The organism is Sphingomonas sp. R647 (assembly GCF_020177055.1).
In the GTDB taxonomy this organism is placed as follows: Bacteria; Pseudomonadota; Alphaproteobacteria; order Sphingomonadales; family Sphingomonadaceae; genus Sphingomonas.
This window is the reverse complement of the sequence record NZ_JAIQXT010000002.1, coordinates 339,504-395,279: the sequence shown is the minus strand read 5'-3', so window position 1 is coordinate 395,279 and position 55,776 is coordinate 339,504. Positions and strand designations below refer to the sequence as shown.

Sequence of the window (55,776 nt, the reverse complement as noted above, 5' to 3'; positions counted from 1 at the left end):
GCAGCACCGATCCGGATGCGTCATAAATTGGCGGGCTGACCGCCCCCGGCGTGCTCGGCGCGCCGACCGTGCCGGTGAAGGTGCACTTCCCCGTCTGGACGATCCCGGTGGTCGATCCGCCAGCGAGTTCCGGCGGCGGCGGGGCATCGCAGAACTGGTCGAACTTTGCGTCGGTATAGGCGCCGCTGACATAGGCGTTGAAGCGCGCGCTCGGACGGATCGAGAAATCAGCCTCGACGCCCTTGCTGCTCACTCTGTCCGCATTCGCCAGATAGCCGCGCACGGTGCCGAGCTGGCCATTGCTCACGCTGGCCTGGAAATCCTTGATCTTGGTCCAGAAGCCGGTGACGTTGAACGTCGCCTTGCGATCCCAGAACTGAGTCTTGAGGCCCACCTCGAAATGATCGACCTTTTCCGGCTTGATCGTGAAGTCGGCCGCGTTGGGCACGCCATTCGCGTCAGCGCGGACGCCGTTCAGGTTGATACCGCCCGTTTTGAACGAGCGCGCATAGGTCGCATAGGCGTTGATATCGTCGGCCAGCTCATAGCGCAGGTTGAGGTCGTAGGAGAGGTTCCACGCGCTGAATTCAGGCTCGAAAAACTGCGATGCCTGAATACCGCGCTGTGCTGCGATCCAGGAATCGGAGTAGTAAGGCGACCCCGGAACCGGTGACACTTCGCGGCGCGTGCCGTCCGACGCGGTCCCAGTCACCACCGAGTTATACAGCCCATCCTTCTTGTCATAATTGATGCGGACGCCGGGCGACACGGTGAAGCGCTCGCCAACCTTGAGGTTAAGCTTGCCGTAGAGCGCGAGGCTGGTGTTATCGAGCCGGATGTCGTTGATCGCGACCAGATTGTTCAGCACCGCCGGGTTGTTCGACAGCGCGCTGGTCGGGTTGAGCAGCCAGCGGCTGGCATCGCGCCCCGTCTCCTGAATGCCGCTGGTGCGGATCTTCTGGTGGAAGGCGAATGCGCCGACCACGAAATCGAACCCGTTCCCTTCATGATTGAAGCGGAATTCCTGCGAATATTGGCTCTGCTCGGTCGGGTTGTTGACCTTGGTGTAGACCTGCAGTCCGGTGTAGTCGCGGTCGTTCGCCGGGGTCCAATCCCAGAACCGCCACGCAGTGATCGAGGTCAGGCTATTGCCATCGCTGACGTCCCACACCGCCCGGATCGATGCGCCGCCAATCTCGTTGCGTGCCGACAGCTGCGCATCGACATCGGTCACCCGGTCATAGGGGTTGGTGCTGGGCGGCGCATAGCCGGGGAATGCGGCGATCAGCGCGGGATATTGCCGGTTCGCGGCGCGCTGCGTCGGGCCGTAACCGCCATATGTGAACGCGCAGCAGATCGGATCCTGCAGGTTCCAGTCAACGGCAAAGGTGATGCTCAGATCCTCGCTCAGCTTCCACAGCACCGACCCGCGGATCCCGACGCTGTCCTGCGACTGGATCCAGCTTTTCGAATATGTGTTCCACAGCGTGCCGCGGCGGTGGGTCGTCGTCACGCTGAGCCGCGCGGCGAGAGTGTCCGACAGGGGGCCAGAGATCGACGCCTTGCCCTGCTTGAAATTGAGGTTGCCGACCGAAATCTCACCGCGCCCCTCGAACTCGAAGCTCGGCGCGCGGGTGGTGATGTTGATCGCGCCAGCGGTGGTGTTCTTGCCGTACAGCGTCCCCTGCGGCCCGCGCAGCGTCACGATCTGCTCGACATCCACGAAATCGAGCGTCGCAGAGGCGATGCGGTTGTAGAACACATCGTCGATGTAAATGCCGACGCCCTGCTCGAACCCGTCATTGGTCAGCCCGAACGGCGCGCCGATGCCGCGGATGTTGATGAAGGTGTTGCGCGGGTTCTGCGAATAGAATTGCAATGTCGGCTGGAGCTGGGTCAGCCCGGTGATGTTGTAGGTACCGCGCGCCTCCAGTGTGTCGGAATCGACCACCGAAATGGCGACCGGGACCTCCTGCACATTCTCCGACCGGCGACGCGCAGTCACGACGATCGTGTTCGAATCCTGCGCTTCGGTCTCTTCGGCAGCCGCGACGACTTCAGCGGCGGCGGGCTTTGGCTCGTCTGCCAGAGCGGACGGCGATGCGCTGCTCAACAGCAGAATGGAAAGGCTCGTCAGGCTCACAGGTGGTCCCCTTTGATGATGTCCCGATTAAACTCCATCAATTGAGTATGGTTTAGCGACAAAGCAATTCTATTCCTACTGCATTAGTGGGCTTTATATCGTTCGAACGGCACGCTCTGCCGCTCTTGAAAGCGCGCGCGCAGTTCCCAAATCACGATTGTTCGGTGCCTCAGGGGCCGGACAGACTTGGCATCGCGGGTGAACCGGATACCGCAAGACGTTGAAATTGCTCATTGGAGGATTACGCTATGCGTCAGATTGATTTGACCCCCTTCCGCCGCTCGACCATCGGCTTCGACCGGCTCTTCGACATGCTCGAAGCCACCGCGCGCCAGTCCAGCAGCGAGAATTACCCGCCCTTCAACCTCGAACGCGTGTCAGACGACCGCTATCGGATCACGCTCGCCGTCGCCGGGTTCAAGGCTGACGAGATCGAGATCGTCGCCCAGCAGAATCTGCTTCAGGTGACGGGCAAGAAGGGCGAGACCCAGGACAACAACCCCGCCCAGATGCTGCACCTCGGCATCGCCAATCGCGGGTTCGAGCGCCGCTTCGAGCTGGCCGACTTCGTGCGCGTCGAGAGCGCGGACCTCACCGATGGCCTGCTCGTGATCGAGCTGGTGCGTGAAGTTCCCGAGGCGATGAAGCCGAAGAAGATCGCCATCGGCGGCGGTACCGGCGAAGCGACCCCGATCGAGCATCGCGACGTCGCCTGACAGCCACCCCCCGGCGGCGCGCTGACCCCTTGCGCACCGCCAACAAAGAGGGCGTCCGAACTGCGGTTCGGACGCCCTTTTTTAATGCGTTGAGGAAACTGCGTTCAAACCAGTCGCGACTGCCGCACTGCCGCTTCGATGAAGCTGGCGAACAGGGGGTGCGGATCGAACGGCTTGGACTTCAGCTCCGGGTGGAACTGGACGCCGACGAACCACGGATGGTCGGGCCGCTCGACGATCTCGGGGAGCATCCCGTCCGGCGACAGGCCGGAGAAGACCAGACCGCCAGCCTCCAGCCGCTCACGATAGCCCGTGTTGACCTCATAGCGGTGCCGGTGGCGCTCGCTGATATCGTCGCTGCCATAGATCGACGCGACCACCGAATTGCCGTCGAGTTTCGCCGGGTACGCACCGAGCCGCATCGTGCCGCCCAGATCGCCACCCTCTTCGCGCTTTTCGATCCCGTCGGCGCTCATCCATTCGGTGATGATGCCCACCACCGGCTCCTGCGTCGCGCCGAATTCGGTCGACGAAGCGCCCTCAATCCCGGCCAGGTTCCGCGCGCCCTCGACGCATGCCATCTGCATGCCGAAACAAATGCCGAAATAGGGCACCTTGCGCTCGCGCGCGAAGCGGACGCTGGCGATCTTGCCCTCCGCACCGCGCGATCCGAACGCGCCGGGGACCAGGATCGCGTGGCACGGCTCAAGGTTCGCCGCAACCTCGGCGTCGTCGCCCTTCTCGAACAGCTCGGCGTCGATCCAGCGGATGTTGACCTTCACCTTGTTGGCGATGCCACCATGGACCAGCGCTTCGTTGAGCGACTTGTACGCGTCCGGCAGGCCGACATATTTGCCGACCACGCCGACCGTCACTTCACCCTCAGGGTTGAACAGGCGATCGGTGATCTGCGTCCAGCGGCTCAGGTCCGGTGCGGCGCCCGGCTCGATTCCGAACGCGCGCAGCACTTCGCTGTCGAGCCCCTCGGCATGATATTGCAGCGGCACGGCATAGATGCTCGCCGCGTCGAGCGCCGGGATCACCGCGCTGGCGGGGACGTTGCAGAATTGCGCGATCTTGGCGCGCTCGCCCGCGGGCAGCGGCTGTTCGCACCGGCACACCAGCACATCGGGCTGCACGCCCAGCGACGCCAATTCGCGCACGCTATGCTGGGTCGGCTTGGTCTTCAGCTCGCCCGCTGCCTTGATATACGGCACCAGCGTGACATGGACGCTGATCGACTGGCCCCGGCCGAGCTCATTCTTGAGCTGACGGATCGCCTCGATGAACGGCAGCGACTCGATGTCGCCGACGGTGCCGCCGATCTCGCACAGCACGAAATCCAAATCCTCGGTCTCCGCCTGCGCGAAGTCCTTGATCGCGTCGGTCACGTGCGGAATCACCTGGACGGTCGCACCCAGATAGTCGCCGCGCCGCTCACGCTCGATGATCGTCTTGTAGATGCGGCCCGACGTGATGTTGTCCGACTGGCGGCTGGCGACACCCGTAAACCGCTCATAATGGCCAAGATCCAGGTCGGTCTCGGCCCCGTCGTCGGTCACATAGACTTCGCCATGCTGATAGGGCGACATCGTGCCCGGATCAACGTTGAGATAGGGATCGAACTTGCGAATGCGGACCTTGAACCCGCGCGCCTGAAGCAGCGCAGCGAGGCTCGCGGCCATCAGGCCTTTGCCAAGCGAGGAGACCACGCCGCCGGTGATGAAAATATACCGCGTCATGGGAGTCACCGCTTATCCTTCAAGCACGAGTGGGGGCAAGCGCCCGACTCCGGACGCCGCCAAATAAAGTTTCGAAAATGCCGTTTAGTTGGCGAGCGGGACCGCGCTGTTGTCCGCGGGGGCCACGGGAACAGGCTGCGTCGCCGGCGCACTCTGCGTGGCAGGCGTCGCCGCACGGCTGGTGTCGATCGCGGTATCGCCGCGGGTTGCCGCCAGAACCGCCAGCGTGATGCTCATCACCACGAACGCGCCTGCCAGAACCGCAGTCGCGCGGGTGAGGAAATTGGCCGCGCCGCGCGCCGACATCAGGCCCGACGGGCTGCCGCCCGAGGTCAGGCCGCCGCCTTCCGACTTCTGCATCAGGATGATCGTCACCAGCAGAAATGCGATGACGGCATGAACGACGAGGAGGAAGGTGAACAGCATGGCGGTCTTTCTCGGGAAAGCGGCCACATAGGGAACAGCGCGGCGCGGATCAACCGCGTATCGCCCGCACGCGCTGCTTCGGGGATTGTCACCGAAACGGAACATTTCGTCATCGACCTGAAACCCGTTGGGCATCGGGGCGTTAATGAACCCGAATGTCCGGTTTCTTCCGGCACTGTAACAGAGTGATGAGTAGCGCGATGAACGCCATGAGCGACCCTTCGCTGGATCAGTGGAAATCGACCTTGATCGATTATGTCCGGTCCGGTGAGCCCGATCTGACCAACCGCCAGATGGCGTTGATGCTGCTTGTCTACCTCGATCCGGGGCCGCACACAGTGCGTGGACTGGCGCGCGCGCTCAATGTGTCAAAGCCCGTAGTGACACGCGCCTTGAACAGGCTGGGCGCACTAAGCTATCTGCGCCGCCAGCGCGATGAAACCGACAAACGGAACATCTTCGTCGCGCGCACACCTGAAGGGGCGGAGTTTCTTGCAGAATTCGGACAATTCGTCACCGGCGACAGCGTCGCCAGCAACGGCAAACAATCCGCCTCCGCGTAACCGATTCGCGCTGACGGGCCGCTCGGTCCAGATCGACCCGCGGCGTGAGGCCGCGCGCCGTGATCTGGCCGATGTCCGCCTCGCCGATCGCGTATTCGCGCCGCATTACGCCGCGCCGCTGATTCAGATCGCCGCGCGCCCGACGGCGCTGCGCGTCGCCCGCGATGCCGACTCCGAAGTGTTGGCGACGCTCGGTAGCGGCGATGTGTTTGAAGTTCTCGAACTGTCCGGCGGTCTCGCATGGGGCAGCGCGCCGGGTCATAAGTTGGTCGGCTATGTCCCGACGACCGATCTGGGGCTGCCGGCATGACCATCTCGGTTTTCATCGACGGTGCCGCCGGAACGACGGGACTCGAGATTCGCGATCGCCTATCGGGTCGCAACGAGATCGAACTGATCGCGCTCGCCGATTCCGACCGCAAGGATGCAGGCAAGCGCTCAGAAGCGCTGAATAGCGCCGATTTCGTCATCCTCTGTCTCCCCGACGACGCCGCGCGTGAAGCCGTGGCGCTGATCGATAATCCGCGCACCCGCGTCATCGACGCGTCGACCGCCCACCGCGTCGCTGATGGCTGGACGTATGGCTTTGCCGAACTCGAGCCGTCACAGACGCAGGCGATCGCCGATGCGTCGCGCGTGTCGAACCCCGGGTGCTGGCCGACCGGATATCTCGCACTCGTACGCCCGCTGGTGCGCGCCGGCCTGATCCCCGCCGACTGGCAGCTCAGCGCTGGTGGCGCATCGGGTTACTCCGGCGGCGGTAAGGCGATGATCGCGGAGTTCGAGGACGGGACCGAACCGACTGGTTTCCGCGCCTATGGGCTTGACCTAGACCACAAGCATTTGCCCGAGATGCAGAAGCATGCGCGGATGGAGCATCCGCCAATCTTCATGCCGGCGGTGGCGCACGCCTATCGCGGCATGCTGGTCGAAGTTCCGCTCGCGCTTGCCGCCCTGCCACGCAAGCCCTCGCCAACCCAAATCCTGCATACGCTCGCCGACGCCTATCGCGACTCGCCGATCGTGCGCGTGATCGAGGAGAATGACGCCACGCTCGTCCGGCTCGAAGACGACGCGGGCACCGATCGCCTGACCATCCGCGTATTCGGCAATGCCGATCGCGGCCAGGCCCGGCTGATCGCGACGCTCGACAATCTCGGCAAGGGTGCTGGCGGCGCAGCGGTTCAAAACCTCAACATCATGGCCGGGTTCGACCCGACCGCGGGTCTGGTGCTCTGATTGCGATCGGGCCGGCGTCGCAACCGGCCCAACTTTAGCACCGAATAGGTATGCGCGGCTTCGCAAGTCGCGCATCCGCTGCTAGGGCGGCGGCGAAGACACATTGGGAGGATCGATGCGACAGCCATTCGGCAAGCTGCTGCTGTTCGGAGCCACGGGTGACCTGGCCCAGCGCATGCTGATTCCCTCGCTTTACGGCCTCCATGCGGATCATCTTCTGCCCGAAGGGCTGACGATCACGGGTACCGCGCGGTCAACGCTGTCAGATGCCGAATATCGCGACTTCTGTGCGAAGGCGCTGGAAACCTACCTGCCCGAAGACCGCAAGGACGCGAAGGCGATCGCGGCATTCCTCGCCCGCGTCCAGTATCAGCCGCTCGATGTCTCTACACTCGATGGCTATGACGCGCTGGCGACCAAGCTCGGCGACATTTCCGATGGCCTCGCCATCTTCCTTTCCACCGCACCCAAATTCTTCGAACCGACGATCAAGGGCCTCGCTGCGGCGGGACTCGCCGGACACAATGTCCGCATCGGCCTCGAAAAGCCGCTCGGCACCGACCTGCCGTCGAGCCGTGAGATCAACGACGCCGTCGCAGCGGTCTTCCCCGAGGATCGCACCTTCCGCATCGACCATTATCTGGGCAAGGAAACCGTCCAGAACATCCTCGCGCTGCGCTTCGGCAATTCGCTGTTCGAGCCGGTGTGGAACGCCGCGGGCATCGACCATGTCCAGATCACGGTCAGCGAGACTGTCGGGCTGGAAGGGCGCGCAGGCTATTATGACGATGTCGGCGCGCTGCGCGACATGGTCCAGAACCATATCCTTCAGCTGCTCGCGCTGATCGCGATGGAGCCCCCAGCCCGCTTCAACGGCACCGCGATCCGCGACGAGAAGGTCAAGGTACTGCGCTCACTCCGCCCGATCGTGGGGCAGGACGCTGGGAACCTGACCGTCACCGGCCAGTATACCGGCGGCGCATCGACCGGAAAGATCGTCGGCGGCTATGCCGAGGAGCTCGAAAAGCCGTCAAAGACCGAGACGTTTGTCGCGATCAAGGCGCATGTCGATAACTGGCGCTGGCAGGGCGTCCCCTTCTACCTGCGCACCGGCAAGCGGATGACCGAACGACGCAGCGAGATCGTCGTCCAGTTCAAGCCGGTCCCGCATTCGATCTTCGCCGAGCGCGGTGGCGTGCTGCAATCGAACACGCTGATCATCCGCATCCAGCCGGAGGAATATGTCCGCCTGCTGGTGATGGCGAAGGAACCGGGTCTCGACCGCGACGGCGTGCGCCTGCGCGAAGTGCCGCTGAACCTCAGCCTCGACACCGAATTCGCCGGCACCCGCCGCCGAATCGCCTATGAACGGCTGTTGCTTGACCTGATCGAGGGCGACCCCACCTTGTTCGTGCGCCGTGACGAGGTCGAGGCGCAATGGGCCTGGATCGACGCGATCCGCGCCGGATGGGACATGGCCGACGTCAAGCCAAAGCCCTATGCGTCAGGCACGTGGGGTCCCTCCGCCGCTATCGCGCTGACCGAACGCGACGGCGTCACCTGGAACGAATAGCCCTCGCACCGGATAGAAGTTTTCCCACTGGAGTAGTTGAAAATGGCCGAAGAAATCGAATGGTGGGAGTATGAGGAAGCCAGCGAGTGGGCCGACGCCCTTGCCGGCGACATCGCCTTCATCATCGAAAGTGCGATCGACGCGCGCGGCGGCGCTGTGATCGCGCTGGCGGGCGGCAAGACCCCCGCCCCGGTCTATGAAAAGCTCGCCGCGGCAAAGCTCGACTGGAAGCGCGTGACGATCGTCCCGACCGATGACCGGCTGGTCCCGCTCGGCGACCCGCTGTCCAACGTTACCGGCCTTGGCAAGGTGTTCATTCCGAAGGGCGCGCGCGTCGTGCCGCTGGTGAGCGAAAAGGCCGACGACTATAAGGCTGCTGGCCGCGCCGCCGATGCGCGCCTCGCCGACCATCACTTCCCGCTCGACCTCGTGCTGCTCGGCATGGGCACCGACGGGCACACCGCCTCGATCTTCCCCGGCCCCGATTTCGAGGAAGCGCTCAACGGCCCGAAGGAGCGCCGCGCACTCGGCGTCATGCCCGATCCGCTGCCGCCCGAGGCACCGGTCGCGCGCGTCACGCTGTCGTCGGCCGCCATCGCCGACGCCAAGTCGCTGATGATCGCGATCACCGGGGCTGAGAAGCGCAAGGTGCTCGAAACCGCGATCAAGCAGGGCGCGTCGGGCAATTACCCGATCGGTCGCGTGCTGGCCGAGACCGAACTGCCGGTCGACGTCCACTGGCTCGAAGGATGATCCAACTCACATCCGTTTGTGCTGAGCTTGTCGAAGCACGGCTACCCGCACCCGGTGAGTCGCACTGCCCCTCGACAGTCTCAGGGCAAACGGCTGAAGGCTGAAAACATGACCCAACTCCACCCCGAAATCGCTGCCGTTACCGACCGCGTCATCACCCGGTCGAAGGACCGCCGCGCCGCCTATCGCGACCTGATGACGCAGCAGCGCGAAGGCGGCGTCAGCCGCCGTGGCCTGGGCTGCGCCAACCTCGCCCATGCCTATGCCGGTACGGACGAGCAGCGTGACGCGATGAAGCCGGGCAACCGGATGAATATCGGCATCGTGACGGCGTATAACGACATGCTGTCGGCGCATGCGCCCTATTACCGCTACCCCGAACAGATGAAGATCTGGGCGCTGGAAGCGGGCGCCACGGCGCAGGTCGCGGGCGGCGTCCCCGCCATGTGCGACGGCGTGACGCAGGGTTATGCCGGCATGGAGCTGTCGCTGTTCAGCCGCGACACGATCGCGCTGTCGACCGCAGTCGCGCTCAGCCACAATACGTTCGAGGGTGCCGCGCTGCTCGGCATCTGCGACAAGATCGTTCCGGGCCTGCTGATGGGCGCGCTGCGCTTCGGTCATCTCCCGATGATCATGATCCCCGCCGGCCCGATGCGCACCGGCATCGCCAACAAGGAAAAGGCACGGGTCCGCGAGCTCTATGCCGAGGGCAAGGCGAGCCGCGAAGAACTGCTCGAATCCGAAATCGCCGCCTATCATGGCAAGGGCACCTGCACCTTTTACGGCACCGCCAATTCCAACCAGATGATGATGGAGGCGATGGGCCTGCACGTGCCCGGCGCGTCGTTCATCAATCCGGGCACGAAGCTACGTCAGGAACTGACCAAGGCGGCGGTGCAGCGCCTGCCCCAGATCGGCTGGGACGGCGACGATTACCGTCCGATCGGTGAGGTCGTCGACGAACGCGCCATCGTCAACGCGGCGGTCGTGCTGCTCGCCACCGGCGGGTCGACCAACCATCTGATCCACCTGCCCGCCATTGCGCGCAGCGCCGGGATCCTGATCGACTGGGAGGATTTCGACCGGCTGTCGCGCAGCGTGCCGCTGCTGGCGCGCGTCTATCCCAATGGCTCGGCCGACGTGAACGGGTTCGAGGATGCAGGAGGCCCGACCTTCGTGATCCGCGAACTGCTCAAGGCTGGCATCCTTCACGGCGACACGCTCACCACCTTCGGCGACGGCCTCGACGCCTATGGCAAGAGGCCCGTTCTTGAGGGTGAAGCACTGGCCTGGGCCGATCATGATGCGGTCAGCGGCGACGAGACCATCGTCCGCACGATCGACGCCCCCTTCTCGGAAGAAGGCGGCTTCCGCATCCTCTCCGGCAATCTCGGCCGCGCCTGCATTAAGGTCAGCGCAGTCGAACGCGACCGCTGGACGATCGAAGCACCCTGCCGCGTGTTCGAAACGCAACAGGCGGTGCAGGACGCGTTCAAGGCCGGCGAACTCGACCGCGATGTCGTCGTCGTCGTCCGCTTTCAGGGCCCACGTGCCAACGGCATGCCCGAACTGCACAAGCTGACCCCGCCGCTCGGCGTCCTCCAGAACCGCGGTTTCCGCGTCGCTCTGGTGACCGACGGGCGCATGTCGGGCGCGTCTGGCAAGGTACCGGCAGCGATCCATCTGTCGCCCGAAGCGCTGGGTGGCGGCCCGATCGGCAAGCTGCGCGACGGCGACGTCGTGCGGGTCTGTGCGGAAGAAGGCGTTCTGCAGGCGCTGGTCGACGCAGCTGAGTGGGACGCGCGTGACCTCGCCGCCGCGCCCCCGCCCGACCTTGGCAGCGGGCGCGAGCTGTTCGCGATGATGCGTCAGGGCGCGAGCGAGGCCGAAGCCGGCGGATCGGCGATGCTCGCCGCAGCCGGCCTCTAAGAAAAGAACAGGGAGAAGACGTTTGGAAGTCGTAGCGGTCGATATCGGCGGGACCCATGCCCGCTTCGCCATTGCCGAGGTTGAAAATGGCCGCGTCGTCTCGCTGGGCCAGCCGGTCACGCAGAAGACCGCCGACCACGCCAGCTTCCAGCTCGCCTGGCAGGCATCGGCGCGCGAATTCGGCCGACCCATGCCGCGCGCCGCTGCGATCGCCCTCGCCTCGCCGATCAATGACGAGCTGATCAAGCTGACCAACAACCCCTGGATCATCCGCCCACGGCTGATCCACGAACGGCTCGACGTCGACAGCTACAGCCTGATCAACGATTTCGGCGCGATCGGCCATGCCGTTGCCCAGCTTCCCGACAGCGATTTCGTCCATCTGTGCGGCCCGGTGACAGCGTTGCCGGAGCGCGGTTCGATCACCGTCTGCGGCCCCGGCACCGGGCTTGGCGTCGCGCAGGTCTTCCGTCCCCCAAGCGGCGGCTATCACGTCATCGCGACCGAGGGCGGGCATATGGACTTCGCCCCGCTCGACAGCATCGAGGACGCCTATGTCCGCCGCCTGCGCTCGACCTACACCCGCGTTTCGGCGGAGCGGATCGTGTCCGGCCCCGGCATCGTGCCGATCTACGAAACGCTGGCGCAGATCGAGGGCAAGGCGGTGCACAGCCTGTCCGACAAGGAAATCTGGACGCTGGCGCTGGAGGGCAAGGACAGCCTCGCCGTCGCCGCGCTCGACCGCTTCTGCCTCAGCCTGGGCGCGGTAGCGGGCGACCTCGCGCTTGCGCATGGCCCGACCGGCGTGGTCATCGCAGGCGGCCTCGGCTTCCGCCTCAAGGATCACCTGCTCGGCTCTGGATTTGCACAGCGTTTCGTCGCAAAGGGGCGCTTCCAGGGGTTGATGTCCTCGATCCCCGTCAAGCTGATCACCCACCCCCAGCCCGGCCTCTATGGCGCGGCGGCGGCCTATGCGCAGGAGCATACGCAATGAGCATCGAAACCATCATGCGGACCAGCGCGGTCATCCCCGTTCTCGTCATCGACGACGCGGCGACCGCCCGCCCGCTGGCCGAAGCGCTGGTCGCCGGTGGCCTCAAGGTGCTCGAAGTGACGATGCGCACGCCCGCCGCGCTCGATGCGATCCGCGAGATGAAGAAGGTCGAGGGCGCGATCGTTGGCGCCGGGACCGTCGTCAACACCGACCAGTTCGCGCGCGTGATGGACGCAGGCGCCGAATTCATCGTCTCGCCGGGCCTCACCGATCGCCTCGGCCAGGTGATCGTCGAGAGCGGCGTCCCCTTCCTCCCCGGCATCGCGAATGCCGGCGACATCATGCGCGGCTATGACCTCGGCCTGCGCCACTTCAAATTCTTCCCGGCGGAAACCAGCGGCGGGCTGAAGGCGCTCAAGGCACTCGCCGCGCCCTTCTACGAAGCGAAGTTCTGCCCCACCGGCGGCATCAGCGCCACGACGGCTCCCGACTGGCTCGGCTTCGATCCCGTCCTGTGCGTGGGTGGCAGCTGGATCACGCCCAAGGGCGCGAGCATGGCCGAAGTCGAAGCACTGGCGCGGGAGGCGAGCGCACTGGCGTAACGCTGATGGACGCGAGCCGTCAGCCCCATTTCCGCTTTTATCCCGGCGTCTATCGCGATGCCGGGGCGATGGAGGAATCCGAATTGAGGTAGCGCTCCCATAATTCGATTGTGCTCGCTCCCGCATTCGGCAAATCTCGCCGGTGACAGGGGGAGGTTTCTATGGATGATGCGGTTTCACCGCAGGCAACGCTTGCGAAGATCAGCCGGCGGCTGATGCCGTTGCTCTGCACCATGTATCTCCTCGCCTATATCGACCGGCAAAATGTCTCCTATGCCAAGCTGGAGATGGTCGACGCGCTCGGTATGTCCGAAGCAGCTTATGGCCTCGGCGCCAGCCTGTTCTTCCTCGGCTATTTCCTGTTCGAAGCGCCCGCAAACATGGTCCTCGCCCGCGTTGGCGCGCGCGTGTGGTTCACGCGGATCATGCTGACCTGGGGCCTGATCACCATCGCGCTCGGCTACACGCAGAGCCCGACGATGTTCTACGTCCTGCGCTTCCTGCTCGGCGTTGCGGAGGCGGGATTTTTTCCCGGCGTGCTCTACCTCCTCACCCTCTGGTACCCCCAGGCGCATCGCGCGCGGATGGTCGGTCTGTTCATGATCGCCAGCGCCTTCGCGAACGCAGTGGGGTCGCTGATCGGCGGTGCGTTGCTGGAGCTGGACGGGCTGGCGGGGCTCGCCGGATGGCAATGGGTGTTCGTCGCCACCGGCCTTCCGCCGGTGCTGCTCGCCCCGGTGGTGCTGTGGAAGCTGCCGAGCACGCCCGGCGAAGCGAAATGGCTGAGCGCCCCCGAGAAGACCTGGCTCGCCAATACCCTCGCCGCCGAAGCCCCCGCCGGAGACCCGGGCTCAGCCTGGCGCGCGCTCACCGATCCGCGCGTGCTGTTGCTCGCGCTGCTCTATTTCGCGATGCCGCTCGGTGCCTATGGCCTCAGCTACTGGCTGCCGACCATCGTCAAAAGCTTCGGCGCGTCGAACATCCAGAACGGCATCATCAACGTGATCCCGTGGATCCTCGTCGCGGTCGCGCTCTGGGCCGTCCCCCGCCACGCCGCGCGGCATGGCACCAGCCGCTGGCACGTCGCCGGCCCGATGCTGATTGCCGCCGTCTTCTTCCTCGCCAGCGTCATTCTGCCCGGCGCAGCGGTCAAATTCGCCTGTCTGTGCATCGCCGCCGCCGCAATCTTCTCCGCCCAGCCGGTGTTCTGGAGCATCCCCCAGGGCCTGCTCCGCGGTGCCCACGCCGCCGCCGGGCTCGCGGTGATCAACTCGGTCGGCAATCTCGGCGGATTCGCCGCGCAGAACGCAGTGCCGATGGTCCGCGACTATACCGGCAGCACACTCGCCCCGATGGCGATGCTGGCGGGGGTGCTGGCGGTGGGAGGGCTGGCGTTTCTGATTGTGCTGCCGCGTCTTGGGGTGGGACAGTCATCGAATTTGCGACTGAACCCGGCTATTCAAAAATCCTGATAGACACCTCTCGGCGCGCTTGGCGACGAAACCACCACCACAGCCCCAGGAAAACCGTCGCGGGTGCGCCTAGATGGAGTATCAACTGGTAGATGCTGATGGTCCTTGGAACGATCGCATCAACGTCAAACCGGTGCTGAATTGCAAAGGTGATCAAACTCAGCCCATGCCGCCTAACGCGGACAACGCCGCGCGGCTATGAGTTCGACCTGCGCCACTTCAAATTCTTCCCTGCGGAGACCAGCGGCGGGCTGAAGGCGCTCAAGGCCCTCGCGGCGCCCTTCTACGAAACGAAATTCTGCCCCACCGGCGGCATCAGCGCCGCGACTGCCCCCGACTGGCTCGGCTTCGATCCCGTCCTGTGCGTCGGCAATAGCTGGGTGACACCCAAGGGCCCGAGCATGGCCGAAGTGGAAGCACTGGCGCGGGGGGCGAACGGCCTGCGGGGCTGATTAGTCGGTCAGCGTCTTTTCAAACACGATACCATTGCGCGTCACCGACCATAGCTTCTTGTCAGGCGTGGCAACAACGATCGGAATTGCCGAGGCTATTGCGGTAAACGCGTGGATTTCGGTGGGCGTCTGATCGAGCAAATGCGTGACGAAAAAGGCCGCGGTAGCCGGTGCCGTCTTCGGCTTCGCGAGCGGGAAGCATGTGTTCATAAAGCTCCGGCTGCTGCCAATCTTGCCGCTGTCATCCACCAGTATGAGATAATGCCCGCCAAGCGGCCAGTTACCCTCCGCAACCTGCGCTGACAGCAGGTACACGCGCACCGGCATGCCCGGAGCCTCAGGCGGCAAAACTACGCTGTTGAACCGCGCTGGGGTGCATGATTTGAGTTTACGCTTCTCAGCGTCGACGAATGCAGCATCACGCGCTCGGGCAAGCAAGGCCTCTGTCTCGTTCAGCGACTGCGGATTGGCAGAACTCTGAGTTCTCATGACCTTTCCGTCCCGAACCCATGCCTGAAAGAACCGCTTGGCGGCATCGCCAGTCTCGCTCTGAAAGGTCACGACCAAGTCGTCCCCCTCTGGCGTCACGACCCAGCCGCGGACTGCAGACAGTCGATCGCGCGGAACTTCAGCCAGCATGGCATCGGTCGCGACCCATGCGGCCCGATCATAGGCGTATATCATCGTGCCGGTTGCATGAATGGCGGCCAGTCGCTCTGGCGCCTGCGCCCCAGAGTCATCCGCCGATGCCGCGAACGACGTTGGGGGGGAAAGAGCCAGACAAATCGCCGTAAGCGCCGCCCTCCAGTGCAACTGCATCACATCTCCCCTCGCGCCCGGCGCAGCGCATACCATTTCTGGACGTTCGCGTTGTGCTGCTCCAGCGTGTCGGCGAAGATGTGCCCGCCGGTTCCGTCCGCGACGAAGTAGAGCGCGCTGGTCGCTTCGGGGTCCAGCACTGCGTCGATGCTCGCGCGACCCGGATTGGCGATCGGCCCGATCGGCAGCCCGGCGCTGGCATAGGTGTTGTACCCGTTCTTGTCCTGCAATTCAGAGCGTAGGATGCGGCGACCCAGCGGCTTGCCCTTGGTCACCGGGTAGATGACGGTCGGATCGGCCTGTAGCGGCATCCCGCGCTTGAGCCGGTTGGAATAGACCCCCGCGACCTTCCGCCGCTCTTCGGACTTCCCGGTTTCCTTCTCGACGATCGATGCGAGGGTCAGCGCTTCCTGCGGTGTGCTGACCGCGATGTTCGGCTTGCGACGCTCCCACGCTTCGGCGAGATATTTGTCCATCGCCGTTTGCATGCGATCGAGCACCTGCTGCCGCGTATCGCCGCGATTATAGGCGTAGCTGTCCGGGAGGACACTGCCCTCGACCGGCACATCGACCTCTCCCTCCAGCTGCTCGGCCGCCATCAGCCGTTCGTGGACGAGGATCGACGGCATCCCCTCCGGGATCATCACGAAACGCTGCAGAGTGCGCCCGCCCTGCAGCATCTTGAGCAGGTCCGATTGGCTGATCTTCGCGGGCACGCGATATTCGCCGGCCTGAATCGGGGTGTCGTCGCCGAACACCCGCGCCATCCACAGGAACAGGTCCGCGTCGCGGATCGCGCCCTGTTTCTGCAGCTCGCGCGCCGCGGTGGTCAGGGTCGATCCCTGCGCCACCATCAGCGACACATTGCGCGTCCCCGGCCCGGCCCCGCCCCACAGCTGCGCCGCCCAAAAGGCCGCGCCGACCAGCGCGAGGATCAGGAGAACGCCGAAACAGCCGAACTTGCGCAACGCGAATCTCCGTCCCGGGAAAACTGCCCTCCCGCTTGCGAGAAGGGTCGGGGGAGGGCCTGTCATCCTCCAGCCCGACGAAAACATGCCCTCCCCTAACCCCTCCCGCAAGCGGGAGGGGGATCAGGTGGGATCAGACCGCCTTCATCACCAGCGATGCGTTGGTGCCACCAAAGCCGAACGAGTTGTTCAGCACCGCGCGCACCTTACGCTCCTTGGCCTTGTGCGGGACCAGATCGACGCCCGCGCAATTCTCGCTGGGGTCGTCCAGGTTCAGCGTCGGCGGCACGATCCCGTCGCGCATCGCGAGGATGCAGAAGATGCTCTCCACCGCGCCCGCGCCGCCGAGCAGATGGCCGATCGCCGACTTGGTCGAGCTCATCGACAGGTCGCCGATCGCATCGCCAAACAGGCGGCGCACCGCGCCCAGCTCGAGCTCGTCGCCCAGCGGGGTCGAGGTTCCGTGTGCGTTGATATAGTCGATGTCCGCCAGCGACAGGCCCGACTTCTTCATCGCCATCTGCATCGACCGGAACGCACCCGATCCTTCGGGATGCGGCGCGGTGACGTGATAGGCGTCACCGGACAGGCCATAGCCGAGCACTTCGGCGTAAATCTTCGCGCCGCGCGCCTTGGCCCGCTCATATTCCTCAAGCACGACGATTCCCGCGCCCTCGCCCATGACGAAGCCGTCGCGGCCCTGATCCCACGGGCGGCTCGCCCGCCACGGCTCATCGCGGAAGCCGGTCGACAGCGCACGCGCCTGACCGAACCCGGCGATGCCGATTGGGCAGATCGTGCTCTCTGCACCACCCGCCAGCATGACGTCGGCGTCATCCATTGCGATCATCCGCGCCGCATCGCCGATTGAATGCGCGCCGGTCGAACAGGCAGTGACGACCGCATGGTTCGGCCCCATCAGCCCGTATTTGATCGACACCTGACCCGAGATCAGGTTGATCAGGCGGCCATGGACGAAGTGCGGCGAAACGCGCTTCGGCCCCTTTTCGGCGAGCACCAGCGATTCGCTCTCGATCCCCGGAAGGCCGCCAATGCCCGAACCGATCGAACAGCCGGCGCGATAGCGCTCCTCCTCGGTCATATCGAGCAGGCCGGCATCCTCGATCGCCTGTCCGGCGGCGTCGATGCCATAGATGATGAACGGATCGACCTGGCGCTGGATCTTGTGATCCACCCGCTTGCCCGGATCGAAGCCATATTCGTGATCCGCGGGCTTCACTTCGCAAGCATAGTTGGTGTGATAGTCGGTTGCGTCGAACCGGGTGATCATCCCCGCGCCCGATTTGGCGGCGAGGACGTTCTTCCACGCGGTTTCGACATCCGCCCCCAATGGGGTCACGAGGCCAAGGCCAGTCACGACGACGCGCCGCATAATCAGTCTCCGTAATCGAGCATCGCGCTACCGACGATGCGACAACAAACTTGCTTCAAAAACGAAACGGCTCCCCACCCCTTTCCGGGACCGGAAGCCGTTCGTCAAATCCTGCCCGCCCAAATCTTGCCTGAGCTGGCGGCCATGCGATAGCGTCGCTTAGCCCTGATTTTCGTCGATATAGGTGATCGCGTCCTTGACGGTCGTGATCTTCTCGGCCGCGTCGTCGGGGATTTCGACACCGAATTCCTCTTCGAACGCCATCACCAGCTCGACGATGTCGAGGCTGTCCGCGCCCAGGTCGTCAATGAAGCTCGCATCTTCGGTCACCTTGTCGGCTTCGACGCCGAGGTGCTCGACGACGATCTTCTTCACGCGATCGGCGGTCTCGCTCATGCCCTGTTCCTTCTTGATTGGGTCGTTAAAAGTTCAAAATCCTGAACGCACCTAGAACGCCGCCCGCCCCTGCGCAAGAGGGTCGCGACCGGCGTTGCGGTCGATCACAACATCGCCATGCCACCGTTGACATGCAAGGTCTGGCCGGTGACGTATCCCGCCTCCTTCGACGCCAGATAGACGACCGCCGCACCGATATCCTCGCCGCTGCCCAGATCGCCCGCCGGAATCCGGGTCAGCAGCGCAGTCTTCTGCGCCTCGGGCAGCACATCGGTCATCGCCGAGCGGATGAAACCAGGCGCGACGCAATTGACGGTGATGTTGCGGCTGGCCAGTTCCTGCGCCATCGCCTTCGACATACCGACCAGACCCGCCTTGGACGCGGCATAATTGGCCTGCCCCGGATTGCCGGTCGCACCGACGACGGAGGTGATCGAGATCATCCGGCCATAACGCGCCTTCATCATCGGCTTGGCGGCGGCGCGCATCAGGCGGAATGCCGCCTCAAGGTTCACGCGGATGACCGTGTCCCACTCCTCATCCTTCATGCGCATGGCGAGGTTATCGCGCGTCACGCCAGCGTTGTTGACGAGGATGTCGAGCTTGCCGAGCGCTTCCACCGCCTGTGGCACCAGCGCATCGACCGCGGCCGCATCGGACAGGTTGCACGCCAGCGCGACATGGTCGCCGCCCAGATCGGCGCGAAACGCTTCCAGCTTCTCGGCATTGGACCCCGAAACCGCCAGCCGCGCACCCTGCGCCGCCAACGCCTTGGCGATCTCAGACCCGATCCCACCCGATGCGCCAGTCACCAGCGCGGTCATGCCTGTAAGGTCGAACATGTTCATTCTCCTCAGAGCGCTTTCTCGAGCGCTTCGATATCATCCATCGTCACGACGCTGGTGACGGTTGCGTCCGGCGCGATGCGCTTGACCATCGCGCCCAGCACCTTGCCGCCGAGCTCGACATACTCATGCACCCCGGCGTCGAACATCGCAGACACCGACTCGCGCCACCGCACCATGCCCGTCACCTGCTCCACCAGCAGCGCGCGGATTGCGTCGGGATCGCTCACCGGCGCGGCGGTGACATTGGCATAGACCGGCACCAGTGGCGCGCGGATCGCGACATCCGCCAGCGCCTTGGCCATCGCATCGGCGGCGGGCTGCATCATCGGGCAATGGAATGGGGCGGAAACGGGCAGCAGCACCGCGCGCTTGGCACCATGATCCTTGGCAATCGCCACAGCGCGGTCGATCGCGCCCTTGGCGCCCGAGATCACCACCTGCGACGGGTCATTGTCGTTGGCGACGGTGCAGACTTCGCCTTCCGCCGCCGCATCGGCAATCGCCTGCGCCTTGACCAGATCGGCACCGAGCAGCGCGGCCATCGCCCCCTGCCCCACCGGAACTGCTGCCTGCATCGCCTGCCCGCGCAGCTTCAGCAGCTTCGCGGTGGTCGACAGGTCCAACGCCCCGGCAGCGCATAGCGCGGTATATTCGCCGAGCGAATGCCCAGCGACGAAATCCGCCTTGTCGGCGAGGCGGATGCCGCCTTCCTTCTCCAGCACGCGCAGCACCGCGATCGCATGCGCCATGATCGCCGGCTGGGCATTCTCGGTCAGCAGCAGGTCGCTCTCCGGCCCTTCGGTCATCAGCGCGAACAGCTTTTGCCCGAGCGCCTCGTCCACTTCCTGAAACACCTCGCGCGCCACCGCGCTCGCCTGTGCCAGCGCCAGGCCCATGCCGACGGATTGGCTCCCCTGCCCGGGAAAGATGAAGGCTCGCATTGTTCTGGCTCCTAGAAATCAGGCCACGCGCCCTATGCCGATGGGGCCGATCCCGCAAGATGAACGAAGCTGAACGGGTTGCGACACAAGGCGACCATTTACCCCATTCGCCGCGAAACCCCTGCGACACGCCGCCCCCAAATTGCACTTGTCGCCCGATACCGGGCTCGAACGCAGGAGACACAAGATGAAGAAGTTTGTTCTCGCCATCGTCGCCGCATCGGTTGCGGTCGGCCCAATCCTCGCCGCCGCGCCCGCCGCTGCAGCCCCCGCCCAGCAGACCCGCACGGTCGTGAAGCACAAGCCGAACGGCAATGTCGTGGTCCGTCAGCAGACGGTGAAGAAGGCGACCCCGCAGCGCTATCGCAAGTGGCAGCGCGGTCAGCGGTTCGACCAGCGGCAGGCTCAGAACTACCGCCAGATCGACTATCGCCAGTATAATCGCCAGTATCGCGGTAACCTGAACGCCCCGCCGCGCGGCTATCGCTACGTCCAGTCGGGCAATGATATCGTGCTGGTCAGCATCGCCAGCGGCATCATCGGCGCTATCTTCGGCAACATGATCCGCTAACGGAGCCTACGGGCGGCGGGGTGAGCGATCACCCCGCCGCTTGCATTTCATGGAGAGCGCGCGTAAGGGCGCATCGTTGAGCGGCGGCTTCGGCTTGCCGCTTTTCGTATTTCGGAACGACAGCCGGAGGGGCGACCGCATGGGGCGGCGTCAGCGATCGGCCAACAGTGAGAAGAAACGCATGGCTCTGTACGAGCATGTGTTCCTTGCGCGCCAGGATCTGGCACAGGCGCAAGTGGACGCACTGGCGGAAAACGCCACCAAGATCGTCGAGGATAATCAGGGCAAGGTCGTCAAGACCGAGACCTGGGGTCTTCGTTCGCTTGCCTACAAGATCGCGAAGAACCGCAAGGCGCACTACGTGATGCTCGAAATCGATGCCCCCGCGGGTGTCGTCGCCGAGCTCGAGCGCCAGACGCAGATCAACGAAGACGTGATCCGCTACATGACCGTCCGCGTGGATGGCCATGAAGAAGGTCCGACCGTGATGATGCGCAAGGGTGACCGCGAGCGCCGCGGTCGTCGCGACCGTGATGGCGACGAAGGCCGGGGAGAATAAGACATGGCACGACCCTTTTTCCGCCGCCGCAAGAGCTGCCCCTTCTCCGCGAAGGACGCGCCCCGGATCGACTATAAGGACGTCCGGCTGCTGCAGGGCTTCGTTTCCGAGCGTGGCAAGATCGTCCCCTCGCGCATCACCTCGGTGAGCGCGAAGAAGCAGCGCGAGCTGGCAATCGCCATCAAGCGTGCACGCCATCTGGGCCTGCTGCCCTTCATCGTTAAGTAAGGAGCGGACCCATGCAAATCATTCTGCTCGAGCGGGTCGAGAAGCTCGGCCATATCGGCGACGTGGTGACGGTGAAGGACGGGTTCGCCCGCAACTTCCTGCTCCCGAACAAGAAGGCGCTGCGCGCCAACGAAGCCAACCGCAAGGTGTTTGAGGCGAATCGCGAGCGCATCGTCGCCGAGAACGCCGCCAAGCGCACCGAGGCCGAGAAGGAATCGAAGACGCTTGAAGGCGTTTCGGTCACCCTGATCCGCCAGGCGTCGAACACCGGCCAGCTTTACGGCTCGGTCGCGGTGCGCGACATCATCGATTCGCTCAACGCCGATGGCCACAAGGTCACCAAGGCGCAGGTCGTCCTCGACAAGCCGATCAAGGCGATCGGCCTGTACGAAGTGAAGGTCTCGCTGCACGCCGAGGTTGGCGTGACCGTCAAGGTCAACGTCGCCCGTTCGCCTGAAGAGGCCGAGATGCAGGCACAGGGCGTCGACGTGATGGAGGCGATGTTCGAAAAGGACGAAGCCGGCTTCGTTGAAGCTTATGACCCGAACGCCGAACCCGGCGAAATCGCCGTCGAGGCGACCGAGGAGCAGGCCGAGGGCTAACCCCCTCGCCACTTCCGGCTCAGACAAAGAGAAGGCCGCCCGGTAACACGACCGGGCGGCCTCTTTTTTTCGCTTGGGAGCGAAACCTTTGAAATTACGGCGCGACGACCATCGCGCCCAACACCGCAACGAGCGGAATGGCGGCCAGCGCCACCGACATCAACTTACCCATCTGCTATCTACCTGAAGCGTCGTTCAGGGTTAACAATGCGTAGTGGCGGGGAAGGTTGCATTGGTCGCGGTCAGACGCCCCGATCATCTCCTCCCGAACAGCTATCAGATGCGTACCGACTCCATTGCGCCGTTTTCAAACGGTTCGATGCCTTGAAGGTTGATCGTAATCCTGTCCCCCTCGCGACCCACAGTGACCTTCTGGTGCTGCTTTTCTACCTGCACGAAAAAGCCGCCCCACTCCCCAGTCGGCTCGAAGCCAGCGCCGGACATTTCCTCACCTGGGCCGATGAAAACTCGGCCTGATGGTGCCGCTAGGCAATAGCCCGGCGTATTTGGATCGATGACCCCGGTAACGTGGACTTGGTAAACACCATCGTCACCGACATTCAGGAACAGTGCGTTTCCGCACTTGATCTCGGCCTCTCTATCCGCCGGGATGGACCACCAATCACCGACATCGTGAATTCGATGCGTCATAGCCCCGAGATCGAACACGCAAATAGTCGCCGTGTCGGTGACAACCGTGGTCGGGTGACTTGGCCCCTGCATTGAACCTCCACTACATTCACCGAGCACTCACTTCCGCCCGAACAGCTTCTCGATATCGCCATGCGCCAGCTTCACCCAAGTCGGGCGGCCATGGTTGCACTGCCCGGAGTGCGGCGTCACTTCCATCTCGCGGAGCAGTGCGTTCATTTCCGCGACCGAGAGCACCCGGCCCGCGCGCACCGATCCGTGGCACGCCATCGTCGCGGCGACATGGTCGAGCTTTTCCTTGAGGCTGAGCGCAGAATCGAACGCCGCCAGTTCGTCGGCGATGTCGGTGACCAGCCCGATGACATCGCCCTTGCCCAGCAGCGCCGGGGTCGCGCGGACCAGTATCGCGCGCGGACCAAAGCGTTCGAGCTCCAGCCCGAACTCGGCCAGCTCGCCCGCCCGCGCCTCCAGCCGGTCGCACGCCGGTTCGTCCAGTTCGACCACCTCGGGCAGCAGCAAGGCCTGGCTTGCCACCCCGCCACTGCTCACCGCGCGGCGCATGCGTTCAAGCACGAGGCGTTCGTGCGCGGCATGCTGGTCGACCAGCACCAGCCCATCCTCCGCCTCCGCGACGATATAGGTGCGCGCCACCTGCCCCCGCGCGACGCCGAGCGGGTAGCTGATCGCCGCCGGAACCGGCTCGGCGGCGAGTTCGGCGCGGGCTTGCGGGGGTGCGATGAAGCTGGCGCGGCGGTCGTGAACACCACCCGTCACCCCCGCGAAAGCGGGGGCCCAGCTCCTTTGCTCGTCAAGCAGTGAGGCGGGCGCGGGAGATGGGCCCCCGCTTTCGCGGGGGTGACGGTCTACCTCAGAAGTCCACAACCCCATCACCGCCGCATCGGGCCGCTGCACGCTGCGATGCCCTGCCCCGTCCAGCGCCCGCCGCAACCCGCTGACGATCAGCCCGCGCGCCAGCTGCGGATCGCGAAACCGCACCTCGGTCTTGGCCGGGTGGACGTTCACATCGACCTGATCGGGCGGCACGTCGAGGAACAGCGCCACCACCGGGTGCCGATCGCGCGCCAGCATCTCGGCATAGGCGCCGCGCACCGCGCCGGTCAGCAGCCGATCCTTCACGGGCCTTCCGTTCACGAACAGATATTGGTGATCCGCCACGCCGCGGTTGAACGTCGGCAGCCCTGCGACGCCGCCAAGCACGATCCCCTCGCGCTCGAAATCGATCCCCACGCTGTTGGCGGCCAGATCTCGGTCGGTCAGCGCGGCGACGCGCGCGATCCGGTCCATCCCCTCCTGAACGCTGAGCACCCTTCGCCCGTCATGCTCGACCGAAAAGCCAATCTCGGGCCGCGCCATCGCCAGCCGCTTCACCACATCTAGGCACGCGGCATATTCCGACCGGGTCGAGCGCAGAAATTTGCGCCGCGCGGGTACTTTCTCGAACAGCCCTTCGACCCGAACGCGCGTGCCGGGGGGCAGTGCGGCAGGCCCCTCCGCCACCAATTCGCCATTGTCCACCGTCCGCGACCAGCCATCCGCGCCGCGCGGGCGGCTCTCGACGGTGAAGCGCGACACGCTGGCAATCGACGGCAACGCCTCGCCGCGAAAGCCCAATGTCGTGACGGCATCGATCGCGTCGTCGGGCAGTTTCGACGTCGCATGCCGCTCCAGCGCCAGCGCCATTTCGGCGGGAGTCATCCCGCATCCGTCGTCGGTAACCTCGATCAGTTCGATCCCGCCGCCGCCCAGCCGGACGGTGATCCGGGCCGCACCCGAATCGACAGCGTTTTCCACGAGTTCCTTGAGCGCGCTGGCAGGGCGTTCCACCACCTCACCCGCTGCAATCCGGTTGACAAGATGCTCCGGCAAGCGGCGTATTGACATGCAGGTTGGTGTAGCCCAAGCGACGCCATCCTGCGAGCCGTATCCTCCAGAATTCCCATTCCTGAGCTGACCTGCTCCGGATGGGTCAATGCTAACCCAAATGCGTATCGCGCCGCCCGTCAAGCGCGAAGGACGGAACCATAGATGGCGTTTTTTTCCCGCTTTTTCAAATTCATGTCCCACGACCTTGCGATCGATCTGGGGACCGCGAACACGGTCGTCTATTTGCGCGGCCGCGGGGTCGTGCTAAATGAGCCGTCAGTCGTAGCGGTCGAAACCATCAACGGGATTAAGCGGGTCAAGGCTGTCGGCGACGACGCCAAGCTGATGATGGGCAAGACGCCCGGCAGCATCGAGGCGATTCGCCCGCTGCGCGATGGCGTGATCGCCGACATCGATGTCGCCGAAGAGATGATCAAGCACTTCATCCGCAAGGTGCATGGCGGCCGCAAGTTCATGCGCTGGCCCCAGATCGTGATCTGCGTGCCGTCCGGTTCGACCAGCGTCGAGCGCCGCGCGATCCGCGATGCCGCGTCCAACGCCGGCGCGTCACAGGTCTTCCTGATCGAAGAGCCGATGGCCGCCGCGATCGGCGCCGATATGCCGGTGACCGAACCGATCGGGTCGATGGTCGTCGACATCGGCGGCGGCACCACCGAAGTCGCCGTGCTGTCGCTGCGCGGTCTTGCCTATTCGACCTCGGTCCGCGTCGGCGGCGACAAGATGGACGAGGCGATCGTCTCCTATGTCCGCCGCAACCATAACCTGCTGATCGGCGAAGCGACGGCGGAGCGGATCAAGCAGGAAGTCGGCGTTGCCAAGCCGCCTGCGGACGGCATCGGCCTGACCATCCACATCAAGGGTCGCGACCTGGTCAACGGCGTTCCCAAGGAAATCCAGATCAACCAGGGCCAGATCGCCGAGGCGCTGAGCGAGCCGGTCGGCACGATCGTTGAGGGCGTGCGCATCGCACTCGAAAACACGGCGCCCGAGCTGGCGGCGGACATCGTCGACCAGGGCATCGTCCTGACCGGCGGCGGCGCGCTGCTCGAGGGCATCGACGAAGTGCTTCGCGATGAGACGGGTTTGCCCGTTACCGTCGCCGAAGACCCGCTGACCTGTGTGGCGCTGGGCACTGGACGTGCGCTAGAAGATCCTGTGTTTCGTGGTGTTCTGATTCAGGTCTGAGGAAACGGGGGCTATGGCGCCGCCACATAATCGGCGCTCCGGCTTTTCGCGACGGGCGCAATACGGACTGTTCTTGGGTTATGTGGTCGCGGTCGGCGGTGCGCTGATCGCGGTCGCCTTGCTGTTGCTGTCGACCCTCAATCCGCCCGCCTATGCGGTGGTGCGCGGCGCATTCTCCGAACTGGTCACGCCGATCGCCTCTGGCGCGGACGGGATGCGCCGGGGCCTCTCGGGAATTCCGTCCGGGATCGGCAGCTTCTGGGGCGTGCGTGAGGAAAATGCGCGGCTAAAGGCCGAGCTCGAAGCGAACAAGACGCTGATCGAGCATGCCCGCGTCGTCACCCGCGACAACCGCCGCCTGCGCGCGCTGGTGAAGTTGCGCGACCGCGTTGCCGACCCGGTGGTGGCAGCGCGCATCGTCTATGCCAGCGGCTCCAGCACCCGGCGCTTCGCGACCCTGAACGCCGGCAGCTGGCAGGGCGTCCGCGCAGGCCAGCCCGTGCGTGGTCCCGACGGGCTGATCGGCCGCGTGGTCGAAGTGAGCCCCAACACTGCGCGCATCTTGCTCGTGCTCGATCCCGAAAGTGTCGTACCCGTCCGGCGCATTCGCGACGGTCTGCCCGCGATCGCCGCCGGGCGTGGCGACGGGCAGATCGAAATCCGCTCGGCCGGTGAAGCGCAGGTGCTGTTCGAACCCGGCGACACCTTCGTCACCTCGGGCACTGGCGGCCTGTTCCCGCCGAATATCGCGGTCGCAGTGGCGCTCGAACGCGGGCGCGACACCATCAAGGCGAGGGCGACCGCCAGCCCCGACATGCTCGACTATGCATTGGTTCAGCGCGCCTTTTTCCCCGAAGCGTCCGATGTGCGCGCACGGGAAGCAGCCCCCCGGTGACCGGCACTCCCTTCGCGGGCCTTGGCCAGCCCACCCTGTCATCGCGTGCGCGCTGGCTGGCCCCGCTATCGATCGTCATCGGCTCGTTGATCACCCTGATCCCGCTCAAGGCGACCGTGCCGCTGCTGCCGCCGTTCGGGCTGATGATGCTGCTCGCGTGGAGGCTCCACCGCCCCGATCTGCTCAAGCCGTGGGCGCCGCTGCTGCTCGGCTTTGTCGACGACATGGTCAGCGGCCAGCCGCTCGGCAACGCGATGTTCTTCTGGACCGTGTCGTTTATCGCCATCGATGTGCTAGACACGCGGATCGTGTGGCGTGACTTTCTTCAGGACTGGCTGCTGGCTGCGGGCGCAATCGGCTTTTGCCTGATCGGCGGGCGGCTGGTCGCGACGCGGCTCGACGCGCATGTCGATACGGTGCTGCTGATCCAGATCCTGATCTCGATCGCGCTGTTCCCTGTCCTGGCGCGCCTCGTATCGCGTCTCGATCGCCGAAAGAAATGGCAATGAGCGGCCCGGTGCGCATGATTTCCGACGCGCAGCAGAGCTACAGCTTCTCGCGCCGCGCCATGCTGCTTGGCGGTATTCAGGCGACCCTGGGACTGGTGCTGGCCGGGCGCATGACCTGGCTGTCGGTCTATGAGAATGACAAGTACAAGCTGCTGTCGGAGAGCAACCGGGTCAATCTGACGCTGACGCCCCCGCGCCGCGGCTGGATCGTCGACCGGCGCGGCGTGCCGATCGCCAACAATCGCACCGATTTCCGCGTCGATATCATCCCCGACCGGCTCGAGAACAAGGAAACGGTGCTGGCGACACTGCGCGATATTCTCGCACTCACCCCCGAAGACGTCGCGCAGATCCAGGAGGATCTGAAGGGCGCCGCCGGATTCAGGCCCGTGCAGGTCGCCGAAAATCTCGATTACGAGCGCTACGCCGCGGTCAATGTCCGACTTCCCGACCTGCCCGGCGTAGCCCCCGCGCGCGGCTTTGCCCGCAACTACCCGGCGGGCGCCGCTATCGGTCATCTCATCGGTTATGTCGGCACCGCGACCTCGGAGCAGTTCAAGGAAACCAAGGATCCCCTGCTCCTCACCCCGGGCTTCAAGATCGGCAAGGACGGTCTCGAAAAGACGCTTGAGGGTCGCCTGCGCGGCACGCCCGGTGCCAAGCGCTCCGAAGTGACCGCGCGCGGGAAGCTTGTGCGCGAACTTGCGACAAGGCCTGACGAACCGGGACAGAATGTTCGCCTCACGATCGATGCCGGGCTTCAGGAGTTTACCGCGCGCCGCCTGGGCAACGAATCCGGATCGGTGACGGTGATTGATATCACCAACGGCGACATCCTCGCGATGGTATCGATGCCGTCCTACGATCCCAATGCGTTTTCGGACGGGATCAGCCGCACCGAGTGGAAGATGCTGTCGGAAGACGACCATCTCCCGCTGATGAACAAGACGCTTCAGGGGCTATATCCCCCCGGCTCGACGTTCAAACCCGCAACCGCGCTCGCGATTCTGGGCGCGGGGGTGGACCCAAAGCGCGTTGTCTATTGCAACGGCGGCTATCAGCTCGGCAATCGCCGGTTCGGCTGTCTCGGCCGGCACGGGCCAATGACGATGCACACCGCGATCGCGCGCAGCTGCAACACCTATTTCTACACGATCGGGCGGGAGATCGGGATCGATCCGATCGCCGCTTCTGCGCGCAAGCTGGGCTTTGGGGCGGAGTTCGACCTACCCCTGCCCTCGCAACGTTATGGCACGATGCCGGATACAGCGTGGAAGAGGCGCCGATACAAACAGGAATGGACCCAGGCAGATACGCTCAATGCCGCGATCGGACAGGGTTACGTGCTGGTCAGCCCGTTCCAGCTCGCTGTCGCGACCGCGCGTATCGCATCCAGCCGGGCGCTGCTCCCCTCGCTCATCATCGATACGCCCAAGCCGCCGCTGCGCCTCGATTTTCCCGAAGAGCATCTCGCCATTGTCCGCGCCGGTATGGATGAAGTGGTGAACGGTGCCGGCACCGCCGGCGCATCCCGGCTCCCGCTGGACGGCATCCGCATGGGCGGCAAGACCGGCACCGCGCAGGTTCGCCGCATCATGGACCGCAACCGCGGTCAGGGTGGCGAATGGAAGTATCGCGACCACGGCCTGTTCATCTGCTTCGCGCCCGTCGACAACCCCCGCTACGCCGCTTCGGTCGTGATCGAACATGGCATGGGCGGGTCGCGCGCTGCAGCTCCAGTGGCGAAGGACGTGCTGACCTGGCTGTTCGACCGGCAAAAGGCGATCGACGCGCTTGCCGTGCTCGAAGCCGGCTGGGGCGGCGACATCCGTACGCGCATGGCAGCGAAGGAAACGGCATTCCGCACCGCGCAGGGACTTCCTCAGCGCGAAGCAAAGACGCCGGTGCCGGTCGCCACCCCCGGCCCGTCGCCAGCCCCGACCGCAACACCGACAGCCTCGCCGGCTGCCGCTCTGGCACCCGCCCCCACCGCCAGCCCGACCCCGACACCAGAGGCCCCGGAATGAGCACGATCGGATCCGGCTTCGTCCCCGCCCCTGTGCTGCGGCTGCCCTGGGGGGCGCTCCTGCTGGTTGCCGGGATCGGCCTGTTCGGCACGGCGATGCTCTATTCCGCAGCCGGGGGCAGCCTGACGCCCTGGGCGCTCAGTCATGGCATGCGCTTCTGCGTCTTTCTCGCCATCGCCCTCGCGATGTCGCGTATCCCGGTCGACTGGTATCGCCATCTCGCCTTTCCGGTCTACGGCGTCTGCATCGTCCTGATCATCCTGACCGAACTGATCGGCCATGTCGCGGGCGGCGCGCAGAGCTGGCTGGACCTCGGTTTCATGCGGCTTCAGCCATCGGAGCTGACCAAGCTGGCCCTCGTCCTCGCGCTCGCCCGGTTCTACGAGATGCTTCCAGCGGGTGAGACGCGCAAGTTCGGCGCAATCTGGCCCGCCGTCGTCATCACGATGATTCCAGCCGGACTGGTGCTGATTCAGCCGGACCTCGGCACTGCGATGATGATCATCGCCGGGGGGGCCGCGATGATGTTCCTGGCCGGCGTCCCGCTGCGCCTGTTCATCGCAGGCGGCATGGCGGCGGCGGTCGCGATCCCGCTGATGATCAACTATGGCATGCAGGAATATCAGCAAAAGCGCGTGCTGATCTTCCTCAACCCCGAAGAGGATCCGCTGGGCGCCGGCTATCACATCACCCAGTCGAAGATCGCGATCGGATCGGGCGGGCTGTTCGGCAAGGGCTTTGGCAACGGTACCCAAGTCCATCTGAACTATCTGCCCGAAGGCCATACCGACTTTGTCTTTGCGCTGGTCGCGGAGGAATTGGGGCTGGTCGGCGGCGTTGCGCTGATCGCCGCATTTGTCGGCTTGTGCCTATGGGCGATAGGGGTGTCCACGCGCGCGAACAGCAAGTTCGAGCGACTGGCGGCCGCGGCGATCGCGGCGATGATCTTCTTCTACGTCGCGATCAATCTGCTGATGGTGATGGGCATGGCGCCAGTGACCGGAATCCCGCTCCCGCTGGTCAGCCATGGCGGCTCATCGATGATGACGGTGATGTTCGCGATCGGCATCCTGTTCGCGATCGACCGCCAAAATCGGCACCAGGCGAACACCGCGCGTTGGTAACGCGCATTTTTGGCAAAAAGCCTGTTGCATTCCGCAAAAGCCCCCGCTATCCGCGCCACTCCCGAACGCGGCAAGCGGCTTTCCAGCCTCTTCCCTCCGCCCGGAACGGACGCATAGCTCAGTTGGTAGAGCAGCTGACTCTTAATCAGCGGGTCCTTGGTTCGAGCCCAAGTGCGTCCACCATTCCTTCTTGCCGTTGATCTGATCGCTCACCGCCTTTGCGGCACGGCCAGCGATTGCTGCTGATGCAGCACGCGCCCCTTTATGCAGCCTTGCGCGTCGGCCGCCTGTCCGTGAACCAAAGCGGCCGCCCGGGCGTTCGCTCAGCGCAAGGAGACACAAGATGCCCGTCGAGCCCCCGATCCCCGCCCAGCCGTCCGTCCCCCCGCCCGAGGCACCTCCGCCGCCCCAGCCCGGCCAACCCGCGACCGCGCCGCCCGAATTCACGCCTCCCCCGCCAGATATCGACATCCCGGCCCCGCAGCCTGGAACCGAACCGCCCTCGACGCCGGTCCAGCCAGTGGCATAAGCGCGCATAGAAGGTGGGCCGTTTGCGGTCAGCATAGGCGCTTGCCGCAAACGCACCCACCTCCGCGTTGCCCCTAACGTCATGATAATAGGATGTTGACCCTCGCGCGTTCGCAGGGTTAGCGTCCTGTCAGGGCAAGGGGGAAGCGAAGATGGGTGTAAGCGGGGTGATTGCCGCTGCATTGGCGGTGGTCGGTGTTCAAGATGGCACCGATCCAACTCCCCAACTTCAAGAATCATGCGAGCTCCATGTGTGGCCGGGGTCAAAGCTCGGATCGGTCTATAGTGGCTGGGTTCGCGGCGGGATCGTCAACGGCGCTGTTACCGGACGCGACGGCTATCCCCGAACGCCTGCCGACGCGATCAACACGGGCGAACAGGCGGAACTGCTGAAAGCCGCCGAGCTGCAAACGCTGTTGAAGCTCGATACCTATCGAGTGGTGATGCACGCAGAGGCGCTACCCAGCAGCGTCATACGGCGGTCGCCTGCGCGGATCGCGGCGTCGCCTGCTCCCTGTTACGCCGAGCTGATCGTCGATGATGTCATGATTCAGCATGACGCGTTCATTTCCGGCAAGTTCCTCAAGGTTCTGTTCCGATATCGCGAGTTCGGACGCGACGCCGCACCGACCCGCACCTTTGGAACCTGGGTGCAGACCCGACTGGTGAAGTTCCCACCAACCCTGCCCGAGCAAGAGGAAGACGCGCTCGCCGAAGTCAGGCGAGCCTTCTCAAAGAACATCACTGCCTTCGCCGCTGCGTTACGGTCGCCGGCAAAAAAGCACTGATCGACCGGATATGACGTTCTGGCCGGCATTTGCCGCTGGTGCGACGCTGCTCGCATCAACCCAGGCCCTTGCAGAAACCCGTGACGAAGCGATGTGCGAACTGCATGTCTGGCCCGCATCTGCGATGACCAGCGTCCGCCAACGCGCATCCGAATCGAACAGGATGGCTGGGGTCATCCCGGAAATGATCCGGCAAACCCAAAAACAGATCGCGGAGATTGCCGACGCGCAGGCAGCGACTCGACTTGCCGAATCCGCTGCACCGGACCCCCTCTCGACCGCGCGTCAGACCGAAGTCCTCAATGCGCTTCCGCGTGCCGAACTGTTTGGCGGGTCCAGCTATCGCATCGTGGTTCATGGCGAACCGCTTGAAAGCCGGGTGATCCGATCCGTCAAAACGCGTTATTCCGGGTCGACCGCGCCCTGCTATGCCGAGCTTGTCCTGGTCGATGTTGTCTATTCGCGCGAATATACACGGGGGCGCAATCTCAAGACGCTGTTCCGCTATCGTCAGTTCGATGAGGCAGCCGCGCCGCATTATAGCTTCGGGACGTGGACCCAGACCAAACTCGAGCTCTTCTCGCTCGACCCGCTTCGGTCGGACGATCCCGCGCTCAACGAACTTGCTTCGGCGCTGCGAAGCAATGTTGTCCAGTTCTTCCAGTATCTGGAGCGCGGACAACAACCCACAGCGACCACCAAAGGGAAGAGTGAATAGGATGAAAACATTCATCAGCCGCGTCGCACTTGCAGCCTTCGGCGCTGCGCTATTCGGGTCGACGGGAGCCATGGCGCAGGAAGCCGCGCCGTGCGAACTCCATATCTGGCCTGCAGAGCGCATGAATTCGGTAACGACGGGCCTGCTTGGCGGCGGGCTGCTCGATGCGGCAATCCACAGCGGGCGGGATGCCAGCAACAAGGCGAGCCTGGCCAGTGCGCTCGACAGCCCGTCGCAGCTCGATGCACTCGAGTCCTTGAACCTCCACGAGCTGCTCCAGCTCAAGCCCGGCACCGTGCTCGTCAAGCACGAGACCCCACTTGAGCGAAAGACGATGAACAAGATCAAGACGCGGCGTTCGGACTCGACCGCAGCCTGCTACAGCGAGCTGATCGTAGCGGATGTCTTCTACCAGAAGGCGATGATTTATGGTCGTTCGCTGAACACGCTCTTCATGTTCCGCGAGTTCGATCCGGCCCAGAAGATCGCATTCCAGTACAAGGCGTGGGGCGGCAACGGCCTCAAGCTGTTCCCGCCCAAGGAGGGGGAAGATGCGATCGGCGCGCTCGATGAGCTGGTCACGGTCTTCCAGAAGAACTTCGAAGAATATGCGGCGAATGCCCGCAAGGCGATCGCGGCCCGCCCCAAGCCGAAGGCCAAGGGCTAAAGCGGCCCGCGTGCGGCGCGACTGATCCTGCCGATCACCCGGAGCATCTCGCCACATGGCGCGTTGTTTCGGGTGAGAGGAAAATGCCATGACCGACCGTAGCCCCGATCCGCACCCCGACAGTCCGCCTCACGCCGACCACGACCAGCGCAGCGACATTGAGCGCGCCGTTGACGGCACCAACCGCGATATCGAAAATATCAGCGATCCCACCCCGCCAGACGGCGTGGATGGTGCGGTTGGCGGGACCGGCGGCGTCGTCAAGAATCAGGACGATACCGCGCAGTAACGCGGCACAACGCTGCCCGCGATCGAACGCTCAGCGCCCCACCGCGCCCCCGCGCGCCGGGGTGGCGGACTTTACGTCAATCGGCTTGCCCCGTGCATATTCCAGCACGCCGGGCACCGGGCCGAGCCGATTGATCCCGCCATTGTTCAGATCAACGAAGCTGCCGACCGCGACATAGTCTGCTGGCGCCACCGGGATCGCCGCCAATGCCGCCGGCAGCGCTCCGTCACGCCGATCCGGGCGCACCGTGCCGCCGATCAAAAACCAGGGCGTGTCGCTGCTCGGTCCAAAGCCGGTTTCGTCCTTCAGCTCGGGGACTTTCGAACGGAACTTTGCGGTATCGAAGAACATCGTGCCGAGGTCGCTGACCACCCCAGCCTTTGCCTTGAACCCGACGGTACCGAGACACCAGCACACTGCCAGACCCTGCGGCCCCGTTCCCCACGACGTGCCATACAGCACATAGTCGCCCGGCACGGCCTCGATCAGATACAGGTTGTCGGGCGCACCCTTGGCCAGCGGGAAATTATGGCGGATGCCCGCCAGATTGGCGACCGCAGGGTAGAAATAGGGGAATGTGTCGAGTGTCGGCTCCGGCGGCACCGGGCCGGTTGGCTTGCGCCCCTGACTTTCCTGCTCCGCGCGGCGGCGCAGCGCCTTTTCCCGCTCTTCGATCAGCTTCGGACGCGCCTCCTCGAACGCCTTGGCCTTTGCGGCGCGATAGTCGTCAAGCTCTGTCGAAGTCGGTTTGCGCAGGAAGATCGGCTCGAAGGACGGGACGCCCTTGGGCCGGTGAATTCGGAACAGCAGGTACGCGCGATCCTGCCGGATCGTGACCGGCTGTCCTTCGCTGATCTCGACCAGCATCGGAGTGGGCGCCTCGGGCGATTGCATGACCGCTGGCGTTGTGGCGGACAGCAGAGCGAGCAAGGCCGACAACATCAGCGATCCTCCGGCAGCGGTTCGCCATCGGGCGTCGGTCCCGATGCCGCCTTCGCCTGCATCGCGATCGACGCTGGCGAGAAATTGTCGGTCAGCACCTCCCAGCGGCGCTCCTGCAGCGGGTAGCGCTGGTATCCGCGCGGCTCCATGCAGCGGCGCAGCCGGGACTGATGCGCGCGGCGCACCAGCGGCCCGGCAATGATCTCACCGATCACCGCACCGACGATGCCATAGGGTTGAATGACCGAGGGTTGGACCGTCGCGACGCTGGCCGCCTCTTCCCATGGCACGAAGCGTGGGACCGACGCGGTGGCATTGGGCGCGGGCATGTACCGATAGCAATCAGCGATGTCGGCATAGGCCTCGGCATAGCTGGTGTCGGCGCGCCAGAAGTAGAAATACTTCCATCCGTTGGACACGACCGCCGGGTCGCGGCCACCCGACAGATCCGGGATCGTCACGGTCGCGGGATCCGGCGGACCCGCTGCCGTTTGCGCGCCTGCCGAGGGCACCATCGCAACCAGCGCCAGCGCCGCGCATGCAATCCTGAGATCCATTCGCCCCTCCCCTTGCGGGATGGATATCGCGCGCACCGATTGCGCGCAATGCGAAGGATCAGCCCGCCAGCGCCTTCTTGAGCAGGTCGTTGACGACGCCCGGATTTGCCTTGCCGCCCATTGCCTTCATCGTCTGGCCGACGAAGAAGCCGAACAGCGCTTCCTTGCCGCCGCGATACTGTTCCAGCTGGCCGGGGTTCTTGGCCAGCACCTCGGCGATCACCGCCTCGATCGCGCCGGTGTCGCTGGTCTGCTTGAGCCCGCGCTCCTCGACGATCTTGCCCGCGCTGTCGCCGGTTTCGAGCATGATCTCGAACACCTGCTTGGCGAGGCTGCCCGAGATGGTGTCGTCCGCGACCAGGCCCAGCAGCTCCGCAGCCTGCGCAGCGCTGACCGGCGAGTCCTCGATGCTTTTGCCCATTTTATTGAGCGCGCCGAAAAGCTCCGACGCCACCCAGTTCGACGCCGCCGCGCCCTTTGCGCCCGCGTCGAGCAGCGCGTCGAAATAGCGCGCAGTCTCAACCTCGGCGGTCAGCACGCCTGCATTATACGGCGTCACGCCCGCCGCGACGTAGCGCGCACGCTTGGCGTCGGGCAGTTCCGGCAGCGACGCGCGGCATGCATCCAGAAACGCATCGTCCAGCTCGAGCGGAAGCAGGTCGGGATCCGGGAAGTAGCGATAGTCATGCGCATCTTCCTTCGACCGCATCGACCGCGTCTCGCCGCGATCGGGGTCGAACAGGCGCGTTTCCTGCACGATCGTGCCGCCGCTCTCCAGCACCTCGATCTGGCGCTTCGCCTCGATCTCCACCGTCTGCATGACGAAGCGGACCGAGTTGACGTTCTTGGTCTCGGTGCGCGTGCCGAACTCGGCGCCGGGCTTGCGCACGCTGACGTTGACGTCGGCGCGCATCGACCCCTGATCCATATTGCCGTCGCACGACCCGACATAGCGCAGGATCGAGCGCAGCTTGGCGAGATACGCTCCCGCCTCAGCGGGCGAGCGCATATCGGGCTTCGACACGATTTCCATCAGCGCGACGCCGCTGCGGTTCAGGTCGACATAGGACAGGCGCGGATGCTGGTCGTGCATCAGCTTGCCGGCATCCTGCTCGACATGGATGCGCTCGACGCCGATCGTCTTGGTCTCGCCGTCGATATCGATCTCGACCTCGCCCTCACCCACAATCGGGTGATAGAGCTGGCTGATCTGATAGCCCTGCGGCAGATCGGCGTAGAAGTAGTTCTTGCGGTCGAAGCGCGACCATTTGTTGATCTGCGCGTCGATCGCCATGCCGGTGCGCACCGCCTGACGGATGCACTCCATGTTCGGCACCGGCAGCATGCCCGGCATCGCCGCGTCGACAAGGCTGACCTGCGTATTCGGCTCCGCCCCGAACGCGGTCGCCGCGCCGGAGAACAGCTTGGCGTTGGACGTGACCTGCGCGTGGACCTCCAGGCCGATCACGACCTCCCACTCGCCTGTTTCACCTTTGATGCGGTATTCAGTCATAACACGTTCCCATCAGGGCTAACGCGGATCGAAGGGCTCTGCCTCTTGCTTTCCGCTTCCGCAATTTCGTCCTTGTAGCCCAGATACTTGAGATCAGATCGATCAAACGACCAGACCCGTTCGTCCTCGTACATCCAAACGCCGTAGCCCAAAATCGGGTCGCCCGGATTATCAAAGGCAAGTCCCGCAACATATCCGGTCTTGCCAGCAACCCGCTGATCCTTCTCCCTCTGTATGGATCGGATCACCTCGACGACATCGAAGAAGCCGAGCGGGTCTTTCACCACCACTGCTCCGGCCGCGCCGTGAACCCCGCCCGCTGCTCGATCGCGAGGCTCGCGTTGAGCACGCCCTGCTCGTCCAACGGCTTGCCGATGATCTGCAGGCCGAGCGGCAGCCCGTCCTTGTCCAGCCCGCCCGGCACCGACATCGCGGGGATGCCCGCCAGCGAGGACGGCACGGTGAACACGTCGTTCAAATACATCGCCAGCGGATCGGCCGACTTCTCGCCCAGCGCAAATGCGGCGCTCGGCGCGGTCGGGGTCAGCAGCAGGTCGCACTGCGTCCATGCCCGTTCGAAATCGCGCGCGATCAGCGTGCGGACCTTCTGCGCCTGGGTGTAATAGGCGTCGTAGAAGCCCGCCGAGAGCACATAGGTGCCGATCAGGATGCGGCGCTGCACTTCGGGGCCAAAGCCGGCGGCGCGGGTCGCGGCGTACATATCCTGCAACCCCGCCCCATCGGGCAGGTCGCGCAGGCCGTAGCGCACGCCGTCATAGCGCGCGAGGTTGGACGACGCCTCCGCCGGGGCGATGATGTAATAGGCGGGCAGCGCGTACTTCGTATGCGGCAGCGAGACCTCGACGATCTCCGCGCCCGCATCCTTCAGCCAGTCGATGCCCTGCTGCCACAGCGCCTCGATCTCGGACGGCATGCCATCGACGCGATATTCCCTGGGGATACCGACCTTCTTGCCGCGCAGATCGGCGCTCAGCCCCTGCTCCCACTTCGGCACGTCGAGCTTGAGCGAGGTCGCGTCCTTGGCGTCAAAGCCCGCCATCGCCTCCAGCATGATCGCACAGTCGCGCACGTCGCGCGCCATCGGCCCGGCCTGATCGAGCGAGGAGGCGAACGCCACCACCCCCCAGCGCGAGCAGCGGCCATAGGTCGGCTTGATGCCCGAAATGCCGGTGAACGCCGCAGGCTGGCGGATCGAGCCGCCGGTGTCGGTGCCCGTCGCCGCGGGCACGAGCCGCGCGCTGATCGCCGCCGAGCTGCCGCCCGACGAACCGCCGGGCGCGAGCGGGGCGTTGCCGCCGTCCTTGCGCCGCCACGGGCTGATCACATTGCCGAAATAGCTGGTCTCGTTCGACGACCCCATCGCGAACTGGTCGAGGTTCAGCTTGCCCAGCATCCCCGCGCCCGCGTCCCACAATTTCTGGGAGACGGTCGACTCGTAAACCGGCTTGAACCCCTCCAGCATATGGCTGGCGGCGGTGGTCTGCACGCCCTTGGTGCAGAACAGGTCCTTCATGCCGATCGGCACGCCGGCCAGGGGTTTCAGCGTTTCGCCAGCGGCACGCGCGGCGTCGGCCTCACGCGCGGCGGCGAGCGCATGGTCGGGCGTTTCGACGATGAAGGCGTTGAGCTGCTTTGCCGCGCTCACCTTGACGATGAACGCGTCGGCGACTTCGCGCGCCGAAAATTCGCCGGTGCGGATGCCGTCGCGCAGCGCGGCGACGCCGAGGTTGGTGACGTCGGTCATTATTCGATCACCTTGGGCACGGTGAAAAAGCCATGCTCGGCGAGCGGCGCATTGGCCAGCACCGCGTCGCGCATGTCGCCGTCGTTCACGACGTCATCGCGCAGGCGCAGCGTGTTGGGGATCACGGCGGTCATTGGCTCGACGGACGAAGTATCGACTTCGCCCAGCTGCTCGATCCAGCCGAGGATGTTGTTGAGCTCAGGCGCGAGCCGCTCGGCGTCGGCATCGCTGATCGCGATACGCGCAAGGCTCGCGACCTTCTTTACGGTGGCGGGTTCTACGGACATGGGGAGCGCCTAGCAGCGACGCCCCCGTTTCAGCAAGCGGGGTTATTCGAACGGATCGCCGACGGGTACGCCGCCGACAAAGACCTGACGGCGCTGGACGGGGCGCACTTCGATTTCGCCAGCGTCCAGCCCGGCAGTAACGCGCGCTTTCACCGCAGCATCAGTCGAAGCATTTTCCGTTTCAACCGGATCGGCCCATTTACCTCTGACCAGCGCGTAGCGCTCAACGCGGCCTGCGGAGAGCCCAATCGTGCCATCGCGACGCTTGAGCTGCGCATAGGTGAGCAGCACCGCCTCCTTGCCTCCCGGCAGAAATGTAAGTGTGCAGCGTTGTTCGCCACACTCCCAGCTTTCAGCGATCGCGTCGCGCAACTCCGGCGGCAGCGGCGTTCCCGCGGGCAGGATGCGAAGCGTCTTGTCGAGCGACTCTTCCCGAACCGCCTCTGTTCCATCCGGCGCGTCCCAGCGATATTTGGCGGTTGCCGCTTCGGTCGCCCCCTTGCGGATCGCCTCGTTCTTCGACGCCTTAAAGCGCTCCAATGCCTTTCGACCCGGCTCACCGAAGTCAAACGCCAAGGCGCGCCAGTCGAACTTGTCCGGTGACACCTCTCCCGACTCCAGCCGCGCAACCTGATCGCGGGTCGACATCGCGTTGAAGCTCACCAGCGGCGTCGCCAGCAACAGCGCGACGCCGCACACGATCATCGCGAGATAGAGATTGGCCGCCCGCACCCGCTGCGCCCAAGCCCGACGCCCGCGGATCACGCTGACGAGATAGGCGACCGCCACGACGCTCGCGATGATGACGAAGGTCAGGCCCCACAACCGCTCGGGCGTGAAGCCATATTGCCCGATGCGCAGCGCGGTCGAAAATTGGGCGATCACCACCAGCGGCAGGATCGCCACCGCCAGCACCAATGCCGCCCAGCGCAGCACGCGGTTACGTGGCGCATCATCCCCGCCATTCCCGATCACCGCATTGACCAGCAGCAACGCCCCGACCGAGCACGCCAGCAGGATCGGCGTGGTCGCCCGCGTCGCCTCCCACAAGGGCTGCAACCCGGTGAACGGCAACGCCAGCAGGAACAGCCCCAGCCCCACCGCCAGCACCGGCGCGAGCACCCCCAGCACCAGCATCGCAACATTCTGCAGCAACCCGACGATCCGCCGCTGTTCACGCAGCAGTGCGAGACCAAGCCCGAACGCCAGCCCGACCAGCGGGCGCCAGAACCATTCCTTTTGAAGCAGATCCTTCAGCAGCTCGATCCCGATCAGGTCGAACAACGCGGCGAGCAGGAAAGACAGCAGAATGACAACACCGACAAACGCCCAAGCAAGGCACCACAGCACCGCATTGGTCCAGGCGTGATCGTGCGCCAGAGGATAGGACAGCGGACGAAACCCGCCCTCGCGTCCCGCTTGAAACAGCGGCGCGGCAATCCCGATGGCGAGCGCGAGGCACACCAGCCGCCACCCCTCGGTCGCGCTCCACCCCGATGTCGCACCGTTGAAATAGAGAATCAGCGCCGCCACTGCGCCGCACCCGAGCGCGAACACCGCCGAGCGGATCAGATCGGTACGGATCACCACAAAACCGAACAGGATCGCCGACACACTGACAAAGCTCAGCAGCGCGAGTCGCAGCGCGCTCACCTCTGCCTGATACCCCGTGCCGATGATCCAATGCGCGATCAGCCCCGCCGCCAGCCCCAGCGCGGCGAGGATCGGCGGTAGCAGCGGCCAGCGTTCGTCCCGTTGTTCGACCGCGTCGCTCATCCCCCTGCCCCCTGCTATCGCTTGTCGAGCTTGCATCCTTCGCAACCATCGCGCAACGGAAAGCGATTGCCCGGCAGCTCTTCATGCTGCATTGCACAATGGAGAACGCTGAGTGACGCGTGAGTCCCTTGATCGTCTGAAGCGTCGATTTCTCTATCTGGTGGCGGTGTTGATCGTGCTCGCGCTTGCAGCGACCTTTGCGTACCGGATCTGGGGGGTGGAGCTGCTGCGGCAGGCCATGGTCCCCGGCGCGCGCTTCGAATCGCAGGCGGCGCTCCCGGCCGACAGCTATGCCCGCCCCGATATGTGGCTCGCGCGGCCCGACCGGCCGGGCAATCCGGCGCTGTGGACGCCCGCGGGGATCAAGCCGGCGGACAAGCCCGAGGCGGCAGTGTTTTTCATCCACCCCACCTCCTACCTCAACCGCGCGAAATGGAACGCGCCGCTGGATGACAAGGAGGCGAATGATCGCGCCAATCTGTTCCTGCGTGGCCAGGCGAGCGCGTTCAACGGCGCGGGTGCGATCTGGGCACCGCGCTATCGTCAGGCGACGTTCGGCGCGTTCCTGACGACCCAGGCGGATGCGCAACAGGCACTAGACCTCGCCTATCGCGACATCACCGGCGCCTTCGACCAGTTCCTCAAGGAAGCGGGCGACCGCCCGATCATCCTTGCCGGGCACAGCCAGGGCGCCCTGCACCTCACCCGCCTGGTGCGCGACCGCGTGGCGGGCAAGCCGCTCGCGCAGCGGATCGTCGCGGCATACGTAGTCGGCTGGCCGGTGTCGAAGACCGCCGACCTGCCCGCGCTCGGCCTCCCCGAATGCACCGCCGCCGACCAGAGCGGCTGCATCCTGTCGTGGCAGAGCTTTGCCGAGCCCGCCGATCCGTCGCTGATCCTCGACACCTTCGATGCGTCGACCGGCTTCACCGGCGCCCCGCGCAAGGGCACCGCGATGATCTGCACCAACCCGGTAACCGGAACCCCGGCACCCGACGCTGCGACAGCGACGGAGATCGGAAACCTCGTCCCCGCCTCCGACTTCTCGAGCGCGACGCTGGCGAAAAGCGCCACGACGCTGCGCTGCGACGGGCGTGGCTTCCTGATGCTCGGCACGATGCCCCAGGGCGTCGGCGGGCAATATGTCCTGCCGGGCAACAACTACCACGTCTTCGACTATTCGCTGTTCTGGGCGAATGTCCGCGCCGATGCCGAGCGGCGGCTGACCGCGCATCAGAAGGCCGGCACGCGCGGATGATCACCACCGACGCCGCTGCCTATCGCGCGGCTCTGCCCGAAGGCGGGCGCCTGCTCGGCCTCGATGTCGGGACCAAGACGATCGGCACCGCCCTGTGCGACGCCGGCTGGTCCTTCGCCAGCCCCGCGCATCTGATCAAACGCACCAAGTTCACCGCCGACAAGGCCGATCTGGTGACGCTGATCGGCCAGCAACAGGTCAAGGGACTGGTCATCGGCCTGCCCCTCAACCTCGACGGCAGCGACAGCCCGCGCACCCAGTCCACCCGCGCCTTCGCCCGCAACATGGCCGATCTCGGCCTGCCCATCTTCCTGTGGGACGAACGCTGGTCCACCGCCGCAGTCGAACGCCAGATGATCGCCGAAGACCTCTCGCGCGCCAAACGCGCCGAGCGGGTCGACAAGCTCGCGGCAAGCTACATCCTGCAAGGTGCGATCGACGCGCTCGCCGCGGGCTAGACTTGCCCTCCCCGCCTCGCTAACCGGCAGCTTTAATGCAACCGCCAATCGATCATCGCCCCGGCGCCCAGATTCAGGGGCGCGCCGTGTTTCCGCACGCGCACCTGACGGGCATTTCCGGGCTTCAGCCGCACGAAATCCTGTTCCTGCTCGACGAGGCAGAACAATGGATCGAGGCGAACCGCAACCGCGCGCCCAGCGACCATCGCCTCGACGGGCTGACCCAGATCAACGCGTTCTTCGAAAACTCGACCCGCACGCTGCTGAGCTTCGAAATCGCGGGCAAGCGGCTCGGCGCCGATGTCGTCAACATGCACGCCGCGCAGTCGAGCGTGAAGAAGGGCGAGACGCTGATCGACACGGCGATGACGCTCAACGCGATGCGCGCGGACGTGATCGTGATCCGCCACATGAGCTCGGGCGCGGTGCAGCTGATCGCCGACAAGGTCGATTGCCCCGTGCTCAACGCCGGCGACGGCAGCCATGAGCACCCCACGCAGGCGCTGCTCGACGCCCTCACCATCCGCCGCCGCCGGGGCAGCATCGCGCATCAGCGCGTGGTGATCTGTGGCGACATCCTCCACAGCCGTGTCGCGCGCTCGAACATCCTCGCCCTCACCGCGCTGGCGGCCGAGGTGCGCGTCGTCGCCCCCTCGACGCTGATGCCCGCCGCGATCGAGAAGATGCATGTCACCCCCTTCACCGATTTCGATGCGGCGCTGGAGGGGGCGGACGTGGTGATGATGTTGCGGCTTCAGAACGAACGCATGTCGGGGGCCTACATCCCCTCGACCCGCGAATATCACCTCAATTACGGCCTGACGCTGGAGCGGCTGAAGCGCGCCAAGCCCGATGCTTTGATCATGCACCCCGGCCCGATGAATCGCGGGGTCGAGATCGACTCGGTCGTCGCCGACCTGCCCGGTCGCTCGGCGATCACCGAGCAGGTCGAGATGGGAGTCGCGGTGCGCATGGCGTGCCTCGACGTGCTGACGCGTCGCGCGCGCGGCGTGGAGGGTTGGGCATGAACCGCATCTTCCGCAACGCCCGGCTGGTCTGCCCCGAAGGGGGTGAGCGCACGGGCGACCTGTTCGTCGCCGACGAGCGGATTGTCGACACGGCGCCCGAGGGGGCCGAGGTGATCGACTGCGGCGGCAAGCTGCTCGCCCCTGCCCTCACCGACCTCGGCGTGTTCGCGATGGACAAGGCGGCGTGCCGCGCGGGCGGGATCGCGCGCGTCGGCCTGATGCCCGACCAGTCGCCCGTGCTCGACGGCCCGGGCCTCGTCCAGCGTGCTGCCGACATGGGCAAGCCCGAACTCTGGGTCCACCCGATCGCCGCCGCCACGCGCGGGCTGGAGGGTGTGGACCTCGCCGAATATGCGACCAACGCCGATGCCGGTGCGCGCGCGGTCGGCACCGGACGCGGCTGGATCGCCGATAGTGGCGTGATGCGCCGCGTCCTCGCCTATGCGCGCGATTGTGGACTGGTCGTCATCGCACACGCGGAAGACAGCGGCCTGACGCGCAACGCGGTCGCAACCGAAGGGGAGACCGCGACCCGTCTCGGCCTACCCGCCGCCCCCGCCATGGCCGAGGCGCTGGCAGTCGCACGCGACCTGATGCTCGCCGAACAGACCGGCGCGGCAATCCACTTCCGCCAGCTGACCACCGCCGCCGCGTTCGCGCTTGTCCGCGCGGCCAAGGCGCGCGGCGTGCGCGTCACCTGCGGCGTCACTCCGGCGCATCTGCTGCTCTCGGACATCAACCTGTCCGACTTTCGCACCTTCGCGCGCCTCTCCCCGCCGCTGCGCGACGATAGCGACCGCTTGGCCGCACTCGCCGCGCTCGCTGACGGGACGATCGATGTGCTGTGCTCGGGCCACGACCCGCGCGGGCCGGAGGAAAAGCGCCTGCCCTTCGCCGATGCGACGCCGGGCATGGCGGGCGCGGCGACGCTGCTGACGCTCGGACTCGGACTGGTGCGCGAAGGGCATGTGACGCTCGACCGCCTGTTCGCGCTGGTTGCGCACAACCCGGCGCGGATCCTCGGCATCGACACCGGCACGCTCGCGCCCGGGATGCCCGCCGACCTGGTGCTGGTCGATCCCGACGCACCCTGGCAGATCGTCGCCGACCGCATGCCCGGCAAGGCCGGCAACACCCCGTTCGACGGTCTCCCGGTTCAGGGCAAGGTGCTACAGCTGTTTAAGGGCGGCAGCGAAGTCCGCTGAAACGAAAAGGGCCAGGAGTGACCCCGGCCCTTTGCTATTCCTGATTGGCGGCGTCAGCGCAGCCAGCTGGCCTTCCTGTCACCCGCAGCGGTGCGCACGAAGCACGTGCCGCCATCGCCACGCACTTCGCGGCACAGCGCATCGGCATCGGCACGCGCGAGCCCGCCGACCGACAGCCGCTGGAACGCGCCCGCCTTGGTCGACACGCTGGCGCTTGCCGGGGTCAGGCTCTTGAGCTGCGGCGTGCGGCGGACCAGGCGGCCCCATGCGTCGCGCGCGACGCCGACGCTGTCAAAGGCGCCGAGCTGGACATACCAGCTGCCCTTGGCGAAACGCTGAGTCGAGGGCACATCGACGCGAACCGGCTTGATCGCACCAGCGCGCATTACCGCCGCTTCGGTCCGAACGGCACGCGCGGGGATCGCCTGAACGATCTCCTGTCGCGGGCCAAAGACGATCTGCTGTCCGCTGGGCGCAGTGATCGACGGGCCCTGCGCGACATCGGTCGCAGCCACGTCCACCGCCGTCGCGGCGACCGCAGCCACCGCCTCGACCGGCGCGGGGCCGGGCATATAGGTCTCGACCGGATCGGCGACCCGCGTCGCCGCAACCGCACTCGTCATCGAATGGGCAAGCGCCAGCCGCTCGGGCTGGCCATTATCGGCGATCGGCGTGACGCCGAGCAGCGACGCAACCTGATCATAAGCATTCTGCGGACGCGCAAAGCTCGCCCACTGCATGATGCGGCCATCGACCTGATCGGGCGACAGGTCGAGCGCGGCAATCGCCCGCGCCTGCTGCCACTGCCCCGCCAGCGCAAGGCTGAGCGCGAGGTTCTGGCGCGTCTTGGCATCGGCACCCGGCTGGCGCGCAATTTCCATCAGCAGCCCGACCGCGCCGGCAGGATCACCCGCCAGCGCCATCGCCAGGCCACGATCGCTCGCCGGGATCGTCGCGCTATGCGTCGCCAGCGTCTGGCGCGCGACATCCCACTCGCCGGTCGCGATCTGCGCCAGCGCGAGGTTCAGCGCGGTGCGGCCATTGGCCGGATCCAGCGACAACGCCTCGTTCAGAGCCTGCGCCGCCGACACGAAGCGGCCCGCGAACAGATAGGTTTCACCCAGCAGCTTGCGATACTCGCCATTGCGCGGGTCGAGCGTCACCGCCGCCTCTGCATGCGTCACCGCCTTCTGCCCCTCACCCTTTTTCAGGGCCTTGGTGGCGGCGGCAGCTTCCTTGGCTGCGCGGCGGAGATCGGCGGTTTCGACACCGCCGCTGGCTACGGCAAGGCCGCCGATCAGCGTCGGGCCACCGACGATCGGTGCGCCCAGCACCAGTGCAGAGACCGATACGGTCAGGATACGGCGAAGGTTCATGGCTGCATTTCCCCCTAGATCAGCGAGCCTTGCCCGCGGGGAGCCGGTCAACCAGCGCCCCCAATTCGGGCAGCGTTTCAAGAAAAACGTCCAGCGCCTCGGTCACGAGCAGCTGGGCCGAACGGCCCGTGACTGCCGAGGCAAGGCGCAACTTCAAATGGCGTTCATGGTCGAGCCGCAGCGTGAAGGCGGCCTTGCCCTTGCGCGACGCGACCTCGCGCCCGATCCGGGCAGCGGTAGCGGTCGACACCGGGCGTACCGGCGCTTCTGCCTCGGGCTCGTGCGCAACGGGTGCGGCGACCGGCGCTGGAGCGGGCTGCGGCTCAGGCGCGAATTCTTCGACCAGTGTCTGGCGCTGCGCGAGCACCGGCGGCACCGGCTCGAACACCGGCGCGGGCGCAGGCATCTCGCTCCCCATGTCGTTCCAGCCGAGATCGTCGAGCGACGTGCCCGGATCGAGGCCGATAAACCCTTGCGGGCGCATCGCGGGGCGTGCCTGTCCCTTGCGGGCGAGCAGGCCCGAGGACAGCGACGCAGCGGGCTTGGCGGAACCGAACATCAGCTCACCACCCGGCGGCCAAAGCCACCCTGAGGGCGCCCGGCAAAGGCGGCATGCGGCGCCGCCGCAACGGCGGGCGCGCTGAATACGGTGCGGCGGAAGTTCTTCTCCAGCCGATCGTTGATATAGGCCCACAAAGCCGTCACCTCGGCAGCGGATTTGCCCTTGGGGTCCACCTCCATCACGGTGCGCCCGTCGATCATCGATGCGGCGAAATCGGTGCGGTGGTGCAGCGTCACTGGAGCGACCGTGCCATGCTGCGACAGCGCGACGGCGGCTTCACTGGTAATCTTGGCCTTGGGCGTCGCCGCGTTGACCACAAATATTAGCGGCTTGCCCGCGCGGTCGCACAGGTCGACCGTAGCACCGACGGCACGCAGATCGTGCGGCGACGGACGGGTCGGAATGACGATCAGTTCGGCGACCTGAATCACGCTCTGGATCGCCATGGTGATCGCGGGCGGGGTGTCGATCACCGCAAGGCGAAAGCCCTGCTGGCGCAATACCTCAAGGTCGGCGGCGAGCCGGGCGACGGTGGTCTGCGCGAAGGCGGGAAAATCCGTCTCGCGCTCATTCCACCAATCGGACAGCGACCCTTGCGGATCAATGTCGATCAGGACGACGGGGCCATGACCGGCCCGCTGCGCCTGCACCGCCAGGTGCCCGCTCAGCGTGGTCTTTCCCGATCCACCCTTTTGTGATGCCATCGCAAGTACGCGCATCTGCCCCTCGAAAATAACCCGGTTACCCAGCATTGGGGATGCCATCGGGAAGCTAAGAAGGTGTTAATACGGTAGTGGCCCCCGGGATTTGTCCCATGCCGGGCTTAACCAAAGCGCAAGCATTGCTTGGCCATCTTATGGTTAACTGGCATTATCCGTACGTGGGCGGGATCGGGAACTGACTGAATGAAGCAGGTGATCTGGACGGCGGCAATTGCCGGCGCACTTCTGGCCGCGCCGGCGGTTGCCGATGTGAAGGCGGGGGTCGAGGCGTGGCAGCGCGGTGACTATCGCGTCGCGGTTTCCGAATGGCGCGGCCCGGCGGTCGCGGGCGACGCCGACGCGCAATTTAACATGGGTCAGGCCTATAAATTCGGCCGTGGCGTTCCCGCCGATCTGGCGCAGGCCGAGGAATGGTATCGCAAGGCCGCGCTGCAAGGGCATCCCCAGGCCGAGGAAAATTACGGCCTTGCGCTGTTCGAAAACGGCAAACGGCTTCAGGCAATCGAGTGGCTGGAAAAAGCCGCGGGTCGCGGTGCGCCGCGCGCGCAATATGTGCTGGGCACGATGTTGTTCAACGGCGATGCGGTGACCAAGGACTGGGTCCGCGCCTACGCCCTGATCGTCCGCGCCGCAGCGCAGGGCCTGCCGCAGGCATCGGCGTCGCAGGCCCAGATGGACGGCTATATCTCGCTGCAGGACCGGCAAAAGGCGCTGGAACTCGCGCGCGTCTATGAACGCGATGCCGGTCGCCCAAGCGTCGCGGCGGTCCAGCCACCGCGCAGGACGCCGCAGCCCGGAGCAGTCGGGCGCACCGACCTGCCGCCATCGACGGCGTATCAGCCGCGCGACCCGATTCCAGCCCCCGCGCCGACGCAGAGCGCACAGACGCGCCCCGCCCCACCGATCGTGCGCCCCGCGCCCAAACCGACGTCCGCCCCGACCGCAACAGCGGCCATCCGCGACGGCGGGTGGAAGCTCCAACTCGGCGCGTTCGGCGAGGCCGGCAATGCGCAAAAGCTGTGGTCGCAGGTCGGCGGCCGCTTCCCGGGCCGCAAGGTCAGCTATGTGAAGGCCGGCCGCCTGACCAAAGTGCTGGTCGGCCCCTTCGCCTCCAGCGCCGAAGCGAGCGCCGCGTGCCGCGGGCTCAGCCCGTGCGTGCCGGTGCGGGAGTAGCAAATCTCAATTCCTCCCCTGAGACAAGCTCAGGGGAGGAATAATCACTCCACCCAATCCGCCCGCGCAATCCCTTGCGCGTAGAGCAACGCCGTCAAATCCCCATGGTCAATCCGCGCGCCCGCCGCAGCCGCAACGATCGGCTTGGCGTGATAGGCCATGCCCAGCCCCGCCTTGCGGATCATCGCGAGGTCATTAGCCCCATCACCGACCGCCATCGTCGCGCGCGCGTCCAGCCCCAGCTCCGCCATCGCGCCGAGCAGTGTCGTTTCCTTGGTCGTTGAATCCACGATCGGCTTGGTCACCGCGCCGGTCAGCGCATCGCCCTCGATCAGCAATTCATTGGCGATCACCCGGTCGAACCCGATCTGCGCGCCCACCGGCTCGGCGAACCGGGTAAAGCCACCCGACACCAGAATCGCGGTCGCGCCGCGCGCCTTCATCGTCTGCACCAGCGTCCGCGCGCCGGGCATCAGCCGCACCCGCTCGGCCAGACAGCGGTCGATCGCGTCCGCGCCCAGTCCCTTGAGCAACGCCACCCGTGCGTCCAGCGCCTCGGCAAAATCCAGTTCGCCGCGCATCGCCGCTTCGGTCACTTCGGCGATCTGCGCCTTGATCCCGGCATAATCGGCCAGCTCGTCGATGCATTCGACGGTGATCATCGTGGAGTCCATATCGGCGACGATCAGCGCCTTTTCGCGACCCTCGGCGGGCTGCACGACCACATCGACCCGATCGAACGCCCCCTCCAGCGCTGCACGCGCCGCATCGGGGTTCGCGTCGAAGAACAGGTCGCTCGCCTTGTCCTCCTCCAGCGTGTCCACGCCGCGCGGCCCGCACCCGGCATCACTCAGCTTGTCCAGCGCGGAGGAAATATCCCCCGCGTCGAGCCGATCCGCTGCTATCAGCGTCGCGATGAACATGCCGCACTCCTCCAGGCCAAGGGTCGCGCTCATTGCAGGACCGACCGCCAGCGGCAAGTCCGCTTTGGCGATCGCGCTCGCGCAGGCGACCGGCGGGACGGTGATCAACGCTGATTCGGCGCAGGTCTATGCCGAGCTGCGGGTGCTCAGCGCGCGTCCTTCGGCGGAGGAAGAGGCACAGGCCCCCCACCGCCTGTTCGGCCATGTCACCGGCACCGACGATTATTCCGCCGCGCGCTGGGCAGCCGAGGCCAAGGCGGAGATCGCAGCGGCGCAGGGGCGCGGCAGTCTCCCCATCCTCGTCGGCGGGACCGGCATGTATATTCGCACGTTGCTCGACGGCATCGCCCCGGTCCCCGGTATCGACCCCGCAATCCGTGCCGAGGTGCGCGCGCTACCGGTAGCCGAAGCCCACGCCCTGCTGAGCGAGCGCGATCCCGAAGCCGCCACCCGCCTCGCCCCTGCCGACACCACCCGCGTCGCCCGCGCGCTGGAGGTGGTCACCGTCACCGGCCGCACGCTTGCCGAGTGGCAACGCGTAAAGGTCGGCGGCATTGGGGACCAGATCGACCTCACGCCGCTGATCCTCCTGCCCGACCGCATTTGGCTCACCGAGCGTTGCGACCGCCGCCTTGCTGCGATGTTCGACGAAGGCGCGATCGATGAGGTCGCCGCCCTGCTCGCCCGCGATGACATTCCGCCCGAGGCCCCGGTACGCAAGGCGATCGGCGTGCCCGAGATCGCCGCGCTGCTCGCCGGCGAACTCGGGCGTGCCGAGGCACTTGAGCGCGCTCAGGCAGCAACCCGGCAATATGCCAAGCGGCAATATACCTGGCTGCGCCACCAGCCGCCACCTGACTGGCCACGCGCTGATGCGACAGATATTTCCAATCGAATGGCCAATTTCGCACGAATCGTATAAAGACAATGCTTGACACGCATCATTCATACGCATAGCAGCGCGCTTCCCCCATCGCATTGCACTGCGGCAAACAAGGAGACCTGACGTGGCCGAGAAAAGCGGAGCCGATATCCTGATCGAGGCGCTGGTCGACCTCGGTGTGGAGGTCGTGTTCGGCTATCCGGGCGGCGCGGTGCTCCCGATCTACGACGCGATCTTCAAGCAGAAGAAGATCCGCCACATTCTCGTCCGCCACGAACAGGCAGCGACGCACGCGGCAGAGGGCTATGCGCGCTCGACCGGCAAGCCCGGCGTCGTGCTCGTCACCTCGGGCCCCGGCGCGACCAATGCGGTCACCGGCATCACCGATGCGCTGATGGATTCGATCCCGATGGTCGTCATCACCGGCCAGGTGCCGACGCATCTGATCGGCAGCGACGCGTTTCAGGAGGCGGACACGGTCGGCATCACCCGCCACTGCACCAAGCACAACTATCTGGTGAAGGACCCCGCCCAGCTCGGCGCGGTGGTGCATGAGGCGTTCCATATCGCGACCTCGGGCCGCCCCGGTCCGGTCGTCATCGACATCCCCAAGGACGTTCAGATCGCCACCGCGCGCTACACCAAGCCCGGCCCGATCCAGCACAAGACCTATCGCCCGCAGGTCAAGGCCGACAAGGCGCTGATCGAGGCGGCGGTCGAGATGCTGGCGGCGGCGGAGCGACCGATCTTCTACACCGGCGGCGGCGTGATCAACTCCGGCCCCGGCGCGTCACAGCTGCTGCGCGAGCTGGCCAGGATCACCGGCGCGCCGGTCACCTCGACCCTGATGGGTCTGGGTGCCCTGCCCGCTTCGTCCGACCAGTGGCTCGGCATGCTCGGCATGCACGGCACCTATGAAGCCAATTATGCGATGAACCAGGCCGACCTGATCATCGCGGTCGGCGCGCGCTTCGACGATCGCGTGACGGGACGGCTCGACGCCTTCGCGCCGCACTCGAAGAAGATCCATATCGACATCGACCGATCGTCGATGAACAAGACCGTCCGCGTGGACCTGCCGATCGTCGCGGATGTCGGCCACGCGCTCGAAGACATGCTGCGCATCTGGAAGGCGCGCCAGCATCCCAAGCCTGATTTGTCCGAATGGTGGCGTCGGATCGAGGGATGGCGCGCGGTCAAGTGCCTCGACTTCCCCGAGGAAGGCCCCGGTATCGACGCCAACACGATCATGCCGCAACGCGCCGTCCGCGCTTTGTGGGAGGCGACGCGCGACCAGGCCCCGATCATCACGACCGAGGTCGGCCAGCACCAGATGTGGGCGGCGCAGCACTTCCACTTCGAAAGCCCGAACAAGTGGCTGACGAGCGGCGGTCTCGGCACGATGGGCTATGGCCTGCCCGCCGCGATCGGCGCGCAGCTGGGCAACCCCAATGCGCTGGTGATCGATATCGCAGGCGAAGCGTCGATCCAGATGAACATTCAGGAACTGGCGACCGCGACCCAGTATCGCCTGCCGGTCAAGATCTTCATTCTCAACAACGAGTATATGGGGATGGTCCGTCAGTGGCAGGAACTGACCTATTCGAGCCGTTATTCAGAGAGCTACAGCGACTCCCTGCCCGATTTCGTGAAGCTGGGCGAAGCCTATGGCTGGAAGGGCATCCTGATCGAACACCGCGACCAGCTCGACGCGGGAATCGCCGAAATGCTGGCCTATGACGGCCCGGTGATCGTCGATTGCCGCGTGGCCAAGCTCGCCAACTGCTTCCCGATGATCCCGTCGGGCGCCGCCCATACCGACATGCTCCTCCAGGCCGCCGAAGTCTCCGGCGAAATGGACGACGAAGCCAAGGCGCTGGTCTAAGCTCATGCACATCAAGGAAGAAAAGGCCGAGCGGCACACGCTCGCCATCATCGTCGACAACGAGCCGGGCATCCTCGCCCGGATCGCCGGCCTGTTCACCGCGCGCGGCTATAATATCGAGAGCCTGACGGTGAGCGAGATTACCGATGACAAGTCGGTGAGCCGCATCACGATCGTCACCAGCGCCAGCCCGCATGTGCTCGAGCAGATCGTGGCGCAACTCGACCGCCTCGTGCCGGTCCACAAGGTCCACGACCTCACCGCCGAGGGCGACCATGTCGAGCGCGAGCTGGCGCTGGTCAAGGTCGCGGGCACCGGCGACCATCGGATCGAAGCGCTGCGCCTGTCCGAAGTCTATCGCGCCCGCGTGGTCGATGCGACCATCTCCAGCTTCGTGTTCGAAGTGACCGGGACCACCGAGAAGATCGACAAGTTCATCGAACTGATGAGCGAAGTGGGGCTGATCGAGGTCGCCCGCACCGGCATCGTCGCCATTGCGCGAGGGCGCGAGGCGGCCTGAAGCAAATCCGTCGCCCCGGCGCAGGCCGGGGCCGGCCCGAGAGGGTGCATAACATAGCGGCCCCGGCCTCCGCCGGGGCGACGAAATTTCAAAAGGGAACCGAGAAATGCGTGTCTATTACGATCGTGACGCCGACCTGAACCTGATCACCGGCAAAAAGATCGCCATTGTCGGCTATGGTTCGCAGGGCCACGCCCATGCGCAGAACCTGCGCGACAGCGGCGTGACCGAAGTCGCCGTTGCGCTGCGCGCCGGTTCGGCGACCGCGAAGAAGGCCGAAGGCGCAGGCTTCAAGGTCATGTCGACCAAAGAAGCAGCCGCATGGGCCGACATCCTGATGATCCTTGCCCCCGATGAGCATCAAGCCGCGATCTGGGCCGACGACATTGCCGGCAACATGAAGCCGGGCGCCGCGCTCGCCTTCGCGCACGGTCTTAACGTCCATTTCGGCCTGATCGAGCCGCCGGCGGACATTGACGTCATTATGATCGCGCCCAAGGGCCCCGGCCACACCGTGCGCAGCGAATATGTCCGCGGCGGCGGCGTTCCCTGCCTGATCGCGATCCATCAGGACGCGACCGGCAATGCGCATGACGTCGCGCTCGCTTATGCCAGCGGCGTCGGCGGTGGGCGTTCGGGCATCATCGAAACCAACTTCAAGGAAGAGTGCGAAACCGACCTGTTCGGCGAGCAGGCCGTGCTGTGCGGCGGCATCACCCACCTGATCCAGGCCGGGTTCGAAACGCTGGTCGAGGCGGGCTACGCCCCCGAAATGGCCTATTTCGAGTGCCTGCACGAGACCAAGCTGATCGTCGACCTGCTCTATGAAGGCGGCATCGCCAACATGCGCTATTCGATCTCGAACACCGCCGAATATGGTGACATCAAGACCGGCCCGCGCATCATCACCGACGAGACCAAGGCCGAGATGAAGCGCGTCCTCGCCGACATCCAGTCGGGCCGCTTCGTCAAGGACTTCGTGCTCGACAACCGCGCCGGCCAGCCCGAGCTTAAGGCCAGCCGCAAGGCAGCGGCAGCGCATCCGATCGAACAGGTCGGCAGCGAGCTGCGCGCGATGATGCCGTGGATCGGCGCAAACAAGCTGGTGGACAAGGAAAAGAACTAAGTCCGGTACGGGGCGGGGTTGGCTTCCCCGCCCCGCCTCCATAAAGCTGGGGCATGCGCTTCCCCGCCCTGCCCCTCGCCGTCGCGCTCGCGCTGATCGCGGGCGGCTGTGAACGGCGCCCCGACGACGTCGCGGTCGTGGTCAGCGCGATCGGCGGCCCGCCAGAGCTCCGCGATCCGACAAAGGTCGAACTCGGCTTTACCCAGAGTGTCCTACTCGGCGCGACGGCGCAGGGTTTGGTCCGCTTCGACGCCGCCGGCGGGGTCGAGCCGGGCATCGCCGAGCGCTGGATCGTCACCGATGGCGGGCGCAGCTACATCTTCCGCCTGCGCGAAGCCGAATGGGCCGATGGGACGCGGATCACCGCGGCCGATGTCGTCGCCAGCATGCGCGCGGCAATTGCACCGCGCGGGCGGTCCGCGCTCACTCCGTTCGTCGCGGTGATCGACGAAGTGGTCGAGATGACGCCTCAGGTGGTTGAGGTGCGGCTGAAACACCCCCGCCCCGACCTGCTCAAGCTGTTCGCCCAGCCCGAATTTGCGATCCTGCGCCGTGCGAAGCTGGCCGGAACCGGGCCGTTTCGCATTGTCGCCCCCGCCCGCGCTGCGCCATTGCTGCGCCCGGCAATCGACCCCACCCAAATGCCCGACGAGCCGATCGAGCCGGATCCGGCGGACGATGTCCGCCTGTATGGCGAGCGCGCTGCAGTGGCGCTGGCGCGGTTCGCGGCGCGTGAGTCCGACCTGATCCTCGGCGGCACGTTTCGCGACTGGCCCTTGCTCGACCATGCCGGGATTGCGCCCGCGAACCTGCGCATCGACCCCGCCGCCGGCCTGTTCGGCCTCGCCATCGTATCGGAGGAAGGGTTCACCGCAGACCCAGCCAATCGCGAGGCGCTGGCGATGGCGATCGATCGCGATGCGCTCACCGCGCGCTTCCGTCCGGAGTGGAGCCCGGTCGAAACCGTCCTCCCCGCTCAGCTCGATTCCGCGTCGCCGCCCAAGGCACCCGACTGGTTCGCCGATCCGCTCGACAATCGCCGCCAGATCGCGCGCAACCGGGTGGCTGCCTGGCGCGCCGGTAATCCCGACGCGCCCCCGACCATCCGCCTCGCGATGCCGCGCAGCCTCGGCTCGAAACTGCTGTGGTACCAGGTCGCCGCCGATCTTCGGGCAATCGGTCTCCAGCCCGCCTGGGTTGACGAACGCGAAGATGCCGACCTGCGCCTGATCGACGCAGTCGCGCCCTATGACAGCGCGCGCTGGTATCTGGTCACCGCCTGCCGCACCTGCCCCGAAGACCTCGCCGCCGTCATCGACGCCGCACGCGATGCCCCCACGCTGGGCGAGCGCGCACGGCGCATCGCGGAGGCGGACCTCGCACTCAGCGCTGCGCATCGCTATATCCCGATCGCACAACCGCTGCGCTGGTCGGTCGCGGCACTCAGGCTCAGGGCGTTCCAGACGAACCCTCGCGCTTGGCACCCGCTGACCCATCTGCGCGAGCCTTAGGAGAAGCACGAACGTGGCCAAGGCGACCCGCATGCAGCGCACCCCCGGTTTCCCGATCGGCCGCGATCCCCATTCGGTGCGTCAGCGCGTCGTCGCGCTGGAGAAACTGCTCGAACGCAGCTTCACCATCCCCGGCACCCGCCAGACGGTTGGGCTCGACGCGCTCATCGGTCTGGTACCGGTCGGCGGGGACGTCATTGCTGCGGCGATGGGCCTCTACATGGTCTGGGAAGCGCGCAATATCGGCATGTCGCGCGGCGCGATGGTGCGGATGGTCGGCAATGTCGGCTTTGACTGGCTGATCGGACTGATCCCCGGCGTCGGCGATGTCGCCGACTTCTTCTACCGCTCCAACTCACGCAACCTGAAGATCATCAAGCGGCACCTCGACAAGCACCACCCGGCGACCGCAACCATCGATAGCTGACCCGATCAGGCGATCGGGGGCGGAGGAACGCTCCCGTCGCTCGCACGGAACCATGCCGAAGCGTCCGGCCGAAACAGCATCCACACCGCGACCGCCGTCAGCGCGAAGGTCACAATATTGAGAACAATCGGCAAAACGCCGGTCGTTTCGAATCCCGCCAGCGTGAACGGCAGACCCACCGCCGAAAGCCCGAAGAACGCGACGATGATCCACTTGGTCACCTCGCTCGCCTTGCGTGCGGTGAAGTACCAAAGCAGCAGCGAGACGAAGAGCGCGAACAGGGTGAAGCCGATCAGCATCGCGCGACCCAGCGGGACCATCTCCGGCATCGGCGCGAAGGAGGCTTCGACGGTCGCCATCTGCGTGCCCCAGCCAAGCGCCGTGTTGATCCCCCACACGACGATCGACGCGAGATAGGCCTGTTCGAAACGGATAATCGACTGGGGTCGCATGGATTTCCCTCTCCTGTGTTGCCGAAATGCTAGGCGTCAGGCGGGGGCGAAGTCCAGCCCGATATCGGCGGCCGGCGCCGATTGGGTCAGTCGTCCGACGCTGACATACGTCACCCCGCTCGCCGCGATCGCGCCGATCGTGTCGAGCCGCACCCCGCCCGACGCCTCGGTCGGCACGCGCCCGGCGACCAGCGCCACCGCCTCGCGCA

Annotated in this window: 59 protein-coding genes, 1 tRNA gene and 1 pseudogene (2 of these 61 running past the window's edge); 37 read left to right on the top strand and 24 right to left on the bottom strand. The window is 65.6% G+C overall.

Going from position 1 to position 55,776, the window contains the following annotated elements:
* Positions 1–2,143 carry the 5' portion of a TonB-dependent receptor gene (locus tag K9B35_RS05820; RefSeq protein ID WP_224920860.1) on the bottom strand. Its footprint begins 347 nt before the window's first position, so only the first 2,143 of its 2,490 coding nucleotides appear in the window; it begins with the start codon at positions 2,141–2,143; its stop codon lies off the left edge, out of view.
* 248 nt (positions 2,144–2,391) lie between these two features.
* Between K9B35_RS05820 and K9B35_RS05815 the strand changes: the two genes are divergently transcribed.
* On the top strand, positions 2,392–2,859 hold the full coding sequence (locus K9B35_RS05815; RefSeq protein WP_224920859.1) for an Hsp20 family protein: 468 nt from the start codon (positions 2,392–2,394) through the stop codon (positions 2,857–2,859).
* Positions 2,860–2,963: 104 nt separating this feature from the next.
* Here the strand turns inward: K9B35_RS05815 and K9B35_RS05810 are convergent, their stop codons facing one another.
* A complete protein-coding gene (locus K9B35_RS05810; protein ID WP_224920858.1) occupies positions 2,964–4,601 on the bottom strand; it encodes a CTP synthase in 1,638 nt (545 codons plus the stop codon).
* 84 nt (positions 4,602–4,685) lie between these two features.
* Complete coding sequence (gene secG, locus K9B35_RS05805) at positions 4,686–5,024, bottom strand: preprotein translocase subunit SecG (RefSeq protein ID WP_224921114.1); 339 nt, start codon at positions 5,022–5,024, stop codon at positions 4,686–4,688.
* Between secG and K9B35_RS05800 the strand changes: the two genes are divergently transcribed.
* The 11 genes and pseudogenes from K9B35_RS05800 to K9B35_RS05750 form a co-directional block, all read left to right on the top strand.
* Positions 4,998–5,216: a hypothetical protein gene (locus tag K9B35_RS05800; RefSeq protein WP_224920857.1), complete on the top strand. Its 219-nt coding sequence runs from the start codon at positions 4,998–5,000 to the stop codon at positions 5,214–5,216. The two genes, secG and K9B35_RS05800, sit on opposite strands and share 27 nt — an antisense overlap.
* A gap of 20 nt (positions 5,217–5,236) precedes the next feature.
* Complete coding sequence (locus K9B35_RS05795) at positions 5,237–5,590, top strand: MarR family transcriptional regulator (RefSeq protein WP_412103444.1); 354 nt, start codon at positions 5,237–5,239, stop codon at positions 5,588–5,590.
* Complete coding sequence (locus K9B35_RS05790) at positions 5,520–5,900, top strand: SH3 domain-containing protein (RefSeq protein WP_224920855.1); 381 nt, start codon at positions 5,520–5,522, stop codon at positions 5,898–5,900. Before K9B35_RS05795 ends, K9B35_RS05790 begins: the two co-directional genes overlap by 71 nt.
* Positions 5,897–6,829, top strand: coding sequence for an N-acetyl-gamma-glutamyl-phosphate reductase (gene argC, locus K9B35_RS05785; RefSeq protein WP_224920854.1), 933 nt, complete (start codon positions 5,897–5,899; stop codon positions 6,827–6,829). The genes K9B35_RS05790 and argC overlap by 4 nt, the downstream gene beginning before the upstream one ends.
* Before the next feature lie 115 nt (positions 6,830–6,944).
* A complete protein-coding gene (gene zwf / locus K9B35_RS05780; protein ID WP_224920853.1) occupies positions 6,945–8,402 on the top strand; it encodes a glucose-6-phosphate dehydrogenase in 1,458 nt (485 codons plus the stop codon).
* Between the two features lie 42 nt (positions 8,403–8,444).
* Positions 8,445–9,155, top strand: coding sequence for a 6-phosphogluconolactonase (gene pgl / locus K9B35_RS05775; RefSeq protein WP_224920852.1), 711 nt, complete (start codon positions 8,445–8,447; stop codon positions 9,153–9,155).
* A 108-nt stretch (positions 9,156–9,263) separates the two neighbouring features.
* Entirely contained in the window at positions 9,264–11,087 is a 1,824-nt protein-coding gene (gene edd, locus K9B35_RS05770) for a phosphogluconate dehydratase (RefSeq protein ID WP_224920851.1), read from the top strand.
* A gap of 22 nt (positions 11,088–11,109) precedes the next feature.
* Entirely contained in the window at positions 11,110–12,081 is a 972-nt protein-coding gene (gene glk, locus K9B35_RS05765; RefSeq protein WP_224920850.1) for a glucokinase, read from the top strand.
* On the top strand, positions 12,078–12,683 hold the full coding sequence (gene eda / locus K9B35_RS05760) for a bifunctional 4-hydroxy-2-oxoglutarate aldolase/2-dehydro-3-deoxy-phosphogluconate aldolase (protein WP_224920849.1): 606 nt from the start codon (positions 12,078–12,080) through the stop codon (positions 12,681–12,683). The genes glk and eda overlap by 4 nt, the downstream gene beginning before the upstream one ends.
* A gap of 161 nt (positions 12,684–12,844) precedes the next feature.
* Complete coding sequence (locus K9B35_RS05755) at positions 12,845–14,155, top strand: MFS transporter (protein WP_224920848.1); 1,311 nt, start codon at positions 12,845–12,847, stop codon at positions 14,153–14,155.
* Positions 14,156–14,346: 191 nt separating this feature from the next.
* A pseudogene (locus K9B35_RS05750) lies at positions 14,347–14,607 on the top strand (2-dehydro-3-deoxyphosphogluconate aldolase); the annotation flags it as partial.
* Here K9B35_RS05750 and K9B35_RS05745 read toward each other — a convergent pair.
* The 6 genes from K9B35_RS05745 to fabD all read right to left on the bottom strand — a co-directional run bounded on the left by K9B35_RS05745 (position 14,608) and on the right by fabD (position 19,972).
* The gene (locus tag K9B35_RS05745) at positions 14,608–15,426 is read right to left on the bottom strand and encodes a hypothetical protein (RefSeq protein WP_224920847.1); all 819 of its coding nucleotides are present in this window, start codon (positions 15,424–15,426) and stop codon (positions 14,608–14,610) included.
* Positions 15,426–16,394: an endolytic transglycosylase MltG gene (gene mltG / locus K9B35_RS05740; RefSeq protein ID WP_224920846.1), complete on the bottom strand. Its 969-nt coding sequence runs from the start codon at positions 16,392–16,394 to the stop codon at positions 15,426–15,428. The genes K9B35_RS05745 and mltG overlap by 1 nt, the downstream gene beginning before the upstream one ends.
* Positions 16,395–16,527: 133 nt before the next feature.
* On the bottom strand, positions 16,528–17,787 hold the full coding sequence (gene fabF / locus K9B35_RS05735) for a beta-ketoacyl-ACP synthase II (protein ID WP_224920845.1): 1,260 nt from the start codon (positions 17,785–17,787) through the stop codon (positions 16,528–16,530).
* Between the two features lie 159 nt (positions 17,788–17,946).
* The gene (locus K9B35_RS05730; RefSeq protein WP_066662604.1) at positions 17,947–18,183 is read right to left on the bottom strand and encodes an acyl carrier protein; all 237 of its coding nucleotides are present in this window, start codon (positions 18,181–18,183) and stop codon (positions 17,947–17,949) included.
* A gap of 104 nt (positions 18,184–18,287) precedes the next feature.
* Positions 18,288–19,025, bottom strand: coding sequence for a 3-oxoacyl-[acyl-carrier-protein] reductase (gene fabG / locus K9B35_RS05725; protein ID WP_224920844.1), 738 nt, complete (start codon positions 19,023–19,025; stop codon positions 18,288–18,290).
* An 11-nt stretch (positions 19,026–19,036) separates the two neighbouring features.
* The gene (gene fabD, locus K9B35_RS05720; RefSeq protein WP_224920843.1) at positions 19,037–19,972 is read right to left on the bottom strand and encodes an ACP S-malonyltransferase; all 936 of its coding nucleotides are present in this window, start codon (positions 19,970–19,972) and stop codon (positions 19,037–19,039) included.
* Between the two features lie 187 nt (positions 19,973–20,159).
* Here fabD and K9B35_RS05715 point away from each other — a divergent pair, with 187 nt between their 5' ends.
* The 4 genes from K9B35_RS05715 (at position 20,160) to rplI (ending at position 21,932) form a co-directional block, all read left to right on the top strand.
* Positions 20,160–20,543 carry an RcnB family protein gene (locus tag K9B35_RS05715; RefSeq protein WP_224920842.1) on the top strand — a complete coding sequence of 128 codons (384 nt, stop codon included), beginning with the start codon at positions 20,160–20,162 and terminating at the stop codon, positions 20,541–20,543.
* Positions 20,544–20,724: 181 nt separating this feature from the next.
* Positions 20,725–21,102, top strand: coding sequence for a 30S ribosomal protein S6 (gene rpsF, locus K9B35_RS05710; protein WP_224921113.1), 378 nt, complete (start codon positions 20,725–20,727; stop codon positions 21,100–21,102).
* 3 nt (positions 21,103–21,105) lie between these two features.
* On the top strand, positions 21,106–21,330 hold the full coding sequence (rpsR, locus tag K9B35_RS05705) for a 30S ribosomal protein S18 (protein ID WP_066575653.1): 225 nt from the start codon (positions 21,106–21,108) through the stop codon (positions 21,328–21,330).
* Between the two features lie 11 nt (positions 21,331–21,341).
* Positions 21,342–21,932: a 50S ribosomal protein L9 gene (rplI, locus tag K9B35_RS05700; RefSeq protein ID WP_224920841.1), complete on the top strand. Its 591-nt coding sequence runs from the start codon at positions 21,342–21,344 to the stop codon at positions 21,930–21,932.
* Between the two features lie 276 nt (positions 21,933–22,208).
* On the opposite strand, the gene K9B35_RS05695 is transcribed toward rplI, so the two are convergent.
* Together K9B35_RS05695 and mutL are read right to left on the bottom strand one after the other, a co-directional pair.
* Positions 22,209–22,655, bottom strand: coding sequence for a DUF6386 family protein (locus K9B35_RS05695; RefSeq protein ID WP_224920840.1), 447 nt, complete (start codon positions 22,653–22,655; stop codon positions 22,209–22,211).
* A 27-nt stretch (positions 22,656–22,682) separates the two neighbouring features.
* Positions 22,683–24,485, bottom strand: coding sequence for a DNA mismatch repair endonuclease MutL (gene mutL / locus K9B35_RS05690; RefSeq protein ID WP_224920839.1), 1,803 nt, complete (start codon positions 24,483–24,485; stop codon positions 22,683–22,685).
* 144 nt (positions 24,486–24,629) lie between these two features.
* On the opposite strand from mutL, the gene K9B35_RS05685 reads away from it, so the two are divergent.
* The 10 genes from K9B35_RS05685 (at position 24,630) to K9B35_RS05640 (ending at position 33,218) form a co-directional block, all read left to right on the top strand.
* A complete protein-coding gene (locus tag K9B35_RS05685) occupies positions 24,630–25,673 on the top strand; it encodes a rod shape-determining protein (protein WP_224920838.1) in 1,044 nt (347 codons plus the stop codon).
* An 82-nt stretch (positions 25,674–25,755) separates the two neighbouring features.
* A complete protein-coding gene (mreC, locus tag K9B35_RS05680) occupies positions 25,756–26,568 on the top strand; it encodes a rod shape-determining protein MreC (protein WP_224921112.1) in 813 nt (270 codons plus the stop codon).
* Positions 26,565–27,077: a rod shape-determining protein MreD gene (mreD, locus tag K9B35_RS05675; RefSeq protein ID WP_224920837.1), complete on the top strand. Its 513-nt coding sequence runs from the start codon at positions 26,565–26,567 to the stop codon at positions 27,075–27,077. The genes mreC and mreD overlap by 4 nt, the downstream gene beginning before the upstream one ends.
* Positions 27,074–29,104, top strand: a complete 2,031-nt coding sequence (gene mrdA, locus K9B35_RS05670) for a penicillin-binding protein 2 (protein WP_224920836.1) — start codon at positions 27,074–27,076, stop codon at positions 29,102–29,104. The genes mreD and mrdA overlap by 4 nt, the downstream gene beginning before the upstream one ends.
* Positions 29,101–30,228 (top strand): rod shape-determining protein RodA, encoded by a 1,128-nt coding sequence (rodA, locus tag K9B35_RS05665; protein ID WP_224920835.1) that lies wholly within the window; start codon positions 29,101–29,103, stop codon positions 30,226–30,228. The genes mrdA and rodA overlap by 4 nt, the downstream gene beginning before the upstream one ends.
* Positions 30,229–30,335: 107 nt before the next feature.
* Positions 30,336–30,411, top strand: a tRNA-Lys gene (locus K9B35_RS05660).
* 512 nt (positions 30,412–30,923) lie between these two features.
* Entirely contained in the window at positions 30,924–31,544 is a 621-nt protein-coding gene (locus K9B35_RS05655; RefSeq protein ID WP_224920834.1) for a hypothetical protein, read from the top strand.
* Positions 31,545–31,728: 184 nt separating this feature from the next.
* Entirely contained in the window at positions 31,729–32,262 is a 534-nt protein-coding gene (locus K9B35_RS05650; protein WP_224920833.1) for a hypothetical protein, read from the top strand.
* A 1-nt stretch (position 32,263) separates the two neighbouring features.
* The gene (locus K9B35_RS05645) at positions 32,264–32,929 is read left to right on the top strand and encodes a hypothetical protein (protein ID WP_224920832.1); all 666 of its coding nucleotides are present in this window, start codon (positions 32,264–32,266) and stop codon (positions 32,927–32,929) included.
* 88 nt (positions 32,930–33,017) lie between these two features.
* Complete coding sequence (locus K9B35_RS05640; protein WP_224920831.1) at positions 33,018–33,218, top strand: hypothetical protein; 201 nt, start codon at positions 33,018–33,020, stop codon at positions 33,216–33,218.
* A gap of 30 nt (positions 33,219–33,248) precedes the next feature.
* Here the strand turns inward: K9B35_RS05640 and K9B35_RS05635 are convergent, their stop codons facing one another.
* From K9B35_RS05635 to K9B35_RS05605, 7 genes are read right to left on the bottom strand one after another with little or no spacing between them, the layout of a single operon-like run.
* Positions 33,249–34,112: a hypothetical protein gene (locus K9B35_RS05635; RefSeq protein ID WP_224920830.1), complete on the bottom strand. Its 864-nt coding sequence runs from the start codon at positions 34,110–34,112 to the stop codon at positions 33,249–33,251.
* A 47-nt stretch (positions 34,113–34,159) separates the two neighbouring features.
* Positions 34,160–34,717: a hypothetical protein gene (locus K9B35_RS05630; protein WP_224920829.1), complete on the bottom strand. Its 558-nt coding sequence runs from the start codon at positions 34,715–34,717 to the stop codon at positions 34,160–34,162.
* Between the two features lie 58 nt (positions 34,718–34,775).
* A complete protein-coding gene (gene gatB / locus K9B35_RS05625) occupies positions 34,776–36,230 on the bottom strand; it encodes an Asp-tRNA(Asn)/Glu-tRNA(Gln) amidotransferase subunit GatB (protein WP_224920828.1) in 1,455 nt (484 codons plus the stop codon).
* Complete coding sequence (locus K9B35_RS05620) at positions 36,227–36,514, bottom strand: hypothetical protein (protein WP_224920827.1); 288 nt, start codon at positions 36,512–36,514, stop codon at positions 36,227–36,229. Before K9B35_RS05620 ends, gatB begins: the two co-directional genes overlap by 4 nt.
* A complete protein-coding gene (gene gatA / locus K9B35_RS05615) occupies positions 36,511–37,995 on the bottom strand; it encodes an Asp-tRNA(Asn)/Glu-tRNA(Gln) amidotransferase subunit GatA (protein WP_224920826.1) in 1,485 nt (494 codons plus the stop codon). The genes K9B35_RS05620 and gatA overlap by 4 nt, the downstream gene beginning before the upstream one ends.
* Positions 37,995–38,282: an Asp-tRNA(Asn)/Glu-tRNA(Gln) amidotransferase subunit GatC gene (gatC, locus tag K9B35_RS05610; RefSeq protein WP_066660166.1), complete on the bottom strand. Its 288-nt coding sequence runs from the start codon at positions 38,280–38,282 to the stop codon at positions 37,995–37,997. Before gatC ends, gatA begins: the two co-directional genes overlap by 1 nt.
* 42 nt (positions 38,283–38,324) lie before the next feature.
* Positions 38,325–40,058: a DUF4153 domain-containing protein gene (locus K9B35_RS05605; protein WP_224920825.1), complete on the bottom strand. Its 1,734-nt coding sequence runs from the start codon at positions 40,056–40,058 to the stop codon at positions 38,325–38,327.
* Between the two features lie 136 nt (positions 40,059–40,194).
* Here K9B35_RS05605 and K9B35_RS05600 point away from each other — a divergent pair, with 136 nt between their 5' ends.
* Genes K9B35_RS05600 through K9B35_RS05585 form a run of 4 tightly spaced genes read left to right on the top strand, consistent with a single transcriptional unit; the run spans position 40,195 to position 44,007 of the window.
* Complete coding sequence (locus K9B35_RS05600) at positions 40,195–41,316, top strand: DUF3089 domain-containing protein (RefSeq protein WP_224921111.1); 1,122 nt, start codon at positions 40,195–40,197, stop codon at positions 41,314–41,316.
* A complete protein-coding gene (gene ruvX, locus K9B35_RS05595) occupies positions 41,313–41,774 on the top strand; it encodes a Holliday junction resolvase RuvX (RefSeq protein WP_224920824.1) in 462 nt (153 codons plus the stop codon). The genes K9B35_RS05600 and ruvX overlap by 4 nt, the downstream gene beginning before the upstream one ends.
* Before the next feature lie 35 nt (positions 41,775–41,809).
* Positions 41,810–42,802 (top strand): aspartate carbamoyltransferase catalytic subunit, encoded by a 993-nt coding sequence (locus K9B35_RS05590; RefSeq protein WP_224920823.1) that lies wholly within the window; start codon positions 41,810–41,812, stop codon positions 42,800–42,802.
* Positions 42,799–44,007, top strand: a complete 1,209-nt coding sequence (locus K9B35_RS05585) for a dihydroorotase (protein ID WP_224920822.1) — start codon at positions 42,799–42,801, stop codon at positions 44,005–44,007. The genes K9B35_RS05590 and K9B35_RS05585 overlap by 4 nt, the downstream gene beginning before the upstream one ends.
* Before the next feature lie 53 nt (positions 44,008–44,060).
* Here K9B35_RS05585 and K9B35_RS05580 read toward each other — a convergent pair whose 3' ends face one another.
* The 3 genes from K9B35_RS05580 to K9B35_RS05570 are packed head-to-tail and all read right to left on the bottom strand — an operon-like array spanning position 44,061 to position 46,664.
* On the bottom strand, positions 44,061–45,383 hold the full coding sequence (locus tag K9B35_RS05580) for an SPOR domain-containing protein (protein WP_224920821.1): 1,323 nt from the start codon (positions 45,381–45,383) through the stop codon (positions 44,061–44,063).
* Between the two features lie 19 nt (positions 45,384–45,402).
* Positions 45,403–45,942: a hypothetical protein gene (locus tag K9B35_RS05575; RefSeq protein WP_224920820.1), complete on the bottom strand. Its 540-nt coding sequence runs from the start codon at positions 45,940–45,942 to the stop codon at positions 45,403–45,405.
* Positions 45,942–46,664 (bottom strand): ParA family protein, encoded by a 723-nt coding sequence (locus K9B35_RS05570; protein WP_224920819.1) that lies wholly within the window; start codon positions 46,662–46,664, stop codon positions 45,942–45,944. Before K9B35_RS05570 ends, K9B35_RS05575 begins: the two co-directional genes overlap by 1 nt.
* A 186-nt stretch (positions 46,665–46,850) precedes the next feature.
* On the opposite strand from K9B35_RS05570, the gene K9B35_RS05565 reads away from it, so the two are divergent.
* On the top strand, positions 46,851–47,840 hold the full coding sequence (locus K9B35_RS05565; RefSeq protein ID WP_224920818.1) for an SPOR domain-containing protein: 990 nt from the start codon (positions 46,851–46,853) through the stop codon (positions 47,838–47,840).
* 44 nt (positions 47,841–47,884) lie between these two features.
* Here K9B35_RS05565 and serB read toward each other — a convergent pair whose 3' ends face one another.
* Positions 47,885–48,763 (bottom strand): phosphoserine phosphatase SerB, encoded by an 879-nt coding sequence (serB, locus tag K9B35_RS05560; RefSeq protein WP_224921110.1) that lies wholly within the window; start codon positions 48,761–48,763, stop codon positions 47,885–47,887.
* Between serB and miaA the strand changes: the two genes are divergently transcribed.
* From miaA to K9B35_RS05530, 6 genes are all read left to right on the top strand, one after another.
* A complete protein-coding gene (gene miaA, locus K9B35_RS05555) occupies positions 48,756–49,685 on the top strand; it encodes a tRNA (adenosine(37)-N6)-dimethylallyltransferase MiaA (RefSeq protein WP_224920817.1) in 930 nt (309 codons plus the stop codon). The two genes, serB and miaA, sit on opposite strands and share 8 nt — an antisense overlap.
* Positions 49,686–49,770: 85 nt before the next feature.
* Complete coding sequence (locus K9B35_RS05550; protein ID WP_224920816.1) at positions 49,771–51,531, top strand: acetolactate synthase 3 large subunit; 1,761 nt, start codon at positions 49,771–49,773, stop codon at positions 51,529–51,531.
* A gap of 4 nt (positions 51,532–51,535) precedes the next feature.
* A complete protein-coding gene (ilvN, locus tag K9B35_RS05545) occupies positions 51,536–52,051 on the top strand; it encodes an acetolactate synthase small subunit (RefSeq protein WP_224920815.1) in 516 nt (171 codons plus the stop codon).
* A 106-nt stretch (positions 52,052–52,157) separates the two neighbouring features.
* A complete protein-coding gene (gene ilvC / locus K9B35_RS05540) occupies positions 52,158–53,177 on the top strand; it encodes a ketol-acid reductoisomerase (RefSeq protein WP_224920814.1) in 1,020 nt (339 codons plus the stop codon).
* 53 nt (positions 53,178–53,230) lie between these two features.
* A complete protein-coding gene (locus tag K9B35_RS05535) occupies positions 53,231–54,688 on the top strand; it encodes an ABC transporter substrate-binding protein (RefSeq protein WP_224920813.1) in 1,458 nt (485 codons plus the stop codon).
* A 31-nt stretch (positions 54,689–54,719) separates the two neighbouring features.
* The gene (locus tag K9B35_RS05530; protein WP_224920812.1) at positions 54,720–55,115 is read left to right on the top strand and encodes a DUF4112 domain-containing protein; all 396 of its coding nucleotides are present in this window, start codon (positions 54,720–54,722) and stop codon (positions 55,113–55,115) included.
* Between the two features lie 5 nt (positions 55,116–55,120).
* Here the strand turns inward: K9B35_RS05530 and K9B35_RS05525 are convergent, their stop codons facing one another.
* Positions 55,121–55,567: a hypothetical protein gene (locus tag K9B35_RS05525; RefSeq protein ID WP_224920811.1), complete on the bottom strand. Its 447-nt coding sequence runs from the start codon at positions 55,565–55,567 to the stop codon at positions 55,121–55,123.
* Positions 55,568–55,603: 36 nt separating this feature from the next.
* Positions 55,604–55,776 carry the 3' portion of a carboxylating nicotinate-nucleotide diphosphorylase gene (gene nadC / locus K9B35_RS05520; RefSeq protein ID WP_224920810.1) on the bottom strand. 673 nt of this gene lie beyond the right edge of the window, so only the last 173 of its 846 coding nucleotides appear in the window; the start codon falls outside the window, past its right edge; its stop codon occupies positions 55,604–55,606.

Bases quoted from the DNA above. Each gene is read 5' to 3' on its own strand.
- ilvC (WP_224920814.1), top strand. From the start codon at position 52,158: ATGCGTGTCTATTACGATCGTGACGCCGACCTGAACCTGATCACCGGC.
- K9B35_RS05810 (WP_224920858.1), bottom strand. From the start codon at position 4,601: ATGACGCGGTATATTTTCATCACCGGCGGCGTGGTCTCCTCGCTTGGC.
- K9B35_RS05795 (WP_412103444.1), top strand. From the start codon at position 5,237: ATGAGCGACCCTTCGCTGGATCAGTGGAAATCGACCTTGATCGATTAT.
- fabD (WP_224920843.1), bottom strand. From the start codon at position 19,972: ATGCGAGCCTTCATCTTTCCCGGGCAGGGGAGCCAATCCGTCGGCATG.
- zwf (WP_224920853.1), top strand. From the start codon at position 6,945: ATGCGACAGCCATTCGGCAAGCTGCTGCTGTTCGGAGCCACGGGTGAC.
- K9B35_RS05535 (WP_224920813.1), top strand. From the start codon at position 53,231: ATGCGCTTCCCCGCCCTGCCCCTCGCCGTCGCGCTCGCGCTGATCGCG.
- K9B35_RS05730 (WP_066662604.1), bottom strand. From the start codon at position 18,183: ATGAGCGAGACCGCCGATCGCGTGAAGAAGATCGTCGTCGAGCACCTC.
- K9B35_RS05715 (WP_224920842.1), top strand. From the start codon at position 20,160: ATGAAGAAGTTTGTTCTCGCCATCGTCGCCGCATCGGTTGCGGTCGGC.
- ruvX (WP_224920824.1), top strand. From the start codon at position 41,313: ATGATCACCACCGACGCCGCTGCCTATCGCGCGGCTCTGCCCGAAGGC.
- serB (WP_224921110.1), bottom strand. From the start codon at position 48,763: ATGTTCATCGCGACGCTGATAGCAGCGGATCGGCTCGACGCGGGGGAT.
- K9B35_RS05585 (WP_224920822.1), top strand. From the start codon at position 42,799: ATGAACCGCATCTTCCGCAACGCCCGGCTGGTCTGCCCCGAAGGGGGT.
- rodA (WP_224920835.1), top strand. From the start codon at position 29,101: ATGAGCACGATCGGATCCGGCTTCGTCCCCGCCCCTGTGCTGCGGCTG.
- rpsR (WP_066575653.1), top strand. From the start codon at position 21,106: ATGGCACGACCCTTTTTCCGCCGCCGCAAGAGCTGCCCCTTCTCCGCG.
- mutL (WP_224920839.1), bottom strand. From the start codon at position 24,485: ATGTCAATACGCCGCTTGCCGGAGCATCTTGTCAACCGGATTGCAGCG.
- fabG (WP_224920844.1), bottom strand. From the start codon at position 19,025: ATGTTCGACCTTACAGGCATGACCGCGCTGGTGACTGGCGCATCGGGT.
- miaA (WP_224920817.1), top strand. From the start codon at position 48,756: ATGAACATGCCGCACTCCTCCAGGCCAAGGGTCGCGCTCATTGCAGGA.
- K9B35_RS05640 (WP_224920831.1), top strand. From the start codon at position 33,018: ATGACCGACCGTAGCCCCGATCCGCACCCCGACAGTCCGCCTCACGCC.
- eda (WP_224920849.1), top strand. From the start codon at position 12,078: ATGAGCATCGAAACCATCATGCGGACCAGCGCGGTCATCCCCGTTCTC.
- gatC (WP_066660166.1), bottom strand. From the start codon at position 38,282: ATGTCCGTAGAACCCGCCACCGTAAAGAAGGTCGCGAGCCTTGCGCGT.
- K9B35_RS05645 (WP_224920832.1), top strand. From the start codon at position 32,264: ATGAAAACATTCATCAGCCGCGTCGCACTTGCAGCCTTCGGCGCTGCG.
- K9B35_RS05565 (WP_224920818.1), top strand. From the start codon at position 46,851: ATGAAGCAGGTGATCTGGACGGCGGCAATTGCCGGCGCACTTCTGGCC.
- K9B35_RS05630 (WP_224920829.1), bottom strand. From the start codon at position 34,717: ATGGATCTCAGGATTGCATGCGCGGCGCTGGCGCTGGTTGCGATGGTG.
- K9B35_RS05575 (WP_224920820.1), bottom strand. From the start codon at position 45,942: ATGTTCGGTTCCGCCAAGCCCGCTGCGTCGCTGTCCTCGGGCCTGCTC.
- K9B35_RS05800 (WP_224920857.1), top strand. From the start codon at position 4,998: ATGAACGACGAGGAGGAAGGTGAACAGCATGGCGGTCTTTCTCGGGAA.
- pgl (WP_224920852.1), top strand. From the start codon at position 8,445: ATGGCCGAAGAAATCGAATGGTGGGAGTATGAGGAAGCCAGCGAGTGG.
- rplI (WP_224920841.1), top strand. From the start codon at position 21,342: ATGCAAATCATTCTGCTCGAGCGGGTCGAGAAGCTCGGCCATATCGGC.
- edd (WP_224920851.1), top strand. From the start codon at position 9,264: ATGACCCAACTCCACCCCGAAATCGCTGCCGTTACCGACCGCGTCATC.
- ilvN (WP_224920815.1), top strand. From the start codon at position 51,536: ATGCACATCAAGGAAGAAAAGGCCGAGCGGCACACGCTCGCCATCATC.
- K9B35_RS05525 (WP_224920811.1), bottom strand. From the start codon at position 55,567: ATGCGACCCCAGTCGATTATCCGTTTCGAACAGGCCTATCTCGCGTCG.
- K9B35_RS05580 (WP_224920821.1), bottom strand. From the start codon at position 45,383: ATGAACCTTCGCCGTATCCTGACCGTATCGGTCTCTGCACTGGTGCTG.
- K9B35_RS05530 (WP_224920812.1), top strand. From the start codon at position 54,720: ATGCAGCGCACCCCCGGTTTCCCGATCGGCCGCGATCCCCATTCGGTG.
- gatB (WP_224920828.1), bottom strand. From the start codon at position 36,230: ATGACTGAATACCGCATCAAAGGTGAAACAGGCGAGTGGGAGGTCGTG.
- argC (WP_224920854.1), top strand. From the start codon at position 5,897: ATGACCATCTCGGTTTTCATCGACGGTGCCGCCGGAACGACGGGACTC.
- mrdA (WP_224920836.1), top strand. From the start codon at position 27,074: ATGAGCGGCCCGGTGCGCATGATTTCCGACGCGCAGCAGAGCTACAGC.
- K9B35_RS05815 (WP_224920859.1), top strand. From the start codon at position 2,392: ATGCGTCAGATTGATTTGACCCCCTTCCGCCGCTCGACCATCGGCTTC.
- K9B35_RS05635 (WP_224920830.1), bottom strand. From the start codon at position 34,112: ATGCAATCGCCCGAGGCGCCCACTCCGATGCTGGTCGAGATCAGCGAA.
- K9B35_RS05755 (WP_224920848.1), top strand. From the start codon at position 12,845: ATGGATGATGCGGTTTCACCGCAGGCAACGCTTGCGAAGATCAGCCGG.
- K9B35_RS05745 (WP_224920847.1), bottom strand. From the start codon at position 15,426: ATGCAGTTGCACTGGAGGGCGGCGCTTACGGCGATTTGTCTGGCTCTT.
- K9B35_RS05685 (WP_224920838.1), top strand. From the start codon at position 24,630: ATGGCGTTTTTTTCCCGCTTTTTCAAATTCATGTCCCACGACCTTGCG.
- K9B35_RS05605 (WP_224920825.1), bottom strand. From the start codon at position 40,058: ATGAGCGACGCGGTCGAACAACGGGACGAACGCTGGCCGCTGCTACCG.
- rpsF (WP_224921113.1), top strand. From the start codon at position 20,725: ATGGCTCTGTACGAGCATGTGTTCCTTGCGCGCCAGGATCTGGCACAG.
- gatA (WP_224920826.1), bottom strand. From the start codon at position 37,995: ATGACCGACGTCACCAACCTCGGCGTCGCCGCGCTGCGCGACGGCATC.
- fabF (WP_224920845.1), bottom strand. From the start codon at position 17,787: ATGCGGCGCGTCGTCGTGACTGGCCTTGGCCTCGTGACCCCATTGGGG.
- K9B35_RS05695 (WP_224920840.1), bottom strand. From the start codon at position 22,655: ATGCAGGGGCCAAGTCACCCGACCACGGTTGTCACCGACACGGCGACT.
- K9B35_RS05570 (WP_224920819.1), bottom strand. From the start codon at position 46,664: ATGCGCGTACTTGCGATGGCATCACAAAAGGGTGGATCGGGAAAGACC.
- K9B35_RS05650 (WP_224920833.1), top strand. From the start codon at position 31,729: ATGATCCGGCAAACCCAAAAACAGATCGCGGAGATTGCCGACGCGCAG.
- K9B35_RS05590 (WP_224920823.1), top strand. From the start codon at position 41,810: ATGCAACCGCCAATCGATCATCGCCCCGGCGCCCAGATTCAGGGGCGC.